Raw genomic sequence first — 56,117 nt, 5'->3', positions numbered from 1 at the left:
GAGGCAGGAGAGCAGGACACCCGCGCACGAGCCCAGGGTGGATTCGAGGCGCTGGGCCTGACCGGTGCCCCGGATCAGCTGCATGACGAAGATTGCCATGACCCCGACGGCCAAGAACGACGGCGTCCAGTCCAGGAAGCCCGGAGCCGGGAGATAGGTCGCAGCCACTGCCGACCCGACGCCGGGCAGGCCAATCAAGACCGCGAGCGTCTTCTTGGCGGGGATGCCGAGAAAGTAGGGCCAGCCGATACCGATGCCGGCGGCGGCGAGCGCCGCGACGGCCAGGAGGACCTCAGGCGAGGCATAGGCTCCGGCGACAATCGCCGCGAGACCGGCCAGGCCGATGATCCCGACGCTCCACGGCTTCACTGTCTGCTCGCCATCGGCAGACCCAGCATGGCCAGACCTTCGCTCACTGCGGACCCCAATTCGACTCGGCTCAATTTCGACGGGCCGCGGGCCCTGACGGTTCAATCCTGCCCTATGTGAACGGTATGTGTCGCAAAAGGAGGCGCCGGAGGTGACGGGACCATGGCCGGAATGGGGCCCTTAGGTATACTCAACATCAGCAACAAGACGCCCAACGATGCGCGGACACCCCTTGGAGGAACAATGTCGCACATCCTGCTATTGACGAACAGCACGGGAACATCCGTGGACGTCCTGCCTGCTCTGGAACTGCTGAACCACCGGGTGCATATCCTTCCGGCCGAGCCCACTGCCCTGCTCGAGACCGACCCCTGCGACATCGTCCTGCTCGATGCCCGCAAGGACCTGGTCGGCGCACGTTCCCTCACCCAGCTGCTCAAGGCCACCGGCCTCAGCGCCCCGTTGATGCTGATCCTCACCGAGGGCGGCATGGCCGCGGTCTCCTCGGCGTGGGCCGTGGACGACATCCTCCTGGAATCCGCGGGCCCGGCAGAAGTCGAGGCCAGGATCCGGCTCGGCGTCGCGCGCGCCGTTCCGGAGAAGGAGGACGTGCCGACCGAAATCCGGGCCGCCGGCGTCGTGATTGACGAGGCCAGCTACACCGCACGGGTCAACGGCGCCGCGCTCAACCTGACCTTCAAGGAATTTGAGCTGCTGAAATACCTGGCCCAGCACCCCGGCCGGGTGTTCACCCGCCAGCAGCTGCTGACCGAAGTCTGGGGCTACGACTACTACGGCGGCACGCGCACCGTGGATGTCCACGTCCGGCGGCTGCGGGCCAAGCTGGGCGCCGACCACGAGAACCTGATCAGCACCGTCCGCAACGTCGGCTACCGCCTGACCCTGGTCCGCCAGCCCGAGGACGAACTGACCGAGGCCTGAGCGCCACGGCCGCCACGACGCGGCGGCGCCGGTACGCAGGCACTGTACACAAGCCCTGAACGCAGAAGGCCCCGGACTCTGGAATCCAGAGTCCGGGGCCTTCTTGGTGCACCAAACCATCGGCACAAACTTCTCAGTATCTAGCAGTACTTCTCAGTGGAGGACATACGGGTCGAACGTATCGAGGCCACCCCAGTGGTGGATCCCCCTCGCATCTGGCTCAACGCCGGACGAGATAACGACTATACGGGGCCGTCCGCAGTTCGACAAAATCGGCCGCTGACCCCCATGCACCCGATAGCCTTGCACCATGAGCCCTGCGCACCCGGAAAACTGGCCCGTACACACTGAAAAAGGAACCGTGGACGCCGCGCTGCTGCGGGACGTCGCCGCCCTTGTCGCCGCGGCGGAAGAGTCCGACGGCAATCCGCCGCTGTCCGAACAGACCCTTGTCACGCTGCGCGCCGGCGATACGGGCGAGCACTCGGTGCTTGCCCTGGCCCTCTATGCCCCTGACGACAAGTTGGATCCCGCGACGGCGCAGGACCTGGCCGGCGTCGCCGTCGTCATCGAGGAACCCGACGGCACCGGCATCCTCGAGGTCGCCGTCCATCCCAGCTACCGCAACCAGGGCGTGGGCGACCGCCTGCTGGGCGAACTGAGGACAGTCCGCGGCTTCGCCGGCCTGAAAGCCTGGTCCCACGGAAACCACGAGGCCGCGGCCGACCTCGCAGCCCGCTACGGCTACGGCGCCGTGCGTGAGCTGTGGAAGATGCGGTTGATGACGGCGGCAGCGGCCCTGCCGGAGGCGCACCTCCCGGACGGCGTACAGCTCCGCACCTTCGTGCCCGGCCGGGACGAGGACGGCTGGCTGGACGCAAACAAGGCCGCTTTCGCACACCACCCGGAGCAAGGCAACATGACGCGGGCCGATCTGGACGCCCGGATGGCCGAACCGTGGTTTGATCCCGCGGGCTTCCTGCTGGCCGTCGACCCGGCGGACCGGATCCTGGGATTCCATTGGACCAAGGTGCACCCCCGGCACGGCGACCACCCCGCAATGGGCGAGGTCTACGTGGTGGGCGTGACCCCCGATGCCCAGGGGTCCGGGCTCGGCAAGGCCCTCACGGTCGCCGGCATCAGGCATCTCCAGGGCTTGGGGCTCCGCGCCGTCATGCTCTACGTCGATGCCGACAACACCCCCGCCGTCGCCCTCTACCGCCGGCTCGGATTCACCCGCTGGGATGTCGATGTGATGTACGCGCCGTTGCCGCAGCAGCCAGCACAGGCCGCCGCTCCCGCGCCGGACGGCGTTAGTCAAGTCGGCGGATAACCGTCCCGGCCCGGGCCGAAACCTGGGGTCATCCGGCCATGATTGCTTGTAAGGTTGAAGCTACATCGCGCCAGCATTGAGGAGACACCATGCCACGGGATACCGCCCGGACATCCACGTCTGAACCAGCAACGCCGGAAAAGGGGGCGCGTCCGGTACGTGCCCGCTTTGGCTCCTCCGAAGTGCCGGCCTCGCGCGCCACGCAGGACCGGATCGATATTCCGGAGTTCGCGCCGAACCCGGAACCGGAAGGCGACATCCGCCCCGACCGGTTTCTGGACCGGGAACTGAGCTGGCTTGCGTTCAACGCGCGGGTCCTGGAATTGGCCGAGGACCCCAACCTGTACCTGCTGGAGCGGGTCAGCTTCCTGTCCATCTTCGCCTCCAACCTGGACGAGTTCTTCATGGTCCGGGTGGCCGGGCTGAAGCGGCGGATCGCCACGGGGCTCGCCGTCCCCTCCCCTGCCGGGCTGAGCCCCATGCAGGTCCTGGAGCAGATCGGGGAGGAGGCCCACCGGCTGCAGCAGCGCCACGCCCGGGTCTACGCCGAACAGATCCGTCCGGCGCTGGCCTATGAGCACATCCACCTGATGCACTGGGAGGAACTCGACTCGCAGGCCAAGGACCAGCTCAGCGCCATGTTCGCGGAAAAAGTTTTCCCGATCCTGACGCCGCTGGCCGTGGACCCGGCGCACCCGTTCCCCTACATCTCCGGGCTGTCCCTGAACCTCGCCGTGGTGGTCCGCAACCCGGTCAGCGACAAGGAGCTCTTCGCCCGTGTCAAGGTCCCTGACCAGCTCCCGCGCCTGATCTCCATCGACGGCGCCCGCGCCGGCTCCGTCCCGGGACGGGTGGCACGGTTCATCGCGCTCGAAGAAGTGATCGCCGTGCACCTGGACCAGCTGTTCGCCGGCATGGAGGTCCTGGAACACCACATCTTCCGCGTGACCCGCAACGAGGACGTCGAGGTCGAAGAGGACGACGCCGAAAACCTGCTGCAGGCCTTGGAGAAGGAACTCCTGCGCCGCCGGTTCGGCCCGCCCGTCCGCCTTGAGGTCACCAATGACATCAACCCGAACATCCGTGCCCTGCTGATCCGCGAGCTCGGCGTCGAGGAATCCGAGGTCTACTCCGTGCCGGCGCCGCTGGACCTGCGCGGACTCTCGGTGATTGCCGGGATCGACCGGGCGGACCTGCACTACCCCAAGCACGTCCCGCACACCTCGCGCTACCTCAACGAATCGGAAACGTCCAAGGCGGCCAACGTCTTTGCCGCCATGCGGCGACGGGACATCCTCCTGCACCACCCGTACGACTCCTTCTCCACGTCGGTCCAGGCGTTCCTGGAACAGGCAGCCGCGGACCCCAAAGTCCAGGCCATCAAACAGACCCTGTACCGCACGTCCGGTGACTCCCCGATTGTCGATGCCCTGATTGACGCCGCCGAGGCCGGCAAGCAGGTCCTGGCGCTCGTGGAGATCAAGGCGCGCTTTGACGAGCAGGCGAACATCTCCTGGGCCCGGAAACTGGAACAGGCAGGCGTCCATGTGGTGTACGGCATCGTGGGGCTCAAGACCCACTGCAAGCTCTCCCTCGTGGTCCGCCAGGAAGTGGACGGCCTGCGCCGCTACTGCCACATCGGCACTGGCAACTACCACCCCCGTACGGCCCGCTACTACGAGGATCTGGGCCTGCTGACGGCGAACGAACAGGTCGGCGAAGACCTTTCGAAGCTGTTCAACCAGCTCTCCGGCTACGCGCCGAAGTCCACGTTCAAGAGGCTGCTCGTGGCGCCGCGCTCGGTCCGTTCCGGGCTGATCGACAGGATCGAAACCGAGATCAGGAACGCCCGGGCCGGCATCCCCGCCCGCGTCCAGATCAAGGTCAATTCGATGGTGGACGAAGCCATCATCGATTCCCTGTACCGCGCGTCCCAGGCCGGAGTGCAGGTGGATGTCATTGTCCGCGGCATCTGCTCCCTGCGGCCCGGCGTTCCCGGCCTGAGCGAGAACATCACGGTCCGCTCCGTGCTGGGCCGCTTCCTGGAACACTCCCGCGTCTTCGCGTTCGCCAATGCCGGCGACCCGGTGGTTTACATCGGCTCGGCCGACATGATGCACCGCAACCTCGACCGCCGGGTTGAAGCCCTCGTGCAGCTGACGAGCGGCGACGACACGAGCTATGTCCTGGACTTGCTCAACCGCTACATGGTGCCCGAAACGGCGAGTTGGCATTTGGACAAGCAGGGTGAATGGACCCGCCACCACCTGGCGGAAGACGGCCAGGACCTCAAGGACGTGCAGTCCTGGCTGCTCGCCTCCCGCTCGCGCCAGCGCTCGACCAGCCTGCGGTAGGGATCGTGAGTGTGAGCAGCGATGCACTGGTTGCGGACCAGGCTGACCAACCCGGTGAAGAGGTTTCCGTCACGGCGGCGGGCGCCATCCCGTGGCGCCTCAATTCGGTAAACAAGGACCAGCTCGAGGTCCTGCTGATCCACCGTCCGCGGTATGACGACTGGTCCTGGCCGAAGGGCAAAATCGACGCCGGCGAGACCATCCCGGAGTGCGCCGTGCGCGAGGTGGAGGAGGAGATCGGGCTCACCGCCCCCCTGGGGATCCCGCTCCCGCCCATCCACTACCATGTGGCGGCCGGGCTGAAGGTGGTCCACTACTGGGCGGTCGACGTCGACGGCGCCGCCTTGATCCCGGACGGCACGGAAGTCGACAGCGTCATGTGGTGCCCGCCCGAGAAGGCCGCCCGCCTCCTGAGCAACCCGAGCGACATCGAGCCGCTGCAGCACCTGGTGAACGCCCACGACCGCGGGGAGCTGGCGACCTGGCCGCTGCTGATCGTGCGCCACGCGAAGGCCAAGCCCCGCTCGTCCTGGTCCAAGGCCGAGGGCGACCGTCCGCTGGCCGCCACCGGCATGCGGCAGGCGCAGTCGGTGGGGCGGCTCCTGCAGGCGTGGAAGCCCGCGCGGATCGTTTCAAGCCCGTGGCTGCGGTGCGTGGCCACCATCGCACCCTACGCCAAGGCGGCCGACGCCAAGGTCAAGCTCAACGAGGCCCTCACCGAGCACCGGCACAGCCGCAGCCCGCACAAGACGGCAGCCGTCGTCGAGGGATTGTTCGACAAGCAGCGGGCCGTGGCGCTGTGTACGCACCGTCCGGCCCTGCCCACGGTCCTGAAGCAACTCGCGAAGCACATGAACTCCCGGCTGCGGGACCTGCTGCCGTCCTCGGACCCGTTCCTGGCGCCGGGCGAGATCGTGGTATGCCACGTCGCCCGCGGCAGCAAGAAAAAAGTGGTCGCGGTGGAGCGGTTCAAGCCGTTCGACGACTGAGGTCCTTGACCCCGGGGGGCCCTAAGCCTAGTTTGTATCAATAGCTTGATACATTACTGCTGAATCTTGGGGGATTCCGTGCCGGTCCTGTTGAACGTGCCGCCGATGCTGTTGCTCGGCCCGGCGATCGCCGCCCTGCTGGTGTATGCCGTTCTGCGGTGGGTGATCTGGGCTCCCGGGACCGGAACGTCGCCGCAGACAGTGTCGGAGCACGGGCTGTGGGTAGGTGTGATCGGCTGGCTCGCGAGCTCACTCCAGGGCGCCATGACCCTGGGCATCATCCCGGCCAATCCGTCAGCGTCCGCCGTGGTGGGCGCCGACTCGATCATCCCGGCGCTGGCATGGCCCGTCCTGGGCTGCCTGGGCGTGCATGCCCTGGGACAGGTCAGCTACCCGGGTCCGCGGCGAATGCGGCGGCAGGCCGTGCTGTCCGTGCGGCGCATCAAAGACTTCCTGCCCCGCAGGCTGGCATTGACCACGGCTGCGATCTTCGTCTCGGCTGCCGCGGCCATCGCCCGGACTGCCACGCTGCCCGGGTTCGCGGCCGTGGCTCCCACTACGGTCAGCGACGGCGCGTACGGCTACTACAACAGCGGCGGCGACGGCCGTATCCCCGGACCGGAGGTGGCCGCCTGGCTCGGCGGCGCCCTGCTGGTGCTGGCCGTCGGCACGTGGCTGGTTTTGTGGCTGATCGGCCGCCGCCGACAGCTGGAGTCCCTTGACGCGGCGGACAACGCTGTACTGCGGACCATCGCGATGAACCGGCTGCTGCGCACAGTGTCCACAGTGGCTGCCGGCTTGGCAGTCATCGCGGGGAACTTCGCGGCCCGTCCCGATCCGGCCCAGCAAACGGGATCGTGGACGAACTTCGCCGGCCTCGCGGCGACCGTGGTTCTGCTCGTGATGTGGTGGTGGCGGCCGCCTCGGCTTGCTTCCGCCGGGCTGGGCGTCCGGAACCGGCCGGAATCAGGGATCGCCACCGGCCGCCAGCACCCGGCCGCCAGGCTGGTCTCCTCACTTGGAGCGCTCCTGGGCCTCGCGGCCGCCGTGCCGCTGGTCGCCGGAGCCTTCCTCGCCCCCGTGATCATGGCGGCCGCCGGCTACGGACTTGCGGGACTCGTGGCCCTGATGGGCATCTGCGTCCTACTGGTCATCGCCGGAGGCGAGCTGGTCCTGCAGCGCAACTACGGATCGCCCGAGGCGCCGCGCACCTGGCCCCGGCAGCCGGTCAACGCCGCCCTGCTGACCACGGCGGTCCTGGCGCTGCTGGTCTTCCTGGCAGCCCTCGCCGTCACCACCGCGGGGCGGGCCCTGCTGACCGAAGATTCCGGCTGGGTTCCGGTTGCGCTGCTCACGGCCGGGACCTGCGTTGCCGCCCTGCCGGCGTTCCTCCGGGCCCGGTCCCGCCAGGGCATCCGCGACGCCCCGCGCGGTCTGGACGCCGCGCTGCGCGCCATCACTGTCCACCGCATCGTGCGGACCCTCGCCGCAACCCTCACGGCCCAGGCCGGTGTCCTGCTGCTGACCCAGACCAACGCCTGGGCGGCGGTGTTCGGGTCGGACGCGTTCGGCGACGCCGTCGATCCGGCCGCCGGATCGTGGTGGCCCGCGACCCTGGCCGGCGCTGTCCTGGCCGCCAGTGCCGTGCTCATCGCCGTCGTCCCCGTGGGCGGCCTGGCCCGGAAGACCCCGGCTCCCCTGCCGCGGAAGGAAGTCGCCGCATGACGGCGGGCATCGCCATCAACCTGCGTTCGCCGGTTCCCCCCTTCGAGCAGATCCGGACGCAGATCGCCTCCCTCATCAGCCTCGGGACGCTTGCAGCGGGAACCCGGCTGCCAACCGTCCGCAGCCTCGCGTCGGACTTGGGCCTCGCTGCCGGGACAGTCGCGCGGGCCTACAAGGAACTCGAACTGGCCGGACTGGTCGAAACCCGGCGGCGCAACGGCACGGTGGTCGCCGGCAGCCAGCCGATCCTGCCCCCGCCCGCACTTCCCCCGGGCACGGTCCCGGTGGAGGTGATCGCCGCCGTCGACCGCTGCATTACGGAAGGCCGCACAGCCGGGCTCGACGACGCGGCACTGCTGGCGATCCTGCGGGCGAGGCAGGGCGGGTCACACAAATAAGGAGAGCCGGCGAGTTCTCAGTAGACTGGAACGGTGAGCATCCCTACGCCCTATGAAGACCTCCTGCGCGACGTCCTCGAGCACGGCACGCACAAATCGGACCGCACCGGCACCGGCACCCTGAGTGTTTTTGGCCGCCAGCTCCGCTTCGACCTGAGCAAGAGCTTCCCGCTGATCACCACCAAGCGGGTGCATTTCAAGTCCGTGGCGGTGGAGCTGCTCTGGTTCCTCCGCGGCGACACGAACGTCAAATGGATGCAGGACCAGGGCGTCACCATCTGGGACGAATGGGCCGACGCCGACGGCGAACTCGGTCCCGTTTACGGGGTCCAGTGGCGTTCCTGGCCCACGCCCGACGGCGGCCACATCGACCAGATCGCCGAACTCATCAAGAACCTGAAGTCCAACCCGGATTCGCGCCGGCACATCGTCTCGGCCTGGAACGTCTCCGAACTCAAGGACATGGCCCTGCCCCCATGCCACGCGTTCTTCCAGTTCTACGTGGCGGACGGCAAGCTTTCGTGCCAGCTGTACCAGCGGTCGGCGGACACCTTCCTGGGCGTGCCCTTCAACATCGCGTCCTACGCCTTGCTGACACGCATGATCGCGCAGCAGACCGGCCTGGAACCGGGCGAATTCGTCTGGACCGGCGGGGATGTCCACATCTACGACAACCACATGGACCAGGTCCTCAAGCAGCTCGCCCGCGAGCCCTACGACTACCCCCAGCTGAACATCACCCGCAAGCCGGACTCCATCTTCGACTACACCCTCGAGGACTTCGAGGTGGTCGGCTACCAGCACCACCCGACGATTAAGGCCCCGATAGCCGTATGAGCAACGACAACACCGCGGGCGTGCAGCCCGGCGATTTCACGGAGCAACTCCGAGCGTCCACCACTGGCCTCGGGCTCGTCTGGGCCCAGACCAGCACCGGGGTGATCGGCAAGGCCGGCGACATGCCGTGGCACCTGCCCGAAGACATGTCGCACTTCAGCCGCCTCACCACCGGCCACCCGGTCATCATGGGACGCAAGACCTGGGAATCATTCCCGGACAAGTACCGCCCCCTGCCCGACCGGACGAACATCGTCATCACCCGCCAGGCCGCCTGGCGGGACACCCCCGGCGCGGAAGGCGCCGTCGCGGTGGCGTCGCTCGATGACGCCTTGCTTGAATCCCAGTTCGTGGCCGGCCATGAGACCGTGTGGATCATCGGCGGCGGCGAAATCTTTGCCCAGTCTCTGGACCTTGCCGACGTCGCCGTCGTCACCACCATCGACACCAGCGCCGAAGGGGACACCTTCGCTCCGGAACTCGGCTACGACTGGACCGTCTCGGCCAGCCTCCCGGCCAACGGCTGGCTGACCTCCGCCAACGGCACCCGCTACCGGATCACGCTGTGGCGCCGGACGGAGGCCAAGTAATGCTGAGGAAGCCAGAAACACTCTTTGTCCTGGGGTACATGCTCCTGCCCCTGCTCGCACTGCTCTCCGCGGTCGTGGGGCTGACCATGATCCTGGGCGGCAACAAGATCCTCGGGGCGATCGTGCTGGTGGTGGTGACCCAGGTCTTCACGTTCGGGGCGGTTTTCGCGCTGCGCCGGCGCAAGGCGGCACTGCTGGAAGAGCCCCGCGGCGACTATAACGCGTGACGTAACCGACTGCGCCGGGCGGGCCGCGAAGTCTAAACTGGGCCCATGACTACAGCAGCTACCCCGTCCGTCGGCCTGGTTGGTTGGCGTGGCATGGTCGGTTCCGTCCTCATGCAGCGCATGCAGGATGAGGGCGACTTCGCCAACATCAACCCGGTCTTCTTCTCCACCTCGAACGCGGGCGGTGACGCCCCGGCCCTGGCCGGCGCCGCTGCGGGCGCCGCCGGCAAGCTTGAGGACGCGTTCGACCTCGAGACGCTGGCGAAGCTGCCCATTATTGTCACCGCCCAGGGCGGGGACTACACCAAGCAGGTCCACGGCGAGCTCCGCAGCCGAGGCTGGGACGGCCTCTGGATCGATGCCGCCTCCACGCTGCGCATGAATGAGGATTCCATCATCGTGCTGGACCCCATCAACCGGGACGTCATCGACGCCGGCCTCTCCGGCGGGGTGAAGGACTTCGTCGGCGGCAACTGCACCGTGTCCTGCATGCTGATGGGCCTGGGCGGGCTCTTCAAGAACGACCTGGTCGAATGGGGCACGTCCATGACGTACCAGGCGGCCTCCGGCGGCGGGGCACGCCACATGCGTGAACTGCTGAACCAGTTCGGCAGCCTCAACGCCGAGGTCAGCTCCGAACTGGACGACCCGGCGTCGGCGATCCTCGAAATCGACCGCAAGGTCCTGGCACACCAGCGCGCCGGCATCGACGCCACACAGTTCGGCGTTCCGCTGGCCGGTTCCCTGATCCCCTGGATCGACGCGGACCTCGGCAACGGCCAGTCCAAGGAGGAGTGGAAGGCCGGAGTGGAGACGAACAAGATCCTTGGCACCTCCGCCGCGAACCGCGTCGTCATGGACGGCCTGTGCATCCGGATCGGTGCGATGCGCTCCCACTCCCAGGCCCTGACACTGAAGCTGCGCGAGGACCTCCCGGTCGCCGAGATCGAGAAGCTCGTGGACGCGGACAACCAGTGGGCCCGCGTGGTGCCAAACACCAAGGAAGCCTCGATGGCCGAGCTCACGCCCGTGGCGGCCTCCGGCACCCTGGACATTCCGGTGGGCCGGATCCGCAAGCTTGAGATGGGTCCGCAGTACATCAGCGCGTTCACGGTGGGCGACCAGCTGCTGTGGGGCGCCGCGGAGCCGCTGCGGCGCATGCTCCGCATCGCCACCGGAAACCTCTAGGAGCCCGTCCGGGACACGCATACAGGCGGACGTTCAGACACCCCTTCAGGCGGAAGTTCAGGCACCTGTTCCGGCACCTGTTCAGGCGCCAAGGAATCTGCGGTATTTCGCGGCCTGCAGCCCAAAAGACTTTTGGGCGGCGGGCCGCAGCCCGTTAACAGGGTCGAAGGGTTCGGGCACGACGCCGGCTCCCCTGCGGCCCGGCGGCCCGGCCCAGGTGCCGATCACGCCGCCGCCGGCCACAATGGTCTTCTTGAACACGCCGTTGCCGCCGGGGACGATCTTGTCGGCATGCTCCGGCGGCAGCACGAGGGACCGGTCCGCGTAGCCGAGCAGGAATTCATCGAACCCCGGCAGCGCCAGCACCGTGCGCTGACCGGGGACGCCGTCGTCGAGCAGCGCGGCTGTCTCTGCAGAGAGCCAGTAGCTGGTCCCCTCAAACTCCAGCTCCGCCAGCTGGTCCGACACCCGGGCCAGGGCCGCCCGGGTTTCCGTCAGCGGAATGCCGGCCCACCAGGCAAAATCACGTTCCGTGGCGGGGCCGTGACTGCGAAAGTAGCGCAGCAGCCACTCGGCGATGCCGTCGGAACGGTCCAGGGTCCGCGACTCGGTGATCCAGTCGCCAAAGGCCACGACCAGCTGCTGGTTGCCGGCCAGCGGCCCCTGCACCAGCAACCCCCGCTGGCACAGGATCCCGAGCAGATGAATGCCGCGCTGGCCCGCCGTGGACTGACCCGCCCGTTCGAAGGCCTGGAACAGCTCCGCCCGGCTGGCAGCTCCTCCAGAGACCAGCTGCAGGGCAGTTGCCGCGGCGGCGTCGATGTCCCCTGCCGTGATCTCGAGCTCCCGGTGGCGCCGGGCCAGGCCCTGGATAAGCCGGTCGGAGGTGATGGCCAGCATCCATTTCAAGTCCTCGGGTGCCAGCACGTGCAAAGTACCGCGCATTGGCCAGGAACGGACGATCTCCGCCCGGTCCAGCGCCCCGCGGACGTCTTCGGCGCGGGAACCCGGCACGCGCTGGCCGACGGCCCAGAGCACGGCCTGCAGGTCCTGGGCCTGCATCGCCGTCATGCCGCGGACGGCGTCGGGGACGGACTGAAACCCCGGTCCCAGCAGTCCCTGGGCGGCCAGCCGCAGCCTGCCGATGATTCCGGGGCCAAGCCGGCGGATGCCCGTCACTGCTGCCATGGAACCATGGTAAGCCGCCTGTGTTGCCTGTCGGGTTGTTGCCCGGCTGTTCCCAGCCGCCATCCAGCAGGCTTCCCTACCCTTGAATCATGACTATGAGTGAGGTGTGGCCGCTGCTGCGGCCCCTGTGCCGGAAGCTGGCCCTGCTGGGCTGGGCGTCCAGCGCCGCCGGCATGGCTGCCGGGCTCGCCGTCGCCATCGCCAGCGGTACCCGGCTCTCGCCCATGATGAGCACCCTGCAGCTGGTGGCCGCCTTGTCCATGGCGGTGTCCGTGGCCAGCTTCGTCACGGCCGCGGCGTTGCAGCCGCGGGCACGGTCACGGTCTCAGTCACGGTCTCAGTCACAGCCTCAGTCACGGTCTCAGGCACGGGTGCAGGCGGCTGTGAAGCACGGCAGCATTGCCCCGCAGGGCCGGGAGCTCCAGCTCGACTATGGCGGCGAATTTCCGGCCACCGTGCAGGCCTTCCTGCTCGGCTCCCTGGCGTTCCTCGCCGGCGCCGTGGCGTTTGCGTGCGCCGGACTGGTGCTGCAAAGCGGGCCCAGCGTCCAGTCCGTGGCGTTCTGCCAGGTCTTCCTGCTCGGGGCCGCGGCCTCGGGTTTCACCTTCATGCTTTTCAGCAAGGTGGCACCCCGCCACACGGAACCGTAGCCGGGGCGCGGGACGCCCTGCCGGCGCTGCCCGGCCTTGCCCGGGCGGCGGCCCTTTTCCCGGGGCCGGACCTTCCCTAGAGATCGACGCCGATCAGCAGCGGCTCCGGGTGCAGTTCAATGCCGAAACGTTCGGCGACGCCGTGGCGGACCTCGCGCGCGACGGCCAGCATGTCCGCCGCGCTCGCCCCTCCCCTGTTAGTGATGGCGAGGGTGTGCTTGGTGGACAGCGAGGCCCGGCCGCCCGAGACGCTGTGCGGGTCCAGGCCGAAGCCCTTGGCGAACCCGGCCTGGTCGATGAGCCACGCCGCCGAGAGCTTGGTCAGCCCGTCCGCACCGGCGGGGTACCGCGGGGCCTCCTGCGGCAGCCGTGCCGCGACGTCCTCGGTCACGATCGGGTTCGTGAAAAAGGATCCCGTGGAGTAGGTGTCACGGTCGTCCGCGTCCCAGACCATGCCCTTGGACGCCCGGAGCCGCAGCACCTCGCGCCGGACGTCGGTGGAGTAGGCCCGCTGGCCCTGCTCGACGCCGAGCACCCGGGCGAGTTCGGCGTAGCGGACCGGGGCGCTCTTCCGGCCGAGCGGGAGCTGGAATTCCACGGTGAGCACCACATAGCGCGGTGAGCCGTTGACGGTGGTCTGCTTCAGGATGGAGTCCCGGTAGCCGAACTTGAGTTCGGAATTCGTGAAGGTCTTCACCGCGTTGCGTTCCCGGTCCCAGGTGCGCACGACGGCGATCGTCTGGGAGACGTCGGCCCCGTAGGCGCCGACGTTCTGCACGGGGGTGGCGCCCGTGGCACCGGGGATTCCGGAGAGCGCTTCGACGCCGGACCAGGCATGCTTCACGGCGTGTTCAACGAAGGCGTCCCAGTTGTGGCCGGCCTGGACCACCACCGCCACGCCGCCGCAGGAGTCCTCGGCGTCGACGGTGAACCCCTCGGAGGCGATCTTCAGCACCGCGCCGGGGAACCCGGCGTCGGACACCAACAGGTTGGAGCCGCCGCCGATGATCAGCAGGGACTGGCCGGCGGCGTCCGCGGTGCGCACGGCGTCGATGATCGCGGCCTCGGTGCGGGCCTCGATGTAGCTGCCGGCGGGGCCGCCGACGGCGGAGGTGGTCAGGGCGGAGAGCTGGATCTGGGTCACCTGACCAGCCTAGCCGGGATCATCAGCCCGCCTAAGCCGGTGCCGGCCGCACCTGGCTAGCTGCTCTGTCCCGGCAAGGGCACGGGCGCGGGGAGTTTACGGGTCACCGGGGAGAGCAGGAAACTGACGATCAGCATCACCATGACGGCCAGCAGCGAGTGGAGAATGCCGACGTGCTCGGCCAGCAGACCCAGCAGCGGCGGCCCGCACAGGAACGCTCCGTAGCCGATCGTGGACACCACGGACACCCGCGCGGCGGCCTTGACGGGATCGTCGGCCGCGGCGGACATGCCGACCGGGAAGCCCAGGGACGCGCCGAGTCCCCAGATGGCCAGGGCCACGTAGGCCAGCCACGGTACCGGTGCGAAGACGAACAGGCCGAGGCCCAGAACCGCCAGCGCGGCGCACCAGCGCATCACCGGGACCCGGCCGAAGCGGTCCAGGACCAGGGTGCCGGCGAAGCGGCCGATGGTCATGAAGGTGACGAACAGCCCGTACCCGGCGGCTCCGGCGGCGTCGGTCTGGCCGTGGCCGTCGGCCAGCGCCAGCGCCACCCAGTCCCCCGCCGCTCCTTCGGCCAGGGCCAGCCCGAGGACCAGCACGCCCAGCAGCAGGGTGCGCCTGTCACGCCAGGCCTGGGCGATGAGGCGTTTGTTGTCCAAGGGCGGCTCCGGGACCGCGTCCGTCTGCCGGACGATCGGGATGGGCCCGGTGGAAGGATCCTCGAAGGTATCTGTCCCGGACGCTTTGAAGGGCTGCTCCGCCTCGAGGGGCGTGATGTCCGCCCGGAACCAGGCCGCCGCGGTGGTCACCGAGCCGGCCACCAGCAGGCCCACCACTGCCAGGTGCAGGAAGACCGGGATCCCGGCGGCGGCAGCCCAGGCGCCCAGCCCGGCGCCCGCCACAGTGCCCAGGCTGAAGGAGCCGTGCAGCCGGGGCATGATGTGCCGCCGGACGGCGCGTTCCACCGCCGCCCCTTCGACGTTGGACGCGGTGTTCCAGCTGGCGGTGCCCAGCCCGATGATTGCCAGACCCGCGGCAACCGCCACCGGGCTGGCGAGCACCGAGGTGCCGAAGCCTGCCAGCGCCAGCCCGAATCCGACCATGATGCTGCCGATCCGGATGGTGCGCTTGGAGCCAAGGCGAAGAACAATCAGGCCCGAGGCGGACACGGACAGGAAGGATCCCGCCGTCATGCAGAGCAGGAGCAGTCCGATGGTGCCGGGAGTCAGGTCCAGGCCGTCGCGGATGGCCGGCAGCCGGGACACCCAGGTGGAAAATGCGATTCCGCTCGCGGCGTAGGCCACCACCACGGCGTTTCGCCAGTGCGTGATCTCGGCGGGCGGGACGAAGACTTCCCTGGTCACAGCAGCCAGATTCACAGCAACGCCATGGGCTAGGCCACCCTGACGACGGCCTGGGCCTTGACGAGGACCTTCTGGGCGGCCGAGACGACCGTGAGGTCGACGCGGGCGGTGCCGGCGTCGGCGTCGAGGGCCCCGATGGCCCCGCTGATCTCGATCACGGCGCCGGACTCCGGTGTCCCCGTCGTGTCGGCGACGGGAACCGGCTTGGTAAAGCGGGTCTGGAAGTCGACGACGGCGGCGGGATCGCCGGCCCAGTCGGTCACGAGCTGGACGGCCGCACCCATGGTGAACATGCCGTGCGCGATCACGCCCGGCAGGCCGACGCCGGTGGCGAAGGCCTCGTTCCAGTGGATCGGGTTGAAGTCACCGGATGCGCCGGCGTACTTGACGAGGTCGGTGCGGGTGACGGTAATGCTGCGGCTGCCAATGTCCTGGCCGACCGTGAGTGCTGCGATGTCGATGCTCATGGCTACTGTCCCTCTCCGCGGACCAGGATGGACGAGATGGTGGTGGCGACCGGCTCCCGGACACCGGTGGCATCGCCGGGGGCCAGGGCGAAGATTTCCGAGCGGGTGGTGATCATGGCTCCGCCGCCCATGGCGCGGACGCCGTCGACGTGCAGTTCGGCGACCAACCGGTCCCCCGCGACGATCGGGCGGTGGTGCGTGAACCGCTGGTCGGCGTGGACCACGCGGGAGAAGTCGATCCCGGATTCCGGATCCTCGATCAGCTGCGCGTCGGCGCGCTGCGCGACGATAATGGCGAAGGTCGGCGGCGCCACGAGGTCCCTGTGACCCAGCGCCTCGGCGGCGGCAACATCGAAGTGGGCAGGGTGGGTGGCCTTGACCGCGCGCGCGAACTCGCGGATCTTCTCGCGGCCGACGTCATACACCTCTGCGGCAGGGTAGCTGCGCCCCTGCAGGTCCGGATTGATAGTCATGGTTCCAGCCTATCGCCACGCCCGGAGCCGTCCGGCTTCGTGACAGGGTGAGCGCCGGGGACCGGACGGGCACTGACGGGCGCCCCGGCGGGTCTTGACCGGCGCTCCGGCGGGTCTTGACCGGCGCTCCGGCGGGTCTTGACCGGCGCGATATGATGAAAACATCAATCCATCAATCCGAATCGCCGAGGGCGCCGCCGCACCGCGCCGCGAACGGATGCGAGAAAGTGTTTCCCCGCCATGATCTCCGCCGCGCAGACCCCCCTGTATGAAATCAAGGCCAACCTGTTCAAAGCCCTGGCGCACCCGGCCCGAATCCGGATCCTCGAGCTTCTGGCGGCCGCGCCGGACAATACGGCGCCGGTCAGTTACCTGCTCGCCGAGACGGGGCTGGAGCCCTCGCACCTGTCCCAGCATCTGGGCACGCTGCGCCGGCACGGTGTGGTGACGTCGGTCCGGACGGCGAATGTCGTGACCTACCGGCTGACTCATCCCAAGATCAAGGAGCTGCTCGCGATTGCCCGGGTCTTCCTGCTGGACACCCTGGCCGGTTCCAGCGAACAGCTCCGGATAGCGCAGGAGCTGCCGGCAGGCCACCTCGACCGCGCGGGCGACGCCGACAGTACCGGCCGCCTCGACGCCACGGCAACGTGAGCGCGGCCCAGGCAGCAGACCCGGCGACGACATCTGCCACGGCACGGGGACGCTTCGCCCGGTTTGTGCCGTCCCGCCGCGACTACGAGCTCTTGAGGTCCGCCTGGAAGACGGACCTGTTCGCCGGCATCACGGTGGGCATTGTGGCGCTCCCCCTGGCCCTGGCCTTCGGGGTCAGTTCCGGGGTCGGGGCGGAGGCCGGACTCATCACCGCAGTGGTGGCAGGACTTGTCGCCGCCGTCATGGGCGGATCCAACGTCCAGGTCTCCGGCCCGACCGGCGCCATGGTGGTGGTCCTGGCCCCGGTGGTCGCCGTCCACGGCGTCGGCAGCATTGCCCTGGTCTCTGTATTGGCCGGGCTGCTGGTCGTGGTCCTGGGCGCCAGCGGGCTGGGCCGGGCCGTCGCGTTCATCCCGTGGCCGGTCGTGGAGGGTTTCACACTCGGCATCGCCGCCATCATTTTCCTCCAGCAGGTTCCCTTGGCCACGGGCACCGAGGGAACGCCGGGCCACAACACCCTCCTGGCCGCCGTCGAGAGCGCGTCGCAGGCCACGATGCCGACCGTGCTGGAAACGCTCGCGGTGGTGGCATGCGTCGCGGCCGTGATGTACCTGCTGCCCAGGCTGAGCAAGGCCCTGCCCGCGAGCCTGATCGCGGTGCTGCTCACCACCGCGGCGTCGGAGATGCTGGCGCTGGACATACCGCGGATCGGCGCGCTTCCGCACTCCCTGCCGGCGCCCTCGATGCCCTCTGTCGATCCGGCCGCGCTGGGAGGCCTGCTGATGCCGGCCGTGTCCATCGCGACGCTCGCCGCCATCGAATCCCTGCTCTCGGCCCGGGTGGCCGCCGGCATGGTCGGCCCCGACGGCCGTCCGTCCGGCGCGTACAGCCCGGACCGGGAGCTCACCGGCCAGGGGCTGGCCTCGATCGCTGCCGGATTCTTCGGCGGCATGCCCGCGACGGGCGCGATCGCCCGGACCGCCGTGAACGTCCGTTCCGGGGCCAAGACCCGGCTCTCCGCGGTGGTGCACGCCCTGGTGCTGCTGGCCATCATCTACCTGGCGGCGGGGCTCGTCGGCAGGATCCCGCTGGCGGCGCTGGCCGGCATCCTCATGGTCACGGCCGTCCGCATGGTCTCGCGGCACACCGTCACGGCGATTTTGCGCTCCACCCGGGCCGACGCCGCGGTCTTCGTGGTCACCGCCCTCATTACCGTCGCCTTCGACCTCATTGTGGCCATCCAGATCGGACTCGCCGCGGCCGCCGTGTTCACGCTGCGGACATTCGCTTCGCTGAGCGGGGTCCGGCGCGAAGACATCCCGGGGCCGCCGGTTCCGGGCGACGAGCACATCGCCATCTTCCGGCTGGACGGGGCCATGTTTTTCGGTGCAGCGGAGCGGGTCCTGCAGGAGATCAGCCAGGTCCGGGACATCCAGGTGGCCGTCATCCGGCTCTCCCAGCTGCGGATGCTGGACGCCACGGGCGCCCACATGCTCGTTGAGGTGGTCTCCGCGCTGGAGCTGCGCGGGGTCACGGTCCTGCTGAAGGGGGTCCAGCCGCAGCATCTGGAGCTCGTGACCAATGTGGGGGTCATCCGCTCACTGCGGCATCACAAGCACCTGTTCACATCCCTCCCGGACGCGGTGGAGCATGCCCGGAGCCATGTGGTGCGGAACGCGGCCGCTAGCGCTTGAGGTTTTTCCGGATCGCCTGGCCGCGGACCACAAGCCCGGCAATGTGCAGGATCAGGCCGAGTCCGATCACTGCCAGTGAGGCGAGGGCAAGGGGCTGGTTGCCGGTGCTGTTGCCCACCACGCTGAGGATGATGCCGAGGGCGATCAGGCCCATGGCGCTGAAGACGAGCACCTTGTAGGTGGTTGACGCGGTGGCCCAGAATTCATTCAGCACCGTGCCAGTCTACCGGGGCGGCCGGACGACGCCGCGAGCCGCAAAAATTCCTGGCGACACTCACATTGCCTGCCGGCGCGGGAATACGGGCGCGTCCGGTAATTTGCGCGTCGCGGGGCAAATCCAGCGTCAGAACAAGGCTTCCTGCACGGCCGGGACGTCCGAGCCGTGGTCACCGAGTTCGATCACCCGGGCCTTGAGCTGGCCCAGGTTCACCACGAATTCCAGTCCGCTGCCATCCAGCGCCGCGAGGGCAATGCTGCCGCTCAGCGCGTCGATCCGGAACCCGTGCGCTCCGGCCGCGAGGTCGTGCGGATAGGCGTGCCGGGCAGCCGGGGCGCAGGCCTTCGCGGAGAGCTCCGGCCGGGCCCACCGTTCATCCACCACCGCGAAGCCCTCCCCGCCGGCACCGGCGAGCAGGGTCCGGGCCTCCCCTGCCAGCCGTCCGTTCAGGGCGTCGAGGTCGACGGCGGCTGCCGGGGCGAGCAGCGCAGCGGCCTTGGCGGCAGCGCGGACCTGCTGCGGCAGCCCGGCCTCGCGCGTGATCATGTCCTCGAGGAGGCGGACCACGCGGCCGTCCTCGGCACGGGCGACGTACCGGGCGACGACGGCGCCCTGCTCGGCGAGCCGGTTCCATTTGCGCGGGTGGGACGCGGTGCCGACCTTGCTGGCCCCGTTGGCGAAGGTGGCGACGTAGAGCCAGTGCGGCTGCATCAGGTACGCGCGCAGGCCCGGCGGGACCCGGCCGCCGCGGTGGAAGTCATGGATCAGCCGGGAGTCGTCCAGCACGAAGCACCGCTCGCACTGGCTGCCCCTTGCGGCGGGAGCCCGGTCCGGGCACAGGACGTGGTCCCGGTCCGCGGGTCCGTGCACCTGGTGGTGCCCGAGGCAGTGCTTGCCCGGGGCGGCGAGCCGGAAACCGAGGCGGGTGCCGGGGTCGAGCGTCAGTGCGGTGAAGGCGCCGCCAGGGCCCTGCAGGCGCATCGCCGGTGGCCTGCCGCCGGACGCTGCGGCGGGCCCCGGCGCCGGACCATCCCAAAAGACCCCGTGCACCAGATAGCGGGTATCGGTCACGGGGTCTCCTGCGGTGGTGATGTGGCTACAGGGCCGGCTGCACGCCAAAGGCCACGGCGAGCTTCATGATCTTCTCGGCCCGGCCCAGGCGCGGCAGGTCGGAGCCGTCCCGGATGACGCGGCCGCTGGCTTCGAAGTCGGCCATGAAGTCCGTGGCCCAGGCGACGTCGGACGGGGTGGGGCTGATGACCTCGTTGATGACCGGGGTCTGGTCGATGGCGAGGCAGAGCTTCCCGGTCATCCCCATCATCACCGTGATGCCGGTCTGTTCGCGCAGAATCGGGTGGTTCGTCCCGACGGTGGGGCCGTCGATGGGGCCGGGCAGGTTGCCCACGCGGCTGGCCACAACGAGCTTGGCGCGGGGGTAGGCCATGGCTTCCGCGGTGGCCGCCATGCCGGTGTCGCGGCGGAAGTCGCCCGAGCCGAAGGCCAGGCGGAAGGCGCCCTGGGCCTTGGCGATGTTGTTGGCTTCCTCGATGCCGACGGCGGACTCGACCAGGGGGATCACCGGGGTCTTGCCGTCCATCCGGTGGAAGCTCTCCGTGACCTGGTCGGCCGATTCGGTTTTGGCCAGCATGATGCCCAGCAGTCCGGGGGTGCCGCGCAGGCCGGCGAGGTCGTCGGCCCAGAACGGGCTGGTGGCGTCGTTGATCCGGACCCATGCGCTGCCGCCGGCGGTCAGCCAGTTCACGACGTTGGCGCGGGCGGCGTCCTTCTGCGAGGGGTCCACCGCGTCTTCGATGTCGAGGATGATCGCATCGGCCCGGGAGACGGCGGACTGGTCGAAGAGGTCGGTCTTCATCGCGTTAACCAGCAGCCAGGAGCGGGCGATGTCGGCCGGGATGTTGCGTTGGGGCCGAAGTGATTCGGCGGTGGTGGTAGAGGTCATGCATCTACGCTAGTCGCCCGGGGGCACTTGCCGCTAAGCGATCCGGCCTTCAGCGGCGACCATTACGACCAAAATCACATCCCTGCCCAGCTGGCCGACAGCAGAAGCCGTTTCCAGGCTCAAAACGGCCAGGCGGCCGGCCAGTTGGGTGGGGCGGACCGGCTAGGGGATGTTGCTTCCCCGGGCCGCGACCCAGAGCCCGTACCACTCGGCGCGCGTCATCGCCGCGGCGGCCTCGGGGGCGCCGGCGCAGGCGAGGATCCGGTCCGGGTTCGCGGTGCCGATCACGGGCGCAATCCCGGCAGGGTGCCTCATGAGCCAGCCGAGCACGATCGCTTCCCCCGTGGTCCCCTTCTCGGCGGCCAGGGCGGCCACGAGGGAGGTGGCAGCCTCCTCGGCCGGCGKCCGCGCGGCCGCCGGCGCCCCGGTGTAGAGGCCGCGGGCCAGCGACCCGTACGCCTGCAGCCGGATGCCGTTCCGGACGCAGTGCTCCACGGTCCCGTGCGGGAAGCTGTAGTCCGTGCCCTCGGCATGGTTGACCAGCACCGTGCTTTCCAGCCACGCCCGTTTCAGCAGGCTCATTTCGAGCTGGTTGCCCACCACGGGAACCTCGAGCCGGTCCTGCAGCATCTCGATCTGCGGGCCCGACATGTTGGACACGCCCACGGCCCGCACCTTGCCTTCGGCCATGAGCTGCCCGACGGCGGAGGCCACATCCGCCGGATCCATCAGGGGATCCGGGCGGTGCAGCATGAGCACGTCGACGTAGTCCGTCCGGAGCCGGGCCAGGCTTTCGTTGACCCGCGCCAGGATGCCGTCCCGGCTGAGGTCGTAGTAGGCCTCCAGGCCCTGCTCATTGAGCCGGATGCCGCACTTGGTCTGCAGCCGGATTTTCTCCCGCAGCCCGGGGGTGCGGGCCAGGACCTCGCCGAAGACGGCTTCGGCCTTGCCGTTGGTATAGATGTCCGCGTGGTCGAACAGTGTGATGCCCGCGTTCAGGGCGGCCTCGACGGCCGCAGCCGCCTCGTCCACGTGTGCGGACGAGTACGGCTCGACCGACCAGTCGCCGCCCAGGCCCATGCAGCCGTAGACGAGTTCCTGGGGGAGGTTCCCGGCGCCTGCGTGCGTGCCGGGCGAAACCTGCGGTGCGGGACTCACCGCAGCCAGACGGTGGTGTTGGCCGGCAGCTGCCCGCCATCCAGCGGGCCGCTGCTGACCAGCACCTCGCCGGCCGGCAGGTCAACCGGCGCGTCGCCGAAGTTGGTCACCGTCTGCCAGCCGCCGGGACGGCTGAAGCGCAGGACGTCGGCGCTGCCGGATTCCTGCCACTGCAGTTCCTCCGAGGTCTGGAGTTCGCGGCGCAGCTTCAGGGCCTTGCGGTAGAGCTCGAGCGTGGAGCCTTCCACGCCGTCCTGGGCTGCCACCGCGTAGCGGCTGAACCAGGCCGGCTGCGGGAGGTGTGCCCCGCCGGCGCCAAAGCCGAACGAAGTGCCCTCCGGGGCCCAGGGCAGGGGCACGCGGCAGCCGTCGCGGCCGATCTCCACGCCCTTGTTCCGGAAGAAGGTGGGGTCCTGGCGCTCGGCGTCGGGGATCCCCGCGACTTCCTGCAGGCCCAGTTCCTCGCCCTGGTACAGGTAGGCCGAACCCGGCAGGGCCAGCATCAGCAAGGTCGCGGCGCGGGCCCGGCGCAGGCCGAGTTCGACGTCGAGCTCCTCGACGGGGGCGCCGGCCAGCAGCCAGCCCTTGCCGTCCTGGCCCTGGGCGTGCTTGCCGCCGCCCTGGGGCAGCCCGTAGCGGGTGGCGTGGCGGACGACGTCGTGGTTGGAGAAAACCCAGGTGGAGGAGGCACCAGACTCGGTGGCCTCGGCGAGGTTCCGGGCGATGATTTCGCGGAACTCGCCGGCGTCGAAGTCGGCCTGCAGGAGGTCGAAGTTGAACGCCTGGCCCAGGCCCTCCGGGCTGGCGTAACGGGCGCGGCGGGTGGCGTGCACCCAGGCCTCGGCCACGGCGGTGCGCGGCGGGTTGTATTCGTTGAACACCTCGCGCCATTCGGCGTAGATCTCGTGGACTTCATCGCGGTCCCAGAACGGGTGCGAGCCGTCCGGGAAGCCGTCCGTTCCGGTGTTGGCGGCGCTGAGCTCCACCTTGGAGATCAGCGGCTCGGTGAGGTCCTTGGTCAGCGCGTGGGCGACGTCGACGCGGAAGCCGTCCACGCCGCGGTCGGACCAGAAGCGGAGCGTCTTGAGGAAGTCGTCGCGGATTTCCCGGTTGGCCCAGTTCAGGTCCGGCTGTTCCTTGGCGAAGATGTGCATATACCACTGGCCGGGCGTGCCGTCGGGCTCGGTGATGCGCTCCCAGGCCGGGCCGCCGAAGACGGATTCCCAGTCCGACGGCGCGAGCTCGCCGTTTTCGCCGAGACCGTCGCGGAAGATGTAGCGCTCGCGAGCCGCGGAGCCGCGCGGGGAGGCCAGGGCCTCCTGGAACCACTCGTGCCGGTTCGAGGAGTGGTTGGGGACGATGTCGGCGATGAGCTTGATGCCCGCGGCGTGCAGCGCGGCGGACATCTCGTCGAAGTCCGCCAGGGTGCCGAGCTTGGGGTCCACGTCGCGGTAGTCGTCGACGTCGTAGCCTCCGTCGGCGAGGGCCGAGGGGTAGAACGGGGAGAGCCAGACGGCGTCGATCCCGAGGTCCTTCAGGTACGGGACCTTGGCGGTGATGCCCTTGATGTCGCCCAGGCCGTCACCGTTGGAGTCCGAAAAGCTCCGCGGGTAGATCTGGTACACCGATGCCTGGCGCCACCAGTTGGGGTCGGCGGCGAGGTCGGAACCGGACAGGGTTGCCAGCGTGGCGGTGTTGGTCAAAGGAGATTCCTTCGGGTCTGGGAGGGCTTCTGGTAATTTAGATACAAGCTAAATATATTGCCTGAACAATTATGGGTCCGGGGACAGAAGAGGTCAAGAAGTGATGCCGCACGCAGCCGCCGCCACGCCGCAGCTGCTGCGCCGCGTCAACGCCCAGGCCGTGCTCCGCCACATCCGCGGCGCCGACGTTGCCACCGGAACCGAGTTGATGGCCCTGACCGGGCTGACCCGGGCCTCGGTGATTGCCGTCTGCGAGGACCTGATCGGCCGGGGCTGGATCGTGGAGCAGGACCAGCCCGCAGACCCGGCCAGTCCGCGGAAGGGCCGGCCGGCCCGGCGCTTTGCCTTCAACCGGGAAGCGGGCTTCGTGCTGGGCCTGGACATTGGTGCCGCGACCACCACCGCCGCCGTGGCCGACCTCCGCGGCACGGTGATCGGCCGTTCCAGCGGAAGCTTCCGTGCGGCGGACATCCCCGCGCAGGAGCGGATCGGCGTCGTCGATCTCGCCTGCCGCGAGGCGCTGGAAGCCGCGGGAGCGGACCCGGGCAGGGTCCTGGCCGTCGGCGCCGGGATCGCAGCGCCGGTGGACCGCGACGGCAACGTTCTGGTGACGCAGCGGTTTTGGAGCCTGTTCGACGTCGGGCTCCGCTCCGCGCTGAAGGAGCTGCACGGCTGGACCGTGCTCCTGGAGAACGACGCCAACCTGGCTGCGCTCGGTGAGCGCTGGCGCGGGTCCGGCGTGGGCGTGGATGATCTGGTGGTGCTCCTGGCCGGCGAACGCCTAGGCGCCGGCGTGATGGAATCCGGCCGCCTGCTCCACGGCCGCGGCGGGGCCGCCGGCGAGATGGGCTATCTGGACATGGTGGAAGGTGTTGGCTCCAGCGACGGCATCGCCGCCCTGGTGCGGCAGTGGTCGGCGGCCGGCGGCGGCCCCTCCGCGGGAGGCCCTGCCAGTGCGCCGCGCGTCTTCGCGGACGCGGCCGCGGGAGACCCGGCCGCCCTGTCCATCCTGGACCGGATTTCGGAGCGCATGGCCCGGGTCATCGCCTCGATCGCGAGCCTGATCAACCCCGAGCAGGTGGTTATCGGCGGCGCCGTCGCCGAGTCCGCCGGGGCGCTCCTGCCCGGCATCACAGCGCTGCTTCCCCGCTTCACCGCGACTCCCCCGCGGGTGACGGTCTCACCCCTGGGCGACGCGATCGTCACGGCGGGCGCGGTCCGGCACGCCCTGGACTACGTTGAGGCGAATGCCTTGGAGCTGGCCCTCCCCGCGCGGGGCTGACCCTGGTCCGTTGCCCTAGTCCGGCATGATCATGGTGCGCAGGTCCAACTGCCGCAGCACCCGGTCCGCGACTTCCGGGTCCATGCCCGGCTCGTTCCGGGCCGCTACGACTTCCCGGCGGGCCGCATCGAGGGCGATCGTCTGCACCGCAATCGCCAGTTCCCGGCCACGCTTACGCTGCTCCCCCGCGCTTTCATTCCGCAGGCTCCCGTCCAGCAGCTCGGCGTGCAGCCGGGTCATTTTCTCCTTCACGAGCGCCACCTTATCCGCCGGCAGCTCCTTCATGAGCTCATTGTCCTTCAGGGCCGCGATCGCTGCCTGTTGCGCCCGGCTCGCCAATACGCGGGCGGCGTCGCGTTCTTCGGAACCGTCCTCGGACGCCTTCAGGACCCGCATGAGCCACGGCAGCGTCAGCCCGGGCAGCACCAGGGTGGCCAGCAGCACGGCGCAGGCGATCACCAGCAGCTCGCTGCGGGCAGGGAACGGCGTGCCGTCCGCAACGGTTAGCGGAAGAGCCAGGGCCAGCGCCAGGGTGGCCAGGCCCCGCATGCCGCACCACGTGAGTATCAGAACGTCCTTGGCCGAAGTAGGGCGCAGAACATCCTTCCTCGCCCGGGAGAGGCCGGACATCATGGCCAGCCATGCGAAGCGTGCGGCGAACACCAGGACGCACACCACCGCGGCCGTCCCGACCATGCCGAAAACGCCGCTGCCTTCGTCGTGGATGACCTGCCGTACTTCCAGCCCCACCAGCCCGAACGCCAGGCCGGTGACCAGCAGTTCCACGACGTCCCAGAACGCGGTGCGGGTGACCCTCTCCGCGGCGTCCCCGGGCCGGGAGTGCCGCTGCATTTCCAGCGCGGTGACGACGACGGCGATCACCCCGGAGGCGTGCACCTCCTCGGCCAGGATGTAGGCGGCAAACGGCACCACCAGGGTGACGGCGCTCCGGGCCACCATGGAGGTCACCAGGCGGGTGATCAGGCTCGTGAGCCAGCCCATGCCGATCCCCACAACCACCGCGATCGCAGCTCCCAGGACAAACTGGAGGACGACGTCGGAGGCAATCTTGGTACCGGCGACGGCGGCGGCCACGGCCGCCTGGAAGATGACGATGGCAGCGGCGTCGTTGAACAGGCCCTCGCTCTGGAGCACGTTGATGAGCCGCCGCGGCATGTGGACCCGGCTGGCGATGGAGTCCACGGCCACGGGATCGGGCGGGGCCACCATGGCGCCCAGGGCGATCGCGGCCGGTATGCCGATGCCCGGGATCATGAGCCAGGCCGCGCCGGCGACCACCGCCGTCGAGACCACCACGAGCGCGACGGCAAGCATCAGCAACGTGCGCCAGCGGACCCGGAAAACAGCCCACGAACTGCGCTGCGCTGTCGCGAAGAGCAGCGGGGGCAGGAAAATGGGCAGGATCAGCTCCGGCGGGATCTGGATCTCCGGGAAGCCGGGGATGAACGTCAGGGCAACGGCCAGGATCAGCATCAGCACCGGGTAGGGCAGCCTCAGCTTCTCCCCGAGACCGACAGCGCCCACCGTAGCCAGCAGAAGTCCAACGATGAGTGCCAACTGATCCATGTGCCCGCTTTCCCCGGAGGCGGGCCGGGGCATCCCGGGTGGATGCGCGGACCGCCCCCACCACCCTATCGGGAAGGGTCCTGGGCTAGCCCAACGGTTCCAGCGCGGCCGCGAGCGGGAGCGTGCCGTCCCGGAACTCGATGGTGCGCCCGATCGTGGCCGGCAGCCCGAGGACCGCCGCCGCCACCAGGGCGACGTTGGCCCGGGCGGTTTCGGTGCCGTCGGACGTGTCGGCGGGGTCGACGTCGATCATCCCGTTGCCGGGTCCCGTGGTCAGCGTTCCGGGGCCCAGGACGGTCCAGTCAAGGCCTGAACCGCGCAGGTACTCATCCGCCGCGGCCTTGGCTTCGGCGTAGGCGAAGAAGCCGTTGTCCGCGGGGACTCCGTGGTCCGGCCCGGCCCCGAAATAGGACACCATGACGTACCTGCTGACGCCCGCTTCCGCCGCGGCGTCCATGGAACGGATCGCGGCGTCGCGGTCCACGGCGTAGGTCCGTTCGGGGCTGCCGCCGCCGGCTCCGGCCGACCACACCAGGGCGTCGTGTCCGTGGAGGGCTCCGGCGATCTGCGCCGTCCTCGCGTTCTCCACATCCAGCAGCGCCGGCGTGGCGCCGGTGGCCGCGACGTCGGCCGCATGGTCCGGGTTGCGGATAAAGGAGGTGACCCCGTGCCCTTCCGCCGCGAGGATCCTGGACAGTTCCAAAGCCACCTTGCCGTGGCCGCCGATAATTGCGATGCGCGTCATGGTCCCATTCTGTCCCACCGGACAGCGAACTGCTGCCCCATGGTCCACAGGTTGGTGGTGGTCCAGTAGATCAGGACGCCGATGGGGAACACGATCCCGCCCACACCGAAGACGACCGGCAGGCTGAACAGCAGCACCTTTTGCGGGCCCATGAGCGGAGTCGCCACGGCCTCGCCGGACAGGCTCCTGGCCATGATCTGCCGCTGCGTGATGAGCTGTGAGGCCGTCATGGCCAGGATCATCGCAATGGAGAGGATCCACACCGAGAGCTGACTGCCGCCGCCGCCGCCGTGCAGCAGCGAAGCCGAGAGCGGGGCGCCGAAAATTGTGGACTCGTCGAACTGCGCGACCTGTTCGGGGCTCATTGCCCCGACGCCCTGGCCGCTGGATTTGGCCGAGCTGATGCCGGACAGCATCTGGAACAGCGCGAAGAAGAAGGGCATCTGGATCAGCAGGGGCAGGCAGGCGGAGAACGGGTTGGTGCCGTGCGCCTTGTAGAGGGCCATCTGTTCCTGCGCCATGGCCTGGCGGGAGACCGGATCGGTCTTGCCCTTGTATTTGTCCTGGAGCTTCTTCAGGTCCGGCTGCAGCCGCCTCATGCGCTGCTGGACGTTGACCTGTTTGAGGAACACCGGGATCAGGGCGGCGCGGATCACCAGCACGAGCCCGATGATGGACAGCGTCCAGGTCCAGCCGCTGGCCGCCGGCATGCCGATGGCGCTGAGTCCGTCATGGAAACCCGCCATCATGGCTGAGACCAGCCATTTGAACGGGGCCATGATGGTGCCAAGAAGGTCCACTGATATCCCCAACCGTCAGTTGCTGCAAAGCTACGGCGAAACAAGCCGCTTGTCACGGGCTCGCGTTGCGGAAGGCACACCGCTGACCAGGAGACGATTCAGCCGGTGTCCGGGCGTGCCCGCACTGCACTGACGCCGTTGATTTTTTAATCCTCCCTGCGCGAAGTGCATTCCCGTAGTCGCCACCTTCCCCACCGACGAGCCGGTGCCGTGGCGGAGCTACAGCCGCCACTTGGGCCGCAAGCTATCCCCTAGCGTGGCCGAAAACAGGATTCCCTGAGCGTGTAGAGGTGGGAGGTACCAACCGCCCCCTCTCTCAGTCCCACTTTGGCCCAAACCCACCTCAGACGGGCCTGTCAGCTTCTATCCCGTACGACGTCGGAGGCGCTATCACTACCGGGGACAGCGGCGGGGCTGTCGCGGGTCCCTCCCCCTCCCCTTTGTGAGGGGGGCATGAGAGGACGGGGGCAACCGGACAGAATGTCAGGTGAAGGACCCGAGGACTGGATCCCCGCCCAGTAGGCTCGGGGCAAGGGCACCCTAGCGGCGGATTGTGGAGGCAAGGCAATCGTGGAAGGCATCGTGTTCATGCTTGTGGCGTCGGCGTGGTTCGTCTTCCGTAGGCGCATAGCCGCGTATCAGGTGTACCTGATCACGGAAAAGTTCAAAGTACTTGCCGTCAGGGACAAGGCTGAGCAAGCCCAGGGCATGGAGGGCATAGGCATCCTGTTCTGCTCGCTACTCTTCGGTGCCGGCGCCCTCATGGTGGTGCTCCACATTTTGTTCGACTAGCGGCTCTATCAAAACGATCGTATTGGGTGCATCTGCCCGCCACGGAAGGTATACGTCTGCCCGTTGGCATGACTGACCTCCAGCCGTACGATGCGGCCATGAGGAAAAACGTCGGGAGAGCCGGAGTAATGGCCCTCATCCTGTTCACTTTGTCGTCGTGTGCGGCGCAACCGGCCTCCACCGGCGCCGTGCCAAGCGGTAGTGCCGCGCCTTGTCACGGCGCCTATGTTGCTGACGTTGACACGAGTGTTCCCGGAGAGCCAACCCCTGAAGCGGCCGCGGTGACGTGGGCTAAGTCGGTAAACGCGCCTTCCGGCGCTCCAACCGATGGATGGAAAGCAATCGATGAACGGACGGCGCGCAGTGGTGACTGGATTGCCGGTGTAAGCCGGACCATTCCTGGCGGCTGGGTAGTTTCTGGTCTCGGGTGCGGCATCACCCGGAGCTAACTTGAGTGGTCCCCTGTGACCGTCAGTTCGGGATTGGCGGTCAAATCGCAGCTCCAAATGGCGACTTTCCGGATCCGCGGGGGAATCTCCGTCGCTCGATCAGATACCGGATATTCGTGTCTGATTTGGAGCTTCAAGTGTTCCTGTTTCAATGCACTTCGGGAAGTTCGAGAGTGCGAAGTCCTTGAGCTTGCTGTCGACGATCAGTTCGGCGACGGCTGCCGGGGATGAGCCAGTGGCCCCGATGGCTTCGATTTCTTTCTTGACTGACTCTTGATGAACGGTGGCCTCGGCGGCCGCCTGGCCCGCGAATATCGTCAGGATGGCGATACCAATGAACGCGCTAAGACTTATCATTTTCTGGCGCTCCATGAGTGGCGACGAAGCAGGATGAAAACGAAGAACGACAGCGAGGTCAGCAAAGGGATTGCAGCAGCAGCCAGCGGGAAATACCGGACCTGGAATGACTTGACCACCGACCCGTCTCGCATTCCGAAGGCACATTCGACTCCCAACGGGGCGAAGCTATAGGCGCCCCCAGGGAACGACGGCGAGCCCTCGGGGCCGTGGATGAGCCCGGCCGGCAATAACTTCCTGTAGCAGAAGTTCGAAAACGTGGAATATCTGTGGGACATGAGAACTGAGTCGATTGTTCCGACAGCGAAGTACCAGAGGACAGACAGCAGCAGGAAGACCCACAAGAACACCGGTGTTTTTCGCACGATTGCCCCTAATGAGTAATGGCATCACTCTCTCACATAGCGTTGAATTGTCTCTGCATTTTTCCTTGTGCTGTTGAAAGGGCGCGCCATCCTGAGTGCCGACCGGCATCTGGGCCAGAACGGTCACCTCGACCAAGGCAGAGTTGTCTGCGGTGAGGTCTTGGACGGCCCGAACAATACCTAATAGCCCGGATCTGCGCAGCCAGCCGAGGCAAGCCGATCAACCCCGGCAAGCACGCCACGGAAGCGGACTAGCCTGATGGCGAACCGACGGCTGACTCCCCCAATCGCCTACAGAAGCTAAAGAAGTGGCGCAAGAGTTGAGTCGTGATCTGGTTCCCCGCCGTTTCGACCAAGGAGGTGGGTGCACGATCAATAGATATATTGCAAAAACGATGGAAAGACGAGGCGGAAGGATCCGGCTATTCCGCGCCGTTGCTCTTCCGCTTGCCGAGCCACTGCTCGCGGTACGCGTCGGTTTCCCTCTTTTGCTTCTGGCCCCGCTCTGCTGCCCAGGCGACAACGAAGTAGATCAGAACCATTCCTAGAGCGAACTGCCAATTAATGAGCACCCCGGCTAGGAGGCCAAGCAGGACACCGGCAGCGACTTTAATCAGCCATCGGGTTACCGTTCGTGGTCGGTCGCTATTGAACATGGCTCACGGTAACACCGACAGGTACGCACTGAACTGGCCGGTCGTTCGCAGAAACGATGGGCTTATGAGGAGAGCTGGTCATGCCTCTGGATGCCTAGGGTCTTTGCCTCGTTCGCGCCAGTAGTCGTCCCGTTGCTTCCGCACGAATCTGACAAGATACACCACCAGGGCCACTGTGAGGATGGCCTGAATGGCCACGACGATCCACTCCCACGGTGCGGTGCGCAGTGCCGGTATCCACGCGGGTATCAGGAAAACGGCGACCATCGCCACCATGGCGACCAGGGCGGGGAGGCCAATGTGTTGCCGTTGCGGGGTGTTCATGGCTCACCCTATCCATTCCGATTCTTAAAAACGATCGTTTGCTGAGTGCCAGCATGGCGGCCAGCCATGGGTGGCTGACCCTCGGAAATTAAAGGGAACTGCTTTATCATTACCCTTCTCATAAACTACTTCTTATAACAAGCTCAAGAGTTGAGTAACTGAGAATGGGGAATGGGAATGGCACTGGTTGGATATATGCGAGTCAGCACGGCAGATCAAAACACAGACGGGCAGCCCGATGCGCTGTTAGCGGCCGGGGTCAAAGCTGACCCCCGCCACCTGTTCCAAGACCACGGCGTCAGCGGGGCGAAGGCCGAGCGTCCAGGCCTCACCCAGTGTCTGGATTCCCTGCGGGAAGGCGACACGCTGGTAGTCGCCAAGCTGGACCGCTTGGGGCGGTCCCTCGGGAATCTCGTGCAGTTGTTCCAAGAACTGGCGGAACAGGGTGTGGGGGTTCGGGTGCTGGACAACCCCATGCTTAGCACGGACGGCAACAGTGCCCAAGCGAAGCTCATGCTGGGTATCTACGGGGCGTTCGCTGAATACGAACGTGACCTACTCCGCGAGCGCACGAACATCGGGCTTGCTGCGGCGCGTGCGCGCGGCCGCAACGGGGGGCGGCCGAAACTGCTGGACAGCGCGAAGGTCAACAGGGCGAAGCAGCTGCACGCCGCTGGGGTCATGAGCCCCCAGGAAATAGCGGACGCTGTGGGCGTCTCGGTTGCCACGCTCTACCGCTACCTCGCCAAGTGAATATTGAGTCGAAGAATGCCCCCGGGTTACCCCTGGGGCTTTCGTGTGACAAATTGCAGATCATGAGGGCCCCGGCAACTTGCGTCTCGCGTTACCGTGGCCTTTGGCTTGTGTGTCGCTTACATCAGCGGAGTAGGTATTCGTGCAAAGGTGGCACACCCGCCATGCTAATAAACCGAGCCGCGTTTGAGTATCCAACTGCCGTACCGGCCGAGGTTCTGATTGGCGGGTAGGGAATCTGGTTCCACCATGCCGCGCATGCGGCCAGTTCGGGACGAGCATCCACGGCTTCGACAAACCGAGGTACCACATCAGGATCGTGTTGATCTATCCCCGTGTCCGATATCGCAATTTCGACGGCCCGCTGTTGCTGTTTCGACGAGAGGGGAGGGCTTTCAAGGTTTGCTTTAAGACTCTCTATGCGGGCGTATGGCAACCTGAGGTATCCCGGCTTGAGGTAGTGCGGCACTAGTTTGAACTCAACGCCGGCCTCGTCCAAGAACTTCTTCTCCACATTCAACGCTTGGTCTTCCGCCACACCTCTGCAGGTGTAGCCGGGGACCGCCGCCGCAAACTTCTCTTGAAAGTTCTTGAGCGTTTGTGAGCCCGTGCGTTCGATTCGAGCGAGGCCGAGTATGTCGATGTGATCCAACCACCCCTCCCCCATCGGGAGTATGTCGAAGCCGATTTTCCCAAGGCCCCGACTGTAGAAATCAAGTCCGGTCTCGATGTCCCCCTGTCCGGGCTGCAGGTCCCACAAGTAAAACAGAAGCGTAAGCCCTTGCAAGGCCGCATCATCAAGGCTGTCAACAACGTCGACCGCTCTCGCGATGCTGGCCCGAGCCCTACGGTCGCCGTCGCGAGTCCGCTCACCAAGTAGGTTGGCTAAGAGATCGTAGTCCGCCTCGCGTTCTGTTGACGCGGCCCCGATCTGTGCCCGCTTAAGAAGCACTTGGAACGCCGGGTCTTTGAGCGCGTCCAAGGTTCCCTCGTGCGCAAGCACGTCTAGTAACTTTTGGTCGAACAGTCCGATTCGGCTCTGTGCCACCACTTGACCCTCAGCTACATACGTCGCCGCCACTTCCTTGCGGATGGTGTCTAAGATGCGGTCACCCTCCTCCCGCAGCGCTACCTCCATTTCCTGTTTCGTCGGGCCCAGTTGAAAAGTTTGGTTGATGACGTCGCCGTGCACTTGAACCTGGGAGGATCCAGATCCCGCCTTCTGGCTCTGAGTCACTTGCCGCGTTCCTGGAGGTAGTCATGTCCAACTTGGTTCTGAGTGGCGTCATTTCCCGCCTTCTGGCTCTGCCGCACCAATTGCTTCTTCGTTGTGATTCTCCACGTGACCGCTGAACCGGCCCCACCCCCAACAAGCAGGCCGATCACGAGCATAACCAGCTCGGTACCGAGCCCATCGAAAAATCCATCCATAGTGTCCCCCCTAGTAAGCCGTTCCGAATAGAGTATCTCCACTGCACGGCCCTCACGGGCGGGCAAGCCACGACCGCAGCCTTGGAAGATACCGCCCACCCTGGGGCACTGGGCGTGTCTGAGTGCCCTTGGGATGCATGAGCGTGACGGCAAGTGCCCCACCAGTTCGGCAAACGGCCACAAAGCCTCGTGTGGGCTCCAGCCGCACGTCGCGATTGCGGACTGTATCCATTTTGTATCCACCATTCGGAGAAAAGGATGGATTTTGGGGGAACGGGAAGGATCAGGCCCTGATCGTCTCTAAGCGAGAAAACAGAAAGACCCCCGGAATCTCAATGATTCCGGGGGTCTTGTCTGTAGCGGTGGGGAGGCTCGATCTCCCGACCTCACGATTATGAGTCGTGCGCTCTAACCAACTGAGCTACACCGCCGTAAATGAGGAAAACCTGCGCTAAGCCGGTCAAAAACCGCCTTGACACAGGCCCTCATTCAGAGCCCCCCACCGGAATCGATCCGGTGACCTCGTTCTTACCAAGAACGCGCTCTACCACTGAGCTAGGGGGGCAACGAGTAAATACTCTACCGGAAGATTCGCCCACCAACAAATCGGCGGCCGTACGTCGCCGGACCGGCCGGAAACAGCGGAAATCCGGGCTCCCGGGGCGGTCCTGGGGGCCCGAATCGGCTCCCGGGACCAATCGGCGGCCGCCGCTGTGACGAAGCGAACACGGGGCCGGAAGCTTAAACAAGAACGGACCGGCTCACAGGGAGCCGGCCCGTTCTCAGAGGGTGCTAGTGGTTACCACTTGTTGCGGGGCTTGAAGCCGCCTTCGGTGCGGGGTTTGCGGGTGTCCGCGCCGAAGGTGCGCTGCTCGGAACGCTCGCTGAACGAGCGGCCGCCACGGTCAGCGGAGGACCGCTCGCCGTCGCCCTTGCGGAATTCGCGCTTGAAGCCGCCGTTGCCCTTGAAGTTGCCGCTGCCGCCGGAGTAGCCGCCACGGTCTCCGCCGCGGTCGCCGCCACGGTTGCCCTGGTAGGAACCGCGGTCCCCGGCCGGCTTACGGCCGTTGTCGAGCTCCAGGTGGATCAGCTCGCCGCCGATCCGGGTGCGGGACAGCGCCTTGAGCTGATCGGCGCTCAGGTCCGCCGGGAGCTCCACGAGGGAGTGGTCCGAGCGGATGTCGATGCCGCCGATCTGGGCCGAGGAGATGCCGCCTTCGTTGGCAATGGCGCCAACGATGGAACCCGGCATGACGCGCTGGCGGCGTCCGACGGCGATCCGGTAGGTGGCGTTGCCCTCGGTCAGGGTGCGGGTCGGGCCGCGGGAGCCGAAGCCGTCCTTGGAGCGCTCGCGCTTCTGGAACTCGGGCGCTGCCGGCAGTTCCTTGACCAGCAGCGGCTGTCCGCCCTGGGCCATGACGGCCAGTGCGGCGGCGATTTCCGAGGCCGGCACGTTGTGCTCTTCCTCGTAGGAGGAGATCAGGTCGCGGAACGCTGCAACGTCCTCGGACGCGAGGGTCTCCGTGATGCGCTCGGCGAACTTGCCCAGGCGCAGCGTGTTGACGGTCTCGGCCGTGGGCAGGTGCATCTGCTCCACCGGCTGGCGGGTTGCCTTCTCGATGGAACGCAGCAGGTACTTCTCGCGCGGGGTCATGAACAGGATCGCGTCGCCGGAACGGCCTGCACGGCCGGTGCGGCCGATGCGGTGGACGTAGGACTCGGTGTCGTGCGGGATGTCGTAGTTGACCACATGGCTGACACGCTCGACGTCCAGGCCGCGGGCGGCGACGTCGGTGGCGACCAGGATGTCGATCTTGCCGTCGCGCAGGGCCTCGACCGTGCGCTCACGCTGCTGCTGCGGGATGTCGCCGTTGATGGCGGCAGCCTGGAAGCCGCGCGAGCGCAGCTTGTCGGCGAGGTCCTCGGTAGCCATCTTGGTGCGGACGAAGGCGATGACGCCCTCGAACTCTTCGACCTCGAGGATGCGGGTCAGCGCATCGAGCTTGTGCGGGCCCATGACCTGCAGGTAGCGCTGGCGGGTGTTGGCGCCCGTGGTGGTCTTGGACTTGACCTGCACCTCGGCCGGGTTGTTCAGGTACTGCTTGGAGAGCCGGCGGATCTGGCTCGGCATCGTGGCGGAGAACAGCGCAACCTGGCGGCCCGCGGGGGTCTGCTGGAAGATCTGCTCAACGTCTTCGGCGAAGCCCATGCGGAGCATCTCGTCGGCCTCATCCAGCACGAGGTACTGGAGTTCGGACAGGTCCAGGGAACCCTTGGCGATGTGGTCGATGACGCGGCCGGGGGTACCGACAACAACCTGGGCGCCGCGGCGCAGGCCGGCGAGCTGGGGGCCGTAGGCGGAGCCGCCGTACACCGGCAGGACGGTGAAGTCGTCGATGTGCTTGGCGTAGGAGGTGAAGGCCTCGGCAACCTGGAGCGCGAGCTCACGGGTGGGGGCCAGCACCAGGGCCTGGGTCTTGCGGGACGGGCCGTTGAGGTCGTGGAGCTCGGCCAGGCGGGACAGTGCCGGTACTGCGAATGCTGCAGTCTTACCGGTACCCGTCTGGGCCAGGCCCACGACGTCGCGGCCTTCGAGCAGCAGCGGGATGGTTGCTGCCTGGATCGGGGACGGCTTCTCGTAGCCGACGTCCTGCAGAGCGGCCAGGACACGGCCATCGATGCCGAGGTCTACGAACTTGACGCCTTCTTCTTCGGCGTCCTCGTCCTTGGCCGGGGCGGAAGTGGCCTCGGTCTTGGTCTCTGCCTGCGGGGCAGCTTCGGCAGCTTCGGCGGCCGGTGCTACAACGTTTGCAGGAGCCTCGGTGAATTCCGGGGCGGAGCCGGCTGCGGGGGCAGCCGTTTCAGAAGTCTCGACGTCGGCCTGGGTGTTCTCGGTGGCGAGTTCGGTGTCGACGGAGTTGTTCTGATTTTCGGGCATAGGTGAAATTTCCTCATCCATAGGGGCCAAGCGGCACAACCCGAGGTGAGCGGAGCCGCAGTACGCGTGACACGAATTGCCGGGCGTACGGTTGACCGGCGGGTCACATAGAAGTCCGGCGCTTTCGCAATCCCGTGGCAGGACTTCCCGCTGCATCTCTTGGCTGCTATCCCAGCAGTCTGTACAGCGTTTTCTTTTGCCGGCTCTCCCTATGAAAATGCCCGCATCACATTTGCGGGCCCCAACACTTGCCAGTCCTGCCTCAAGAATTGGGCAGGAATAAGGGATTTCCGGAGTGGGGGATATTTCAAGTGTAGGGCATGGAGCGGAACAGTGGTAATTGAGGGGCCGACGGCGGCTGGTGAGCTTGCGCACACCGGCTCCCCACGCCTAGACCCCGAGACGGCGCTGCAGCTGTTCGAACCTCTGGTGGTACTCGGGCTGCAGGCGGATCTGGCCGTCGGCGTCGGCGTCGCGCAGGGCCTCCATGTCCTCCAGGGTGGGATCGGTGAACCACTTGGCGATTGTCACGCCGTGGGCAGGGACAAAGAGCCGGTGGATGTGGTCTCCGGCCTCGATGCTGCCGGTCCGGACCACGCGGAGGTAGGTGCCCACCCTGCCGGCCTCGGTGAACCGCTGGACCCAGTGCGGCTCGCCCATCCGCCGCTGGAAGGTGGCGCAGGGGATGCGCGGGGAGGTGACTTCCACCTCGACGTCCAGTCCGACCTTCCACCGTTCGCCGATCACGGCGTTGGAGGCGTTGAGGCCCGTGATCCGCAGGTTTTCGCCGAAGATGCCCGCTGGCATGTCCCGGTCGAGTTCGCCGGCCCAGTAGTCGGCGTCGCCCTGCGAGTACGCGTAGAGTGCCTGGTCCTCGCCGCCGTGGTGGATCCTGCTCGCCTGGATATCACCGCGCAGGCCAAGTTTGTGGACTTTCACCGGTCCGTCCACGGGGCGCTTGTCGATCGCGGTGACCCCGACGCTGCCGGGATCATCGAGCAGCTGGTGAACCCTGCAGACAGCAAGCACGGATGCGGTTTCCATGGCACCAGTGTAGGCCTGCGGCGTGCCCGCGGCCCCGGACTCAGCGCCGGCACGCTTCCCACGCGCCCGCCGCAGACACGTCACGCCCTTTCCATCGCCCGGGATCCGGAGGCCGGTTAGGCTGGCGTCGGGAAAAGCACGCAAGCCTTCCGCGGGATACCCTGCGGCCAGACGTGAGGGGACAGATTTGGGCCGAAACGACGAGCACCCGGACAGTCCACGGCAGGACCGGAAGCAGCCTCCGTGGCAGATTCCACAGCCGGAGCTCCGGCCCGAGCTGCAGAACCAGCCCGGCCAGCCCGCGCCGCCGGGACTTCCGGCTGACGCGACTGCCCCCGCCGTGGTTGACCCCTTCGCTCTGGAACGCGAGCGCGGCCTGGCGGCCGCGGCGGCGCGGAAGAAGCGTTCGCAGCGCCGTACCGTCGTCGTCGGGCTGGGCGTCACGGCGCTCCTGGCCGGCACGATCACCGCCATGGTGGCCAGCAACGAGGACGAGGCCGACTACGCCCAGGTGTGCTTCAACGACGACACCGGCGAGCGAGTCGATGATGCCCAGTGCAACAACAGCAGCACGGACGGCCGCAGCTCCGGCATCTACGCCTGGTACTTCTACTCCCGCGGCGCCAGCGTGCCCGGGTTGGGCCAGAACCGGTCGGGCTACCCCAGCTACAGCAGGACAGTTCCCACCGGGGCCAAGGCGTCCACGGGGTACAGCGCCAAGGGCGGCACGGTCAGCAGGGGCGGCTTCGGCGGCAGCGCCAAGGGCGGAAGCACGGGAGGCTAGGGATGAAACGACTGGGATCCGCGCCGCGGCCGGACTGGAAACAGCGGATTGAAGCACAAGGCCTCGTCTTCTCCACCACGGCCCTGCCCGACGGCACGAACGTCGAGTACTGGCACGAAGGCGCCTACGACGAATTCACCATGGACGAAGTGGAGACCCTCGAAAAGGCCGCCGAGGACATGCACCGCATGTGCCTCGAGGCCGCGAAGTTCCTCGCCACCGGGGCCATGGGCAACATCGGGATCGGGCCGCAGGCCATGGAACTGGCGGCTGCATCGCTGCAGGCCGGCGATGTGGACGTCTACGGCCGCTTCGACTTCGTCTACGACGGCCGGGGCGGCCCGGCCAAGATGCTGGAGTACAACGCGGACACCCCTACCGGACTCATTGAGGCCGCCGTCGCCCAGTGGTTCTGGCTGCAGGACGTCCTTCCCGAAAAGGACCAGTGGAACGGCATCCATGAAGCGCTCATCCGACAGTGGAAGAGGCTGCAGTACCGCACCGGCATGAGCACCCTCCACGTCGCCCACTCCGAGGCGGAAGAATCCGGCGAGGACTGGATGACGGCGGCCTACATGCGGGACGTCGCGAGCCAGGCCGGCTGGACCACCATCGGCATCAACATGTCCGACATCGGATGGGATCCGGACCTCAACCGCTTCGTGGACCTCGACAACTTCATGATCAGCACCATGTTCAAGCTCTACCCCTGGGAACTGATGATGAAGGAGCCGTTCGGGCAGCGGCTGCTGCAGCGCGCCCACAATCCGCGCTGGGTGGAGCCGGCCTGGAAGATGCTCCTGTCCAACAAGGCCCTGCTCGCGGCGCTCTGGCACCTCTACCCGGACCACCCCAACCTGCTTCCGGCTTATCTTGACGGTCCCGGGCCGCTCACGGAGTGGGTGGCCAAGCCGCTGCACGGCCGGGAAGGGGACAACATCAGGATCCACGCCGCCGGCATCGATCTCGAACAACCCGGCGACTATGGCCGGGAAGGCTGGTGTTACCAGCAGTTCCATGCCCTTCCCGATTTCGACGGCAACCGCCCCGTGCTCGGCCTCTGGGTGGTCGACGGCGAATCGGTCGGCTGCGGCATCCGCGAGTCGGACGGGCCCATCACCGACTACTTCTGCCGCTTCGTGCCCAACACGATTGACGCGCCCGCCCCGGCCTCGAACCAGGCCCACTCCAGCAAGGCAGGTATTGCCCTATGAGCACCGGAACCACGACGACGACGACGGCCGGCGGCCCCGGGGGTCCCGCGGCAGTTCCGGCCAAGGGACTGCGCGCCGGGATCCTGGATCTCGGAGACTCCGTCATGTTGGGGCTGGCCTCCACCGCGCCGGTCTATTCGCTTGCGGCGACCCTGGGACTGATCGTGGCGGTGAACGGCAACTACACCCCGTTGATCCTGCTGCTGGGCTTCGTGCCCGTGCTCTTCATCGCATTCGCTTTCCGTGAGCTCAACAGCGCCATGCCGGACTGCGGGACCACCTTCATCTGGGCCCGCCGGGCGTTCGGTCCCTGGGCCGGCTGGCTGGGCGGGTGGGGCGTGGCCCTGGCCGGCGTCGTGGTCCTGGCCAACCTCGCCCAGGTCGCCGGGCAGTACCTGTGGCTGCTGATCGGCGACGGTTCGCTGGCCGGGAACAGCCTCGTGGTCACCGCCACCGGTGTGCTGTTCATCGTGTTCATGACCTTCGTGAACTACCGCGGCATCCGCCTCGGGGAACATGTCCAGCGGGTCCTGACCTACGTGCAGTACCTCTCGCTGGGCATCTTCGCGATGGCAATCATCTTCCGGATCGCGGGCGCGGTGCCCGGCGCGGCCCCTGGCCAAGCCTTCGACCTTGAGTGGTTCAACCCCGCCGGTGCGTTCGCCGATCCCGGCGCGGTGGTGCATGGAGCCCTGCTGGCCCTGTTCATCTACTGGGGCTGGGACACCTGCCTCGCGGTGAACGAGGAGACCGAAAACCCTGCCACCACGCCCGGCCGAGGCGCCGTCATTTCCGCGCTTGTCCTTGTGGCGATCTACGTCTCTGTGGCCCTGCTGGTGATGATGTATGCCACGGTGGGCACGGAAGGGATTGGGCTGGGCAACGAGGCCAACCAGAACGATGTCTTCCTGGCCATGAAGGACGTGGTGCTGGGCCCCTGGGGCTGGCTGATCGTCGTCGCCGTCCTGGCCTCGGTGCTGTCCTCGACCCAGACCACCATTCTTCCCACGGCCCGCGGCACCTTGTCCATGGGCGTGCACGGAGCCGTGCCGCGCAGGTTCGGCGAGGTCCACCCGCGCAACCAGACGCCGGGGTATTCCACCCAGGTCATGGGTGCCGCGGCCGTCGCCTATTACGTCCTGATGAGTTTCCTGAGCGAGAACCTGCTCGCCGACTCCATCAGTTCGATCAGTTTGTTCATCGCGTTCTACTACGCCCTGACCGGCTTCGCGTGCGTCTGGTACTTCCGTGCGACCCTGCGCAGCTCGGCGCGGAACTTCTGGTTCCGCGGCGTCATGCCCCTGCTCGGCGCCCTTATGCTGACTGCGGCATTCTTCGTCTCGGCGGTACAGATGTGGGATCCGGACTACGGCGATACGCAGATCTTCGGCGTCGGCGGGGCCTTCATCAGCGGCGTGCTGCTCCTGGGGCTGGGCGTGGCGCTGGCCGCCGTCTGCCGTTTCGCGCCGTCCACGCGGGGCTACTTCCTGCAGCACCACCCCGCCGCCGGCGCGCCCCTGCAGGTGCGGCCGTAGGATGCTGGCATGAGCAACGAAGCTGGCATGAACTATGAGGCCAACCTTTCCGACGTCTCCGATGTCCTGGCCATCGATTCCCTGCTGAGCGCGGAGGAGCGCACCGTGCGCGAGCGCGTCCGCGATTTCACGAACCAGCGGATCCGGCCGGGCATCGCCGGCTGGTACGAGGACGCCGTGTTCCCCCTCGAGCTCGCCCCGGAACTTGGCGAGCTCGGCGTGCTCGGCATGCACCTGGAGGGCTACGGCTGCCCCGGCCGCTCCGCCGTCGAATATGGCCTCGCGGCGATGGAACTCGAGGCCGGCGACTCGGGCGTCCGCACGTTCGTCTCCGTGCAGGGCTCCCTCGCCATGACGGCCATCCACAAGTGGGGCTCCGAGGACCAAAAGCAGGAGTGGCTTCCCCGGATGGCCGCCGGCGAACTGATCGGCGCGTTTGCCCTGACCGAGCCCACGGCCGGCTCGGACCCTGCCTCGATGAAGACTTTCGCCCGCCGCGACGGCTCCGGCGACGACGCGGGCTGGATCCTGGACGGCGCGAAACGCTGGATCGGGCTCGCCTCCGTGGCAGGCGTGCTGGTGGTGTGGGCCATGACCGACGACGGCGTGCGCGGCTTCCTCGTCCCTGCCGGCACCGCGGGCGTCACCGCGACGCCGATCGGGCAGAAGCTCTCGATGCGCGCCTCCATCCAGTGCGACATCACGTTCGACGCCGTCCGGCTGGGCCCGGAGGCGCTGCTGCCCGCGGCGCGCGGGCTGAGGGGTCCCTTCTCCTGCCTCAACGAGGCCAGGTACGGGATCGCGTGGGGAGCTATGGGCGCCGCGCGGGATTCCTATGAGGCCGCGCTGGCCTACTCGCAGGAGCGGCTGCAGTTCGGCAAGCCGCTGGCCGGGTACCAGCTGACGCAGGAGAAGCTGGTGAACATGGTCCTGGAGATCCAGAAGGGCACGCTCCTGGCCCTGCACCTGGGCCGGCTCAAGGACGCCGGCAGGCTGCGTCCGGAGCAGATCTCGCTCGGCAAGCTGAACAACGTGCGGGAGGCGCTCAGCATTGCCCGGGAGGCGCGCACGATTCTGGGCGGCAACGGCATCACGCTGGACCATTCCCCGCTGCGGCACGCCGCCAACTTGGAATCCGTCCGGACCTACGAGGGCACGGACGAGGTCCACACCCTGATCCTGGGCCAGCACATCACGGGTCTCCCCGCGTTCCGCTGAGAGCCGCGGGGTATGTCGCGGCAGTGCTTCCGTGTCCGCTCCTCACGCGATACGGATGAGGCCAGTGATGCAAGTGGTGACTGCTGGGTTTTCGGGTAGCCAACACTCGTGTTCTCCCGGGGGCGCATTCGTACAGTGGTGCCATCGCCACCGGAGCAGAGGTAGCCAAATAGCCCACGGCACTTCTTCTCTGGCCGGTCGAACCGATGTCGTCCCGCCCGTCCCGGACACAGGAGCTGAGCACCCTGCGCGCCCGACGGGCGGAACGGGCTGCCAAGTAAAGGGGGACATCATGAGTCTCAACGCAAAGCCAGCCGCGTGGACACTTCGTTTCTTTCCGGCACGTCACGCCACTGCCGGCGCGGGCGGCGACGGCCAGGACAGTTCCGCTTCCGACCAGGCACCCCACCGGCACCGGGCCCGCATCAGCGCGGCACTCGTCCTGGACCGCGACCGGCTTCAGGAGAGCATGGGGACGGTCCAGTCGTGGAAGTTCCATGACTTCGTCAGCACCTTCCAGCTCATGCTTCCCCACCGGGTCGAAAAGATTCACCAGGCCCTGGCCGGCGGGGACTGGGAGGGCGCGCGCCTGGCCGCCCAAAGCCTGTCCTGGTCCGCGTCCAAGGCCGGTGCGTGCCGGCTCGAACTCATCGCCGACCTCATCGATGCCGACCTCCAGTCCGGACGCAAGACCCGGGCACGGGAGACGGCCTGCCTCCTCCAAGGCGCCGCCACCGAACTGGCAACAGCCCTCGCCCTGCTGACCGACGGCTGAGCGCCGGCTGACCGGGTCCGGCCACCACCGGACGCTGCCCAAAGATCACACACGCTCCATGAATCAGAGTGTCACCGGGGTCCCGGCGGCTCAGGCGGAGAATCCGCCGTCGGCCTTGACCAGCTGCCCGGACATCCAGCGGCCCTCGGGCGAGAGCAGGAACGCGACGGTGCCGGCCACGTCCGCCGGTGTGCCCAGCCTGCCGCCGGGGTGCCGGCGGGCCAGTTCGTCACGGAGCGGCTCATCCATCCAGCCGGTATCCACCGGCCCCGGGTTCAGTACGTTGGCGCTGATCCCGAGCGGGCCGAGTTCGCGGGCGGCGGCGATCACGATCCGGTCCAGGGCGCCCTTTGATGCCCCGTAGGGCAGGTTGAAAGCGGTATGGTCGCTGGTCAGGGCCACAATGGCCCCGCCGTCGGGACCGGCCTGCCGGGCGAAAGCGGCAATCAACTGCCAGCTGGCCCGGGTGTTGACCGCAAAGTGCCTCTCGAAGCTCTCCAGGGACGTGTCCAGGATGGAGGAGTCCACGGATTCTGCGTGGCTGAGCACCAGGCCCTGCAGGGTTCCGGCCTCCGCCGCGGCGGCGGACATCAGCCGGTCCACGGCGTCCGGGTCCTGGAAATCCGCCGGCAGCGCCACAACGGCAGCGCCGATCGCCTGGAGCTCGGCGGTGAGGCGTTCGACGTCGTCCGGCTGGACTCCCCACGGCATCCGGGCGTCGTAGTCCTGCCAGTACGTCAGCACGAGGTCCCAGCCGTCCGCAGCGAGGCGGCGTGAGATGCCTGCGGCGATTCCGGCGAGCCGGCCGACACCGGTGACAAGGGCCGTCTTTCGTCCGTCGGGTGAGCTCATGCCGAACAGCCTAGCGGGGGCGGCCGCCGCGGCGCCTAATGAGTGCGCGGCCTGCTACGAGCGGTGCCTACAAGGAGGCTGAGGCAGTGGAGACGGCGGCCCGGACGTCCCGCTCGGCAACCGGCTCGGGGGCAAGGTCCGGCTCCGGCCCCAGCGGATCCCGCCGCAGGGCAACGAGCCAGCACACCAGCAGGGCCAGGGCGCAGAAGACGCCGGCGCTGGAGGCCATGATCCAGACTCCGGGCGTCTGGATGTCGAGGTTTTCGGCGCCGAGGGCCGTACCGATGGTCTTGGGGGAGAACAGGAATACGAGGATCGACAGGCCCAGCACGCCGCCCATGGTCCAGCGCATCCCGACGTACCGGCGCGGAGCTTCCCGCAGGGTCCAGGCGAAAGCCGGAAAGACCGCCGCGACCCACACCCAGTGGTGGGACCACGAGACCGGGCTGATCAGCAGCATGGTGAGCGCGGTCGCCGATACGGCCACGACGCGGGCACCCTGATCGCTGGCGGCCTTGATCACTGCGGCGCCCACGGCCACAACCGCCAGGCTCAGCAGCAGCCACGGCATGGTGACGTGCGCTTCCGGGACCCCGAAGTGGAGCAGGGCGCCCTTAATGGACAGGTTGTCCACATAGCCTGCTCCCCCCATCCGGGAGGTGTCGGGCAGCATCTGGAGCCAGAACTGCAGGGATTCGGCGGGCCGGAGCAGCCAGCCGGCCGCCACGGTGGCGGTGAAGCCGGCGGCCATGTTGCCCAGTCCGCGCCAGTCCTTGCGGACCAGAAAGTAGAGCCCGAACACCAGGGGCGTCAGCTTGATGCCGGCGGCGACGCCCACCAGGAAGCCGCTGCCGGGGAAACCGCGGGCCCAGCGCCGGTTGCGGGCCAACAGGTCCACGGCGATCAGGCCCATCAGCAGGGCGTTGATTTGGCCGAACACCAGGGTCTCGCGCCAGGGACCCAGGTTCAGCACCGCCAGGACCAGGACGGCGGCGGCCCAGCCGTTGCCGGGTGCCCGGAAGGTGTCGCGCCAGGAGGTTTTCGCGTTCCAGTACCGGACCGTTCGGACCGCGGCCAGGATCGCCACCCCGGCGCCGGCGGCGTTGAACAGGGTCAGCGCCGCCGCCAGGGGCAGCCGGGCCAAGAGGCCGAAGACGATGGCGGCGAACGGCGGGTAGGTAAACATCAGCGCCGGTCCGCCGGCCCAGTCCACGTTGCCCGCATACAGGGCTGAGGGTGCCGCGCCGGCGTCGTTGAGGATTTTGCCGCCGTACCAGTAGACGCTGAAGTCCAGGCCGTGCTTGCCCCAGACTCCGAGCGAGATCCAGATGAAGTAGGCCACCGCGGCGATGGCCGGGATGACGGAGAGCCGGAACAGGTGCGGGACGGGTGAATACCGCGCCGGGCTGCGGTCTGAAACGGGCACTGACATGTACTCCCCCATCGGGCTGCTGATGTAGGCGCTGGCCGTTTGGTCGGTTCCGTCCAGGGCGGCGCAAACGCGCCCTCGCTGTCGGGTCAGTCTACAGAACAGCTACGCCGGGACCGGGACGGACTCCGGCTTCCGGGCGTCCCTGCGGATGGTGGCGCTGATGACGGCGGCGATGGTGCACATGGCAGCGGCGGCGAACCAGGCGTAGGTGTACTGGCCGGTGGCGTCCCGGACCGCCCCGGCTGCCAGGGCCGCGGCGGCCGCGCCGAGCTGGTGGGCCGCGAACACCCAGCCGAACACGACGCTCCCGTCGGCACCGAACACCTGGCGGCAGATCGCGGCGGTCGGCGGCACCGTGGCGACCCAGTCCAGGCCGTAGATGACCACGAACACGATCATGCTGGGCTGGACGGTGGCGCTGAGCAGCAGCGGCAGGACCAGCAGCCCGATCCCGCGGAACTGGTAATACACGGCGAGCAGGATCCGGGGGTTGAAGCGGTCCGTGAGCCACCCGGAGGCGATGGTGCCGATGATGTCGAAGAGGCCGACGACGGCGAGCAGGCCCGCCGCGGTGGTTTCGGGCATGCCGTGGTCGTGGGCGGAGGGGATGAAGTGGGTGCCGATCAGCCCGTTGGTGGTCGCGCCGCAGATCGCGAAGCCGGCCACCAGGGCCCAGAAGGTACGCACTTTGCTGGCCCGTTTGAGGACCTCCAGGGCACGGACGGCGGCGTTCCGGCGGGACTCCTGCACTTCCTGCCCGGCGGCCGGTCCTGTCGGTTCGGGTCCGCTGGATTCCGTGCCGGCGTTCGGGCCGGGGGCCGGCGGCGTCGCCCCGTAGGGCAGCACGCCGACGTCGGCCGGTGAGTTCTTCAGGAACATCAGCACGAGCGGCACCACGGCCAGCGCGCCGGCACCGATCAGGAGCGAGGCCTGCCGCCAGCCCGGATCCTGGGCAAGGGCGGCGATGAAGGGCAGGAACACGAGCTGTCCGGCGGCGCTGCCGGCAGTGAGGATGCCGATGACCAGGCCGCGGCTCTTGGCGAACCAGGTGTTGGCGATGGTCGCGGCGAAGACCAGCGCCATGGACCCGGTGCCGAGCCCGATCAGCAGCCCCCACGTCAGCAGGATCTGCCAGGACTGGGTCACGAGGACCGTCAGTGCACTCCCGGCGCCGATCAGCACCAGGGCCACGGCCGTGACTGCGCGGATGCCGAAGCGTTCCATGAGCGCTGCCGCGAACGGCGCCGTGAGCCCGAAAAGCACGAGGTTGATGCTGACCGCGGCGGAGAGCACGGTGGTGGACCAGCCGAACTCGTTCTGCAGCGGCACCATCAGCACACCCGGGGCCGCCCGGAACCCGGCCGCGCCGACCAGCGCGAGGAAAGCCACAGCGGCGACGGTCCACGCCGGGTGGATGCGGCGGCGGACCGGCGCCGGGGTCACGGTGGTTTCGGGGGCATTCATGCGGCGGTTCCGTTCTGGACAGGGGTGCCGGTGCTGGCCGAGGCCAGCGGCACGGGGTGCGCGGTGCGGGAGAGGCTGTGCCAGCTCGTGTTGGCGGCCGTCAGCGGTTCCCCGCAGGCCGTGCACGTGTCAGCCGAGGAGGTCCGCTCCCCGCAGCCGCTGTGGATGACGAACATGTGTGCCTGCCCGGACGGCGCCGGGAGATGCTTTTCGGCCCAGATCACGACGGCGTTGAGCACCGGGAGGGCGTCTTCGCCCATGGCGGTGAGGACGTATTCCTGGCGGGTGCGGCCGCCGTCGTCGTAGGGCCTCCGAGCCAGGAGCCCGGCGGCGACAAGCCCGGCGAGCCGCTTGGTGAGCACGGAATCGGCCGCTCCCAGCCGCTGTTTCATGGCATCGAAGCGGCCGTTGCCGAAGAACACCTCGCGCAGGACGAGCACGCTCCAGGGATCGCCCAGGATGTCGAGGCCGCGGGCCATGCTGCAGGTCCGTTGGGACCAGTCGGATCTAAGTGCCATGCGGCCACCCTAGCTGACTCTCTTAGAGAAAGCTAGGGTGGTCCGACGGAATGGCGCGGGCGCCGGGGTCGGCTGCAGGTGCAGCTACGGTGCGGCTAGCTGCCGGCGGCCAGGGAGGAAATCGCGGCGTCGAGGTCGGCGATCAGGTCCTCCACGTCCTCGATGCCGCACGAGAGCCGGATCAGGTTGACCGGGACCGCCAGTTCCGTGCCCTTGACCGAGGCGTGCGTCATTTCGGACGGGTAGTTCATGAGCGATTCGATCCCGCCCAGGGACTCCGCCAGGGTGAACACGGAGGTCGATTCGGCCACCTTGCGGGCCGCGGCCTCGCCGCCCTTGAACTGCACGGAGATCATGCCGCCGAACTTCTTCATCTGCTTTTTGGCCAGCTCGTGGCCGGGGTGGGTGGGCAGGCCCGGGTAGAGCACGGCCTCCACTTCGGGGCGCTCCAGCAGCCATTCGGCCACGGCCTGGGCGTTGTCGCTGTGCCGGTCCATGCGCACCCCGAGGGTCTTGAGCCCGCGGGTGGTGAGGAAGGCGTCCATCGGCCCGGACACGGCGCCGACGGCGAACTGGACGAAGCCGATCTTCTCGGCGAGGTCCGGGTCGTTGACCACGATCGCGCCGCCGACGACGTCGGAGTGCCCGCCGATGTACTTGGTGGTGGAATGCACCACCACATCGGCGCCGAGGGCCAGCGGGGTCTGCAGGTACGGGGAGGCGAAGGTGTTGTCCACCACGAGGAGCGCGCCGGCGTCGTGCGCCACCTTGGCGAGCGCCTCGATGTCGGTGATTTTCATCATCGGGTTCGACGGCGTCTCCACCCACACCAGGCGGGTCTTGCCGCCACCGTCGGCCGTGCCGCCGGCTGCGACGGCGGCAGCGACGGCGTCGAGGTCGGACATGTCCACCGGGGTGTTGCCGATGCCCCACTCCCCCAGGACCCGGCTGATCAGCCGGTACGTGCCGCCGTAGGCGTCGTTGCCGAGCACAATGTGGTCACCGGGGCGGGTGAGGGCGCGGATCATCGAGTCCTCGGCGGCCAGGCCGGAGCCAAAGGAGAAAGCGGCGCTCCCGCCTTCCAGGGCCGCCAGCTGCTCCTGCAGCGAGTCACGGGTCGGGTTGGTGCCCCGGCCGTATTCGTAACCGGCCCGCAGCCCGCCGATGCCGTCCTGTGCATAGGTCGAGGAGAAGTGCACGGGGGGCACCACCGCCCCGGTGCGGGGCTCAAACGCCTGGCCGGCGTGGATGGCGCGGGTGTTGAAACCCTGGTTATTCGAGGACGGGTTTTCAGGCACAGACATGGGACTCCTTGAACTGGTCAGTTGCTGAGGTACGCGAGGAGGTCGTGGCGGGTCAGGATTCCCACCGGGGCGCCGACAAACGTCACCATGAGGGTGTCGGCGTCGGAGAGGAGTTCGCGGGCGGTCGAGATCGATTCGAGCGAGCCGATCACGGGAAGCCGGGCCTCCATGTGTTCGGAGATTTTGTCCGAGAGCTTGGCCTCGCCGCGGAAGAGCTTGGCCGTGAGGGTGCGTTCATCCACGGCGCCCAGCACCTCGCCCATGACGACGGGCGGTTCCTGGGACAGTACGGGGATGTGCGAGACGCCGTACTCGTTCATGATGTTGATGACGTCGCGGACGGACTCGTTCGGGTGGATGTGGACGAGGTCCGGGAGTTCACCGGTCTTGGCCTTGAGGATCTCGCCTACCGACGCCTCGTCCCCGCCGGCCAGGAAGCCGTAGGAGCGCATCCACTGGTCGTTGAAGATCTTGGCCAGGTAGCCGCGGCCGGAGTCCGGCAGGATGACCACGACGACGGCGTCGGCCGGGAGGTCCTTGGCGACTTCCATGGCGGCCACGACGGCCATGCCCGAGGAGCCGCCCACCAGCAGGCCTTCCTCGCGCGCCAGCCGGCGCGTCATCGCGAAGGAGTCGGCGTCGCTGACGGCAATGACGTCGTCCGGGACCGACTTGTCGTAGTTGGCCGGCCACATGTCCTCCCCGACGCCCTCGACAAAGTACGGGCGTCCCGTGCCGCCGGAGTACACCGAGCCGGCGGGATCCGCGCCGATGATCTTCACGACGCCGCCCTCGGCCCCGGGGCGCCCGGCGGAGACTTCCTTGAGGTACCGGCCGGTGCCGGTGATCGTGCCGCCGGTCCCGGCGCCGATCACGCAGTGGGTGATGCGTCCGTCGGTGTCGTGCCAGATCTCAGGGCCCGTGGTCTCATAGTGGCTGGCCGGGGCGGCGGGGTTGGAGAACTGGTCCGGCTTGTAGGCGCCGGGGATTTCGGTGACGAGCCGGTCGGAGACGCCGTAGTAGCTTTGCGGGCTGTCCGGCGGGACGGCGGTGGGCGTGACCACCACTTCCGCGCCGTAGGCCTGGAGCACGGCCCGCTTGTCCTCGCCGACCTTGTCCGGCACGACGAAGATGCAGCGGTAGCCCTTCTGCTGCGCCACGAGCGCCAAACCGACGCCGGTGTTGCCCGAGGTGGGCTCCACGATCGTGCCGCCGGGCAGGAGCTGGCCCGTTCGTTCGGCCTCCTCGATCATCTTGACCGCAATGCGGTCCTTGATCGAACCGCCGGGGTTCAGGTATTCGAGCTTCACCAGGACCGTGGCTGCGATGCCATCGGTCACGTGGTTGAGTTTGACGAGCGGCGTATGGCCAATGAGGTCCAGGACGGACGGGGCGTACTTCATAGGTACAAAGTTACCGTCTCCGGCGCGGCGGGCACGTCGGCGCGGCCACGGCGCTGCCACGGCACTGCCACTGCTCTGAAAGGTGCGAGGATATGGCGGTGAAGAGGATCGCCCGGCTGAAGAAGTTCAGGAGCTACGCGCTGCCCGCGGGCATGCTGCTGGCCGGGTGCGCGGCGCTGGCGTCCGGACTGCTGCCGGTCCCCGCCTTCCAGGCGCTGGCAGCACGCACCGTGCCGATACTGGCGTTTGTGGTGGCGATGTCCCTCGTCACCGAGCTGGTGGATGAGGCCGGGCTCTTCCGCGTCGTCACGGAGCGGCTGGCCGCCCTGGGCCGCGGCCGGGTCCTCTTGCTGTGGTTCCTCGCCATCGCCCTCGCCACCGTTTCCACGGTGTTCCTGTCCCTGGATACGACGGCGGTGCTGGTGACTCCCGTCGTCGTGCTGCTGGCCATTCACGCCCGCATTCCGCCGCTCCCGTTCGCGCTGACCACCGTGTGGCTGGCGAATACGGCCTCGCTGCTGCTGCCGGTCTCCAACCTGACCAACCTGCTCGCGCAGGAGCGGCTCAACCTCAGCCCCGCCGCGTTCGCTTCGCTCGTGTGGGCCCCGGCCCTGGTGGGCATCCTCGTGCCGCTGGTGCTCCTGTGGCTGGCGTTCCGGAAGGACCTGCGCGGCACGTACGGCCCCCAGCCCGTCCATAAGGTCCGGGACCGGGTCCTGCTCTACTCGGCGTCGGGGGTCATGCTGGTCCTCCTCCCGGCGCTTGTCTCCGGGGTTCCGGTGCAGATCCCGGCACTCGCGGCGGCTGCGGCGCTGCTCCTGCTCTTCCTCTGGCGGCGGCGCTCCGTCCTGCGCTGGTCCATGATTCCCTGGCGCCCGCTGATGCTCACGTCCGGACTGTTCATGGTGGTGGAGACCATGCACGCCAACGGGCTCACCCAGTTCCTGACCGGGATCGCCGGCACGGGCGAGGGCCTACCGTCGCTCCTGCAGCTCGCCGGCCTGGGCGCCGGGGCAGCCAACGCGGTCAACAACCTCCCCGCCTATCTTGCCCTGGAACCGGTGGGCGGCTCCCCGGCCCGGCTGGCGGCCCTGCTGATCGGCGTGAACCTGGGGCCTCTGGTGACCCCCTGGGCGTCCCTGGCCACGCTGCTGTGGCACGAGCGGCTCCGCTCCCTGAACGTGGAGATCCGCTGGGGAGGCTTCGCCCTCGCCGGCGTGGCCGCCGTCGTCCTCACCGTCCCGTTGGCGGTCGTGGCGCTGTGGCTCACCACCGGGATGCAGTGAGGTGGATGCACTGCGGGCCGGCGTGCCCGGCGCGTCAGGCGCCGATGTCATTCCCGGCGTTCGCTGCCCCGGCGCCGCCCTCACGCGGGGCGTTCTGCCAGAGGCCGACCACATTGCCCTCAGTGTCCCGGAAGTAGGCGGCCCAGCCCATGGTGCCGATTGCCTCGCGCGGTAAGACGGTGCTGCCGCCCAGGGCATTGATCTTCGCCAACGCCGCGTCGATGTCATCGACATCCACAGTGACCACCGGGGATGTGAGGTCGCCTTCGCGGCGGAACATGCCGCCGTTGATGGAGCCCGGTACGGAGGGCATGCCGTTGGCATCCGTCGGCGTCGTCTTGATCATGGTGTAGCTCATCTCCGGCACCTGGCTTACCTCCCAGCCGAACGCCGAACTGTAGAACTCCCGTGCGCGGCCCTCGTCTTCTGCGGGGATTTCGAAATGAACCACTCCACCAGCCATCACACTCTCCTAAGAACAAGGATTCGGTGCCAAGAAGCGGGCGCGGACACACCACGCCACTAGCCGGATTTTAGCCCCGGCAGCGCGGGAGGTTAAGGGCCGTACGGCCCCTGCACCGTTGCCGCGGATGACGCTGCTGTCAGCGGGCCGTGGGAACATGTTCGAATGAGCCTCGCAGACGCCCCCGCAGGCATTGCCGCCGCGGCGGACGCCTCATTGCGGTGGCACCCGGGCGGCCCGTTCGACTTGATGCAAACCATCGGCACGCTGCTGCGCGGCCACGGCGACCCGTCCATCCGCACCGCCCCGGACGGGATCTGGTTCGCGTTCACGACGCCCCGCGGTCCGGCCACGCTGCGCCTGGCAACGGCCGGGACGCGGGCTGACCCTGCCGTGGACGCGCAGGCCTGGGGTCCCGGAGCGGGGGACGCCGTCGATTCCGTCCCGCGCATGCTCGGGAGCGACGACGACTGGTCCGGCTTCGACGAGCCCGCATTCCACGCCACCCTCCCGCGCATGGTGGTTGAAGCCCGACGCCGGAACCTCGCGATCCGGCTGCCTGCAACCGGCAGGATGATCGATTCACTCGTGCCGACCATCCTGGAGCAGAAGGTCACCGTTATCGAGGCCCGCCGCGGATACCGCTACCTGATGTACCGCTTCGGGACGGCGGCGCCGGGCGCCGGCACCGTCGCGCCCGCCAATCTGCTGGTCCAGCCGACGGCCGCGCAGTGGCTGCACATCCCGTCCTGGGAATGGCACAAGGCCGGCGTGGGCCCGCAGCGGTCGGGAACCGTCATGCGGGCGCTGCGTTCGGCCGCCGCGCTGGAACGGCTCGCCGCCCTCCCCGCCGCGGAGGCGGCGGCCAAGCTGCAGACCCTGCCCGGAATCGGGGTCTGGACGGCGGCGGAGGTGGTGCAGCGCACGCACGGCTGCCCGGATTCAATCTCGGTCGGCGACTACCACCTTGCGGCCTACGTGGGCGCCGCCCTGACCGGCCGCCGGACAGACGACGCCGGCATGCTCAGGCTGCTGGCTCCATGGGCGGGGCACCGGCAGCGGGTGGTCCGGATGATCGGGCTCAGCGGCTTCCGGAAACCGACATTTGGCCCGCGCATGACCATCCAGGACCACCGCGACCACTGACCTCAGGAGCAACGCGTTGCTGTCAGCCGCCGGTCTGGAGGCCCAGCCGGGCCGCGGCCTCCTGGCGCATGTCAACCTTGCGGATCTTGCCGGAGACGGTCATCGGGAAGCTCTCCCGGACATCCACGTAGCGCGGGATCTTGTAATGTGCCAGCTTGCCGCGGCAGAACTCGGCCAGGCTGGCGGCGTCCATCGGCGCGGCCCCCGGCTTCAAAATGACGCAGGCCATCAGTTCCTCGCCGTACTTCGTGTCCGGGACACCGATCACCTGCACGTCCTGGATGTCCGGGTGGGTGTAGAGGAATTCCTCGATTTCGCGCGGATAGACGTTCTCGCCGCCGCGGATCACCATGTCCTTGATCCGGCCCTCGATCACGATGTACCCGTCCGCGTCCATCCGGGCGAGGTCCCCGGTGTGCATCCAGGCGTCGGCGTCGATCGCCTCGGCGGTCTTGTCAGGCTGGTTCCAGTACCCGCGCATCACCGCGTAGCCGCGCGTGCAGAGTTCGCCGATCCCGCCGCGCTCCAGCACCTCTCCCGTGACCGGGTCCACGATCCGGCTCTCCAGGTTCGGCATGGTCCGGCCCACGGTCTCGGTGCGCTGGGCCATGGTGTCCACGCTCCGGGTCATCGTGGACACCGGCGAGGTCTCCGTCATGCCGTAGCAAATGGCGACGTCTTTCATGTTCATTTCCGTGATGACCCGGTTCATCACCTCGATGGGACACAGCGAGCCGGCCATGACGCCCGTGCGCAGTGTGGAGAGGTCGTAGGAGGCGAAGTCCGGCAAGGCGAGCTCGGCGATGAACATGGTCGGCACGCCGTACAGCGAGGTTCCGCCGAAGTCCTGCACAGCTTCCAGCGCCCCGGCCGGCGAGAACGACCGGCCGGGGATGATGGTGGCGGCCCCGTGGCTGAGCGCCGCGAGGTTCCCGATCACCATGCCGAAGCAGTGATAGAAGGGCACCGGGATCACCACGCGGTCGTGTTCCGTGTAGCCCAGCTGCTCGCCGATCGAAAAGCCGTTGTTAAGGATGTTGTGGTGCGTCAGCGTGGCGCCCTTCGGGAACCCCGTGGTGCCGGAGGTGTACTGCAGATTGACGGGATCCTGCGCGTCCAGTGCCGCCATGCGCGCTTTCAGCTCGGAGTGTCCGACGTCGTCGGCCCGCTTGAGCAGCTCGGCATAGGTGCGCTCCGCCTCAGTGCCGGGTTCGCCGGCGGTCAGCCCGTCCAGGCCGGCGTCCGGGAGGAAGACCAGCTCGCGCAGGCCCGGGCACGCCGCCAGCGCCTGCCGCGCCATCGCTGTGTAGTCGCTGTTCCGGTCCGACGGCGCGCTGACCAGCATGCGCATGCCGTTCTGGGTGACCACAAACTCGAGCTCATGGCTGCGGTAGGCGGGGTTGACGTTGACCAGGATCGCCCCGACCTTCGCGGTGGCGTACTGCAGGATGGTCCACTCGGCGCAGTTGGGGCTCCAGATGCCGATCCGCTCGCCCTTCGCGACGCCCAGGGCGAGGAGCGCACGTGCCAGCCGGTCGACGTCGTCGTTCAACTTGGTGTAACTCCACCGCCGGGCCTCTTCGCCGGGTACCGCGGCCGCCTCGATCAGGGCATCGTGGTACGGGAACCGCGCCGCGATCCGTTCGAAGTTCGCACCAATGGTTTCCTCGAGCAGCGGGACGTCAGTGTCCCCGGCTGTGTAAGCAAGCATGGTGTGACGCTACCAACAGTGCGGAGGCAAAAGAAGAGCAAAGCTTGGAAGTCCTATGAAATCTTGGGTCATGTTCCGGCGCCTGCCCGGCAGCCCGGTAGGGTGATTGCCATGAGTGCACCCGTTGACCTTCAGGCCATTTTCATCCCCAACGACGGCGAATTCTTCCGCGTGAAGCTCGCCCTGGACATCGCGATCGACGAGGTGGTCAACGAGCCCGGCTGCATCCGCTACGAGCTCACCGAGGCCAGCGAGGACAAGCTCGTCCTGACCGAACGGTGGGCCAGCCAGGCGGACCTGGACAAGCACTCCAAGGGCACGGCCGTCCAGGACCTCAACGAATCCCTCAGCGCGCTGCTGGCCGAGCCGGTCAAGCTCGAAAGGCTCTAACCCACGCTTCCAACCACTACGCGGGGCCACTCCGCGCCCATCCCTGAGGGATTTATGGGCGCGGAGTGACCCCGCGTTGGTTAAGCCTGGGATTAAGCCGTGGAGGTTCAGGCCTCCGGGATCTGGGTGCCGTCCTGCTTGGCCGCAGCCGCGGCGGCCTCGGCCTGGGACCGGGCCACGTGGGCGTGGACTTCTTCCATGTCCAGGGCCTTGACGGCGTCGACCACCTGCTCGAGCTGCTGCGCGTTCAGTGCGCCAGGCTGCGAGAACACCAGGACCTTTTCGCGGAAGGCCATCAGCGTGGGAATCGACGTGATGCCGGCCTCGGCGGCGAGCTGCTGCTCGGCTTCGGTGTCGACCTTGGAGAAGACGACATCCGGGTGCTTCTCTGAGATCGCCGAGTACGTGGGGCCGAACTGCTTGCACGGGCCGCACCATTCGGCCCAGAAATCGACGAGGACAATGTCGTTATCCTCGACTGTCGATGCGAACTGTTCACCTGTGATGTCTACGGTAGCCATGAGTCAACGGTACGGGAGCGGGCGCGGATTGTCCCCGGCATTTCGCTGTTGGCACATCCGGGCGGGGCTGTAGGCAGGTCACGCCCAGGCGTGCGGGGCCGGACGCCTGGCGCCGGGCAGGGCGTTGGTTTCGCGCCATTCGTGGATCCACCCGGGCAGCTCCAGATCCGCCGGCGGGGCGCCGAACTCGCGGATGATCTCCTCCTGGCTGACGGGCTTGCCCTTGCTCAGAAGCCGGGTGGCGATATAGGCCCGCGCGTACACTTCGCCGTCCACCACCATCCGCTGCTCGAAGTAGATGGCTTTCGAGTCCAGGCCGATGATCCGGGATTCGATCGTGTACTGCTGCCAGAGCTGCAGCGAACGGCGGAACGCGATGGTCTCCCCCGCCGCGACCGGGGTCCAGCCCCGGCGGCGCATCTTCTTCCAGGTGCCGCTGCGGGCCATGAGATCGAAGCGCCCGAGGTCCATGAGTGAGAAGTACATGCCGTTGTTGACGTGGAGGGCGATGTCGATGTCCGTGGGCAGGACCCGCAGCGGCAGCGAGGAGTTGTCCCAGATGCTCAGCGGTGAGCGGCGTGAGGACGTGAACAGCAGCAGGAGAGTCCGGAACAGGAGATGCATGAGTCATATGTTACCCGCGGGTAACAAGTGTGCCAAGGGGTGGGTGCCGGAACCTAGCTGGCTATAGGTCGTGTCAAGTGCATGCTCCGGGCATGACAGTGCGCGCCGCATGTTTGGCCGGGCGTTCTGACGTGTCTGTGGGGTGGCGGTTTGGTTGGCTGGYCCGGCGTGATTCCAAGGGCGCCCACGCTGACTTATTCGACCTCGGCGGTTGCCGGGTCATCTGGCGTCGTTCGGGCTGCCCAAGGGCGAAGGGCCGGGCGCCAAGCTAGGTGCGGCGTAACGCGGGAAGCGTCCGCCATAGCTGTATCGGCCATAGCTGTATCG

At 67.8% G+C, this 56,117-nt stretch carries 54 protein-coding genes and 2 tRNA genes (1 of these 56 running past the window's edge); 24 read left to right on the top strand and 32 right to left on the bottom strand.

Features of this window, described 5'->3' with window-relative positions; translation table 11 throughout:
- Positions 1-369 carry the 5' portion of a permease gene (locus AC1D0A_RS10350; RefSeq protein WP_223913795.1) on the bottom strand. Its footprint begins 366 nt before the window's first position, so the window shows 369 of its 735 coding nt (coding positions 1-369); its start codon is at positions 367-369; its stop codon lies off the left edge, out of view.
- 243 nt (positions 370-612) lie between these two features.
- Here AC1D0A_RS10350 and AC1D0A_RS10345 point away from each other — a divergent pair, with 243 nt between their 5' ends.
- The 10 genes from AC1D0A_RS10345 to asd all read left to right on the top strand — a co-directional run bounded on the left by AC1D0A_RS10345 (position 613) and on the right by asd (position 10,952).
- Positions 613-1,311, top strand: a complete 699-nt coding sequence (locus AC1D0A_RS10345; protein ID WP_028276526.1) for a winged helix-turn-helix transcriptional regulator — start codon at positions 613-615, stop codon at positions 1,309-1,311.
- A gap of 310 nt (positions 1,312-1,621) precedes the next feature.
- Positions 1,622-2,644, top strand: a complete 1,023-nt coding sequence (mshD, locus tag AC1D0A_RS10340; protein WP_476945741.1) for a mycothiol synthase — start codon at positions 1,622-1,624, stop codon at positions 2,642-2,644.
- 89 nt (positions 2,645-2,733) lie between these two features.
- Positions 2,734-4,998 (top strand): RNA degradosome polyphosphate kinase, encoded by a 2,265-nt coding sequence (locus AC1D0A_RS10335; RefSeq protein WP_028276525.1) that lies wholly within the window; start codon positions 2,734-2,736, stop codon positions 4,996-4,998.
- Between the two features lie 11 nt (positions 4,999-5,009).
- On the top strand, positions 5,010-5,987 hold the full coding sequence (locus AC1D0A_RS10330; RefSeq protein ID WP_243181103.1) for an NUDIX hydrolase: 978 nt from the start codon (positions 5,010-5,012) through the stop codon (positions 5,985-5,987).
- Positions 5,988-6,053: 66 nt separating this feature from the next.
- Positions 6,054-7,712 carry a hypothetical protein gene (locus tag AC1D0A_RS10325; protein WP_476945740.1) on the top strand — a complete coding sequence of 553 codons (1,659 nt, stop codon included), beginning with the start codon at positions 6,054-6,056 and terminating at the stop codon, positions 7,710-7,712.
- The gene (locus AC1D0A_RS10320; RefSeq protein ID WP_476944035.1) at positions 7,709-8,110 is read left to right on the top strand and encodes a GntR family transcriptional regulator; all 402 of its coding nucleotides are present in this window, start codon (positions 7,709-7,711) and stop codon (positions 8,108-8,110) included. Before AC1D0A_RS10325 ends, AC1D0A_RS10320 begins: the two co-directional genes overlap by 4 nt.
- 33 nt (positions 8,111-8,143) lie before the next feature.
- Positions 8,144-8,947, top strand: a complete 804-nt coding sequence (locus AC1D0A_RS10315; RefSeq protein ID WP_243181106.1) for a thymidylate synthase — start codon at positions 8,144-8,146, stop codon at positions 8,945-8,947.
- The gene (locus tag AC1D0A_RS10310) at positions 8,944-9,537 is read left to right on the top strand and encodes a dihydrofolate reductase (protein ID WP_243181107.1); all 594 of its coding nucleotides are present in this window, start codon (positions 8,944-8,946) and stop codon (positions 9,535-9,537) included. Before AC1D0A_RS10315 ends, AC1D0A_RS10310 begins: the two co-directional genes overlap by 4 nt.
- Positions 9,537-9,764, top strand: a complete 228-nt coding sequence (locus AC1D0A_RS10305) for an NF038396 family protein (protein ID WP_028276519.1) — start codon at positions 9,537-9,539, stop codon at positions 9,762-9,764. The genes AC1D0A_RS10310 and AC1D0A_RS10305 overlap by 1 nt, the downstream gene beginning before the upstream one ends.
- A 45-nt stretch (positions 9,765-9,809) precedes the next feature.
- Positions 9,810-10,952 (top strand): aspartate-semialdehyde dehydrogenase, encoded by a 1,143-nt coding sequence (gene asd, locus AC1D0A_RS10300; RefSeq protein ID WP_476945739.1) that lies wholly within the window; start codon positions 9,810-9,812, stop codon positions 10,950-10,952.
- Between the two features lie 81 nt (positions 10,953-11,033).
- On the opposite strand, the gene AC1D0A_RS10295 is transcribed toward asd, so the two are convergent.
- Positions 11,034-12,140, bottom strand: coding sequence for a winged helix DNA-binding domain-containing protein (locus AC1D0A_RS10295; RefSeq protein WP_243181108.1), 1,107 nt, complete (start codon positions 12,138-12,140; stop codon positions 11,034-11,036).
- An 89-nt stretch (positions 12,141-12,229) separates the two neighbouring features.
- Between AC1D0A_RS10295 and AC1D0A_RS10290 the strand changes: the two genes are divergently transcribed.
- Complete coding sequence (locus AC1D0A_RS10290) at positions 12,230-12,790, top strand: hypothetical protein (protein WP_476945738.1); 561 nt, start codon at positions 12,230-12,232, stop codon at positions 12,788-12,790.
- Positions 12,791-12,866: 76 nt separating this feature from the next.
- Here AC1D0A_RS10290 and AC1D0A_RS10285 read toward each other — a convergent pair whose 3' ends face one another.
- Genes AC1D0A_RS10285 through AC1D0A_RS10270 form a run of 4 tightly spaced genes read right to left on the bottom strand, consistent with a single transcriptional unit; the run spans position 12,867 to position 16,241 of the window.
- Complete coding sequence (locus AC1D0A_RS10285) at positions 12,867-13,934, bottom strand: UDP-N-acetylmuramate dehydrogenase (RefSeq protein ID WP_476945737.1); 1,068 nt, start codon at positions 13,932-13,934, stop codon at positions 12,867-12,869.
- A gap of 56 nt (positions 13,935-13,990) precedes the next feature.
- Positions 13,991-15,316, bottom strand: coding sequence for an MFS transporter (locus tag AC1D0A_RS10280; RefSeq protein WP_476945736.1), 1,326 nt, complete (start codon positions 15,314-15,316; stop codon positions 13,991-13,993).
- 14 nt (positions 15,317-15,330) lie between these two features.
- A complete protein-coding gene (locus tag AC1D0A_RS10275) occupies positions 15,331-15,768 on the bottom strand; it encodes a MaoC family dehydratase (protein WP_243181112.1) in 438 nt (145 codons plus the stop codon).
- A gap of 2 nt (positions 15,769-15,770) precedes the next feature.
- The gene (locus tag AC1D0A_RS10270; protein WP_476945735.1) at positions 15,771-16,241 is read right to left on the bottom strand and encodes an FAS1-like dehydratase domain-containing protein; all 471 of its coding nucleotides are present in this window, start codon (positions 16,239-16,241) and stop codon (positions 15,771-15,773) included.
- A gap of 240 nt (positions 16,242-16,481) precedes the next feature.
- Here AC1D0A_RS10270 and AC1D0A_RS10265 point away from each other — a divergent pair, with 240 nt between their 5' ends.
- Both AC1D0A_RS10265 and AC1D0A_RS10260 read left to right on the top strand, forming a co-directional pair.
- Positions 16,482-16,895 carry an ArsR/SmtB family transcription factor gene (locus tag AC1D0A_RS10265; protein ID WP_476945734.1) on the top strand — a complete coding sequence of 138 codons (414 nt, stop codon included), beginning with the start codon at positions 16,482-16,484 and terminating at the stop codon, positions 16,893-16,895.
- On the top strand, positions 16,892-18,589 hold the full coding sequence (locus AC1D0A_RS10260; RefSeq protein WP_476945733.1) for a SulP family inorganic anion transporter: 1,698 nt from the start codon (positions 16,892-16,894) through the stop codon (positions 18,587-18,589). Before AC1D0A_RS10265 ends, AC1D0A_RS10260 begins: the two co-directional genes overlap by 4 nt.
- On the opposite strand, the gene AC1D0A_RS10255 is transcribed toward AC1D0A_RS10260, so the two are convergent.
- The 5 genes from AC1D0A_RS10255 to AC1D0A_RS10235 form a co-directional block, all read right to left on the bottom strand.
- A complete protein-coding gene (locus AC1D0A_RS10255) occupies positions 18,579-18,803 on the bottom strand; it encodes a DUF3188 domain-containing protein (protein ID WP_028276510.1) in 225 nt (74 codons plus the stop codon). The genes AC1D0A_RS10260 and AC1D0A_RS10255 overlap by 11 nt on opposite strands.
- A 129-nt stretch (positions 18,804-18,932) precedes the next feature.
- The gene (locus AC1D0A_RS10250) at positions 18,933-19,877 is read right to left on the bottom strand and encodes a DUF2797 domain-containing protein (RefSeq protein WP_476945732.1); all 945 of its coding nucleotides are present in this window, start codon (positions 19,875-19,877) and stop codon (positions 18,933-18,935) included.
- 25 nt (positions 19,878-19,902) lie between these two features.
- Positions 19,903-20,766: an HpcH/HpaI aldolase/citrate lyase family protein gene (locus AC1D0A_RS10245; protein ID WP_028276509.1), complete on the bottom strand. Its 864-nt coding sequence runs from the start codon at positions 20,764-20,766 to the stop codon at positions 19,903-19,905.
- Positions 20,767-20,928: 162 nt separating this feature from the next.
- Positions 20,929-21,924 carry an aldo/keto reductase gene (locus AC1D0A_RS10240; RefSeq protein ID WP_476945731.1) on the bottom strand — a complete coding sequence of 332 codons (996 nt, stop codon included), beginning with the start codon at positions 21,922-21,924 and terminating at the stop codon, positions 20,929-20,931.
- The gene (locus tag AC1D0A_RS10235; RefSeq protein ID WP_476944024.1) at positions 21,921-23,627 is read right to left on the bottom strand and encodes a glycoside hydrolase family 13 protein; all 1,707 of its coding nucleotides are present in this window, start codon (positions 23,625-23,627) and stop codon (positions 21,921-21,923) included. Before AC1D0A_RS10235 ends, AC1D0A_RS10240 begins: the two co-directional genes overlap by 4 nt.
- A gap of 103 nt (positions 23,628-23,730) precedes the next feature.
- Here AC1D0A_RS10235 and AC1D0A_RS10230 point away from each other — a divergent pair, with 103 nt between their 5' ends.
- Positions 23,731-24,909: an ROK family transcriptional regulator gene (locus AC1D0A_RS10230; protein ID WP_476945730.1), complete on the top strand. Its 1,179-nt coding sequence runs from the start codon at positions 23,731-23,733 to the stop codon at positions 24,907-24,909.
- A 15-nt stretch (positions 24,910-24,924) separates the two neighbouring features.
- Here the strand turns inward: AC1D0A_RS10230 and AC1D0A_RS10225 are convergent, their stop codons facing one another.
- From AC1D0A_RS10225 to yidC, 3 genes are all read right to left on the bottom strand, one after another.
- A complete protein-coding gene (locus AC1D0A_RS10225; RefSeq protein ID WP_028276506.1) occupies positions 24,925-26,496 on the bottom strand; it encodes a Na+/H+ antiporter in 1,572 nt (523 codons plus the stop codon).
- An 85-nt stretch (positions 26,497-26,581) separates the two neighbouring features.
- Positions 26,582-27,241: an NAD(P)H-binding protein gene (locus tag AC1D0A_RS10220; protein WP_476945729.1), complete on the bottom strand. Its 660-nt coding sequence runs from the start codon at positions 27,239-27,241 to the stop codon at positions 26,582-26,584.
- Positions 27,238-28,041, bottom strand: a complete 804-nt coding sequence (gene yidC / locus AC1D0A_RS10215; RefSeq protein WP_476944633.1) for a membrane protein insertase YidC — start codon at positions 28,039-28,041, stop codon at positions 27,238-27,240. Before yidC ends, AC1D0A_RS10220 begins: the two co-directional genes overlap by 4 nt.
- Positions 28,042-28,611: 570 nt before the next feature.
- Between yidC and AC1D0A_RS10210 the strand changes: the two genes are divergently transcribed.
- Positions 28,612-28,833 (top strand): hypothetical protein, encoded by a 222-nt coding sequence (locus tag AC1D0A_RS10210; protein ID WP_243181119.1) that lies wholly within the window; start codon positions 28,612-28,614, stop codon positions 28,831-28,833.
- Between the two features lie 548 nt (positions 28,834-29,381).
- Here the strand turns inward: AC1D0A_RS10210 and AC1D0A_RS10205 are convergent.
- Complete coding sequence (locus tag AC1D0A_RS10205; protein WP_476945728.1) at positions 29,382-29,654, bottom strand: hypothetical protein; 273 nt, start codon at positions 29,652-29,654, stop codon at positions 29,382-29,384.
- Positions 29,655-30,738: 1,084 nt separating this feature from the next.
- Positions 30,739-30,984: a hypothetical protein gene (locus tag AC1D0A_RS10200; protein WP_243181121.1), complete on the bottom strand. Its 246-nt coding sequence runs from the start codon at positions 30,982-30,984 to the stop codon at positions 30,739-30,741.
- A 195-nt stretch (positions 30,985-31,179) separates the two neighbouring features.
- Here AC1D0A_RS10200 and AC1D0A_RS10195 point away from each other — a divergent pair, with 195 nt between their 5' ends.
- Positions 31,180-31,737, top strand: coding sequence for a recombinase family protein (locus AC1D0A_RS10195; RefSeq protein ID WP_243181122.1), 558 nt, complete (start codon positions 31,180-31,182; stop codon positions 31,735-31,737).
- A 124-nt stretch (positions 31,738-31,861) separates the two neighbouring features.
- Here the strand turns inward: AC1D0A_RS10195 and AC1D0A_RS10190 are convergent, their stop codons facing one another.
- From AC1D0A_RS10190 to AC1D0A_RS10165, 6 genes are all read right to left on the bottom strand, one after another.
- Positions 31,862-32,974, bottom strand: a complete 1,113-nt coding sequence (locus tag AC1D0A_RS10190) for an LPO_1073/Vpar_1526 family protein (protein WP_243181123.1) — start codon at positions 32,972-32,974, stop codon at positions 31,862-31,864.
- Positions 32,971-33,168 (bottom strand): hypothetical protein, encoded by a 198-nt coding sequence (locus AC1D0A_RS10185; RefSeq protein ID WP_243181124.1) that lies wholly within the window; start codon positions 33,166-33,168, stop codon positions 32,971-32,973. The genes AC1D0A_RS10190 and AC1D0A_RS10185 overlap by 4 nt, the downstream gene beginning before the upstream one ends.
- A gap of 357 nt (positions 33,169-33,525) precedes the next feature.
- Positions 33,526-33,599 (bottom strand) — tRNA-Met (locus tag AC1D0A_RS10180).
- A gap of 62 nt (positions 33,600-33,661) precedes the next feature.
- Positions 33,662-33,733 (bottom strand) — tRNA-Thr (locus AC1D0A_RS10175).
- Positions 33,734-33,967: 234 nt separating this feature from the next.
- Entirely contained in the window at positions 33,968-36,106 is a 2,139-nt protein-coding gene (locus tag AC1D0A_RS10170; protein ID WP_476943768.1) for a DEAD/DEAH box helicase, read from the bottom strand.
- A 390-nt stretch (positions 36,107-36,496) separates the two neighbouring features.
- Entirely contained in the window at positions 36,497-37,150 is a 654-nt protein-coding gene (locus AC1D0A_RS10165) for an MOSC domain-containing protein (RefSeq protein WP_243181126.1), read from the bottom strand.
- 187 nt (positions 37,151-37,337) lie between these two features.
- On the opposite strand from AC1D0A_RS10165, the gene AC1D0A_RS10160 reads away from it, so the two are divergent.
- The 5 genes from AC1D0A_RS10160 to AC1D0A_RS10140 all read left to right on the top strand — a co-directional run bounded on the left by AC1D0A_RS10160 (position 37,338) and on the right by AC1D0A_RS10140 (position 42,676).
- Positions 37,338-37,934 carry a Tat pathway signal protein gene (locus tag AC1D0A_RS10160; RefSeq protein ID WP_476945727.1) on the top strand — a complete coding sequence of 199 codons (597 nt, stop codon included), beginning with the start codon at positions 37,338-37,340 and terminating at the stop codon, positions 37,932-37,934.
- A gap of 2 nt (positions 37,935-37,936) precedes the next feature.
- Positions 37,937-39,148, top strand: a complete 1,212-nt coding sequence (locus tag AC1D0A_RS10155) for a glutathionylspermidine synthase family protein (protein WP_476945726.1) — start codon at positions 37,937-37,939, stop codon at positions 39,146-39,148.
- On the top strand, positions 39,145-40,683 hold the full coding sequence (locus AC1D0A_RS10150; protein ID WP_476945725.1) for an APC family permease: 1,539 nt from the start codon (positions 39,145-39,147) through the stop codon (positions 40,681-40,683). Before AC1D0A_RS10155 ends, AC1D0A_RS10150 begins: the two co-directional genes overlap by 4 nt.
- A 9-nt stretch (positions 40,684-40,692) precedes the next feature.
- The gene (locus AC1D0A_RS10145) at positions 40,693-41,901 is read left to right on the top strand and encodes an acyl-CoA dehydrogenase family protein (protein WP_243181130.1); all 1,209 of its coding nucleotides are present in this window, start codon (positions 40,693-40,695) and stop codon (positions 41,899-41,901) included.
- Between the two features lie 292 nt (positions 41,902-42,193).
- Positions 42,194-42,676: a hypothetical protein gene (locus tag AC1D0A_RS10140; RefSeq protein ID WP_476945724.1), complete on the top strand. Its 483-nt coding sequence runs from the start codon at positions 42,194-42,196 to the stop codon at positions 42,674-42,676.
- A 90-nt stretch (positions 42,677-42,766) separates the two neighbouring features.
- On the opposite strand, the gene AC1D0A_RS10135 is transcribed toward AC1D0A_RS10140, so the two are convergent.
- The 6 genes from AC1D0A_RS10135 to AC1D0A_RS10110 form a co-directional block, all read right to left on the bottom strand.
- Positions 42,767-43,528: an SDR family oxidoreductase gene (locus tag AC1D0A_RS10135; RefSeq protein WP_243181132.1), complete on the bottom strand. Its 762-nt coding sequence runs from the start codon at positions 43,526-43,528 to the stop codon at positions 42,767-42,769.
- A gap of 67 nt (positions 43,529-43,595) precedes the next feature.
- Entirely contained in the window at positions 43,596-44,954 is a 1,359-nt protein-coding gene (locus tag AC1D0A_RS10130) for a glycosyltransferase 87 family protein (RefSeq protein ID WP_476943762.1), read from the bottom strand.
- Positions 44,955-45,062: 108 nt separating this feature from the next.
- Entirely contained in the window at positions 45,063-46,424 is a 1,362-nt protein-coding gene (locus AC1D0A_RS10125; RefSeq protein ID WP_243181134.1) for an MFS transporter, read from the bottom strand.
- Positions 46,421-46,942, bottom strand: a complete 522-nt coding sequence (locus AC1D0A_RS10120) for a winged helix-turn-helix transcriptional regulator (protein ID WP_476945723.1) — start codon at positions 46,940-46,942, stop codon at positions 46,421-46,423. The genes AC1D0A_RS10125 and AC1D0A_RS10120 overlap by 4 nt, the downstream gene beginning before the upstream one ends.
- Before the next feature lie 95 nt (positions 46,943-47,037).
- Positions 47,038-48,246 (bottom strand): cystathionine gamma-synthase, encoded by a 1,209-nt coding sequence (locus AC1D0A_RS10115; protein WP_028276985.1) that lies wholly within the window; start codon positions 48,244-48,246, stop codon positions 47,038-47,040.
- Between the two features lie 17 nt (positions 48,247-48,263).
- A complete protein-coding gene (locus AC1D0A_RS10110; RefSeq protein WP_243181137.1) occupies positions 48,264-49,649 on the bottom strand; it encodes a cystathionine beta-synthase in 1,386 nt (461 codons plus the stop codon).
- A 92-nt stretch (positions 49,650-49,741) separates the two neighbouring features.
- On the opposite strand from AC1D0A_RS10110, the gene AC1D0A_RS10105 reads away from it, so the two are divergent.
- Positions 49,742-50,935: an ArsB/NhaD family transporter gene (locus tag AC1D0A_RS10105; protein WP_243181138.1), complete on the top strand. Its 1,194-nt coding sequence runs from the start codon at positions 49,742-49,744 to the stop codon at positions 50,933-50,935.
- Positions 50,936-50,969: 34 nt separating this feature from the next.
- On the opposite strand, the gene AC1D0A_RS10100 is transcribed toward AC1D0A_RS10105, so the two are convergent.
- Entirely contained in the window at positions 50,970-51,398 is a 429-nt protein-coding gene (locus tag AC1D0A_RS10100) for a VOC family protein (RefSeq protein ID WP_243181139.1), read from the bottom strand.
- Positions 51,399-51,563: 165 nt separating this feature from the next.
- On the opposite strand from AC1D0A_RS10100, the gene AC1D0A_RS10095 reads away from it, so the two are divergent.
- Positions 51,564-52,544 carry a DNA-3-methyladenine glycosylase family protein gene (locus tag AC1D0A_RS10095; protein WP_243181140.1) on the top strand — a complete coding sequence of 327 codons (981 nt, stop codon included), beginning with the start codon at positions 51,564-51,566 and terminating at the stop codon, positions 52,542-52,544.
- A gap of 22 nt (positions 52,545-52,566) precedes the next feature.
- Here the strand turns inward: AC1D0A_RS10095 and AC1D0A_RS10090 are convergent, their stop codons facing one another.
- Positions 52,567-54,255, bottom strand: coding sequence for an AMP-binding protein (locus tag AC1D0A_RS10090; protein ID WP_476943761.1), 1,689 nt, complete (start codon positions 54,253-54,255; stop codon positions 52,567-52,569).
- A 111-nt stretch (positions 54,256-54,366) separates the two neighbouring features.
- Here AC1D0A_RS10090 and AC1D0A_RS10085 point away from each other — a divergent pair, with 111 nt between their 5' ends.
- The gene (locus AC1D0A_RS10085) at positions 54,367-54,645 is read left to right on the top strand and encodes a putative quinol monooxygenase (protein ID WP_243181142.1); all 279 of its coding nucleotides are present in this window, start codon (positions 54,367-54,369) and stop codon (positions 54,643-54,645) included.
- 107 nt (positions 54,646-54,752) lie between these two features.
- On the opposite strand, the gene trxA is transcribed toward AC1D0A_RS10085, so the two are convergent.
- Positions 54,753-55,166, bottom strand: a complete 414-nt coding sequence (gene trxA, locus AC1D0A_RS10080) for a thioredoxin (RefSeq protein WP_018773584.1) — start codon at positions 55,164-55,166, stop codon at positions 54,753-54,755.
- A 78-nt stretch (positions 55,167-55,244) separates the two neighbouring features.
- Positions 55,245-55,790, bottom strand: coding sequence for an acyl-CoA thioesterase (locus AC1D0A_RS10075; RefSeq protein ID WP_028276979.1), 546 nt, complete (start codon positions 55,788-55,790; stop codon positions 55,245-55,247).
- Positions 55,791-56,117 lie beyond the last annotated feature (327 nt).

The sequence above is a fragment of the Arthrobacter sp. P1_D4 genome (assembly GCF_056406115.1).
Note: the sequence above shows the minus strand (reverse complement) of the source record. Positions and strands in the feature narration are given on the sequence as shown.

Bases quoted from the DNA above. Each gene is read 5' to 3' on its own strand.
- AC1D0A_RS10345 (WP_028276526.1), top strand. From the start codon at position 613: ATGTCGCACATCCTGCTATTGACGAACAGCACGGGAACATCCGTGGAC.
- mshD (WP_476945741.1), top strand. From the start codon at position 1,622: ATGAGCCCTGCGCACCCGGAAAACTGGCCCGTACACACTGAAAAAGGA.
- AC1D0A_RS10335 (WP_028276525.1), top strand. From the start codon at position 2,734: ATGCCACGGGATACCGCCCGGACATCCACGTCTGAACCAGCAACGCCG.
- AC1D0A_RS10320 (WP_476944035.1), top strand. From the start codon at position 7,709: ATGACGGCGGGCATCGCCATCAACCTGCGTTCGCCGGTTCCCCCCTTC.
- AC1D0A_RS10310 (WP_243181107.1), top strand. From the start codon at position 8,944: ATGAGCAACGACAACACCGCGGGCGTGCAGCCCGGCGATTTCACGGAG.
- AC1D0A_RS10305 (WP_028276519.1), top strand. From the start codon at position 9,537: ATGCTGAGGAAGCCAGAAACACTCTTTGTCCTGGGGTACATGCTCCTG.
- asd (WP_476945739.1), top strand. From the start codon at position 9,810: ATGACTACAGCAGCTACCCCGTCCGTCGGCCTGGTTGGTTGGCGTGGC.
- AC1D0A_RS10295 (WP_243181108.1), bottom strand. From the start codon at position 12,140: ATGGCAGCAGTGACGGGCATCCGCCGGCTTGGCCCCGGAATCATCGGC.
- AC1D0A_RS10290 (WP_476945738.1), top strand. From the start codon at position 12,230: ATGACTATGAGTGAGGTGTGGCCGCTGCTGCGGCCCCTGTGCCGGAAG.
- AC1D0A_RS10275 (WP_243181112.1), bottom strand. From the start codon at position 15,768: ATGAGCATCGACATCGCAGCACTCACGGTCGGCCAGGACATTGGCAGC.
- AC1D0A_RS10270 (WP_476945735.1), bottom strand. From the start codon at position 16,241: ATGACTATCAATCCGGACCTGCAGGGGCGCAGCTACCCTGCCGCAGAG.
- AC1D0A_RS10265 (WP_476945734.1), top strand. From the start codon at position 16,482: ATGATCTCCGCCGCGCAGACCCCCCTGTATGAAATCAAGGCCAACCTG.
- AC1D0A_RS10245 (WP_028276509.1), bottom strand. From the start codon at position 20,766: ATGACCTCTACCACCACCGCCGAATCACTTCGGCCCCAACGCAACATC.
- AC1D0A_RS10230 (WP_476945730.1), top strand. From the start codon at position 23,731: ATGCCGCACGCAGCCGCCGCCACGCCGCAGCTGCTGCGCCGCGTCAAC.
- AC1D0A_RS10225 (WP_028276506.1), bottom strand. From the start codon at position 26,496: ATGGATCAGTTGGCACTCATCGTTGGACTTCTGCTGGCTACGGTGGGC.
- AC1D0A_RS10220 (WP_476945729.1), bottom strand. From the start codon at position 27,241: ATGACGCGCATCGCAATTATCGGCGGCCACGGCAAGGTGGCTTTGGAA.
- AC1D0A_RS10205 (WP_476945728.1), bottom strand. From the start codon at position 29,654: ATGGAGCGCCAGAAAATGATAAGTCTTAGCGCGTTCATTGGTATCGCC.
- AC1D0A_RS10200 (WP_243181121.1), bottom strand. From the start codon at position 30,984: ATGAACACCCCGCAACGGCAACACATTGGCCTCCCCGCCCTGGTCGCC.
- AC1D0A_RS10195 (WP_243181122.1), top strand. From the start codon at position 31,180: ATGCGAGTCAGCACGGCAGATCAAAACACAGACGGGCAGCCCGATGCG.
- AC1D0A_RS10185 (WP_243181124.1), bottom strand. From the start codon at position 33,168: ATGGATGGATTTTTCGATGGGCTCGGTACCGAGCTGGTTATGCTCGTG.
- AC1D0A_RS10170 (WP_476943768.1), bottom strand. From the start codon at position 36,106: ATGCCCGAAAATCAGAACAACTCCGTCGACACCGAACTCGCCACCGAG.
- AC1D0A_RS10165 (WP_243181126.1), bottom strand. From the start codon at position 37,150: ATGGAAACCGCATCCGTGCTTGCTGTCTGCAGGGTTCACCAGCTGCTC.
- AC1D0A_RS10155 (WP_476945726.1), top strand. From the start codon at position 37,937: ATGAAACGACTGGGATCCGCGCCGCGGCCGGACTGGAAACAGCGGATT.
- AC1D0A_RS10150 (WP_476945725.1), top strand. From the start codon at position 39,145: ATGAGCACCGGAACCACGACGACGACGACGGCCGGCGGCCCCGGGGGT.
- AC1D0A_RS10145 (WP_243181130.1), top strand. From the start codon at position 40,693: ATGAGCAACGAAGCTGGCATGAACTATGAGGCCAACCTTTCCGACGTC.
- AC1D0A_RS10140 (WP_476945724.1), top strand. From the start codon at position 42,194: ATGAGTCTCAACGCAAAGCCAGCCGCGTGGACACTTCGTTTCTTTCCG.
- AC1D0A_RS10135 (WP_243181132.1), bottom strand. From the start codon at position 43,528: ATGAGCTCACCCGACGGACGAAAGACGGCCCTTGTCACCGGTGTCGGC.
- AC1D0A_RS10125 (WP_243181134.1), bottom strand. From the start codon at position 46,424: ATGAATGCCCCCGAAACCACCGTGACCCCGGCGCCGGTCCGCCGCCGC.
- AC1D0A_RS10120 (WP_476945723.1), bottom strand. From the start codon at position 46,942: ATGGCACTTAGATCCGACTGGTCCCAACGGACCTGCAGCATGGCCCGC.
- AC1D0A_RS10115 (WP_028276985.1), bottom strand. From the start codon at position 48,246: ATGTCTGTGCCTGAAAACCCGTCCTCGAATAACCAGGGTTTCAACACC.
- AC1D0A_RS10110 (WP_243181137.1), bottom strand. From the start codon at position 49,649: ATGAAGTACGCCCCGTCCGTCCTGGACCTCATTGGCCATACGCCGCTC.
- AC1D0A_RS10105 (WP_243181138.1), top strand. From the start codon at position 49,742: ATGGCGGTGAAGAGGATCGCCCGGCTGAAGAAGTTCAGGAGCTACGCG.
- AC1D0A_RS10100 (WP_243181139.1), bottom strand. From the start codon at position 51,398: ATGGCTGGTGGAGTGGTTCATTTCGAAATCCCCGCAGAAGACGAGGGC.
- AC1D0A_RS10095 (WP_243181140.1), top strand. From the start codon at position 51,564: ATGAGCCTCGCAGACGCCCCCGCAGGCATTGCCGCCGCGGCGGACGCC.
- AC1D0A_RS10090 (WP_476943761.1), bottom strand. From the start codon at position 54,255: ATGCTTGCTTACACAGCCGGGGACACTGACGTCCCGCTGCTCGAGGAA.
- AC1D0A_RS10085 (WP_243181142.1), top strand. From the start codon at position 54,367: ATGAGTGCACCCGTTGACCTTCAGGCCATTTTCATCCCCAACGACGGC.
- trxA (WP_018773584.1), bottom strand. From the start codon at position 55,166: ATGGCTACCGTAGACATCACAGGTGAACAGTTCGCATCGACAGTCGAG.
- AC1D0A_RS10075 (WP_028276979.1), bottom strand. From the start codon at position 55,790: ATGCATCTCCTGTTCCGGACTCTCCTGCTGCTGTTCACGTCCTCACGC.